Genomic DNA, 56,224 nt, shown 5'->3' on the forward strand with positions numbered 1-56,224 from the left:
CGAGGTCCCGTATAATACGTTTTCCTCATTCAGAGTCAAGCGATTATTTTCGCTTTTCTCTGCCGGTATTCATCGCTGAATCCCGCTGACCCGGCGGGCTGTAAGCCGTTGTTCCGTGTCAGTGGGAGCGCATTATAGGGAGTAATTCCGAAGTGACAAGGGGAAATTTCAAAAAACTTTTCGTTCGCTCAACTTTCCATCACCAGGATGGTTTAACGCGCTATTTGCTGGTCATTTGCGCAATTTCCCGCGCAAATCTGCCCACCTGCTGCCAGTCGGTATACACCACTTCTTTACTGACATCCGTTTCGCCGCCGGTCATCTTCATAATAAGGCGAATCATAAACCGATCGTACCAACGATAGCGTGGATAGCGGAGCGCGCCGGCAAACACCGCGCAGTTCTGCGGCTGCCACGGCGAGTTAAGCAGAAACTTGCGGGTGTAGCTGTTTGTCTGCGGCGTTCGTTTTTCTGGCTTACGCGCGACGAGGTTGACCGAGAAAAAGGCGCCCGGTAGCGCCTGCAGCGACTGAAGATGCGTTTTTACAAACCGTTCTAAGGCGGGATGAAAATGACCATAGCGGATTGATGCGCCGATGACGACACGATCGTATAAGGGCCACTCCACTTCATTGGTGCGGTTGAGATCGATCGTGTCCGCATCAATCCCCTGCTCTTTTAATTCAGATGCCAGATAGGAGGCGATTTCACGCGTCTGTCCGTCGCGGGTAGAAAAGAGAATCAAAGTTTTCACAGGCACTCCTGTTATTCGCGCCAGAAAGTCGGAGTAAATAGCACCAGCAAGGTGAACACTTCCAGACGACCAAACAGCATATTAGCAATCAAGATCCATTTTGCGACAGGGTTCATCGTCGCAAAGTTATCCGCCACCACGCCCAGCCCTGGGCCAAGGTTATTCAGCGTCGCAACGACCGAAGCAAAGGCCGAGAAATCATCCACGCCGGTGGCGATAATCGCCAGCATACTAATGATAAACACCAGCGCATAGGCGGAGAAGAATCCCCAGACGGCTTCCAGGATACGTTCCGGCAGCGCGCGGTTCCCCAGTTTAATACTATATACCGCGTTAGGATGTACAAGCCGTTTAAGCTCACGGTTACCCTGCTTGAAAAGCAGAAGAATACGGATAACCTTCAAACCACCGCCAGTCGACCCGGCACAGCCGCCGATAAAAGCCGAACAGAGGAGGAGGACCGGTAAAAATAGCGGCCAGCGCGCAATGCTGTCGGTCGTGAAGCCCGCCGTTGTCGCCATCGATACAACCTGAAAGAACGCCTGATTCACCGTCATGAGCGCCGAACTGTAGACGTCATGCAGCCACAGCACCAGGGTACATACCACCACCAGCGTGAGCTGCACGCCGATGAACATGCGGAATTCGGGATCGCGCCAGTACACTTTCAGGCTGCGCCCGCTGAGTAATGAAAAGTGCAGGCCGTAGTTACAGCCCGATATCAGCAAGAAAATCGCAATAATGGAGTTAATCGTTGGGCTATTAAAGTAGCCCACGCTGGCGTCATGGGTGGAGAATCCGCCAATCGCAATCGTCGAGAAGCTGTGCCCGATGGCGTCGAACGCCGGCATGCCGGCAAACCACAGCGCCAGCGCACAGGCCACCGTCAGTAAGACATAGATAAGCCACAGCGTTTTCGCCGTCTCAGCAATGCGCGGCCGCATCTTGTTATCTTTCAGCGGCCCGGGCATTTCCGCCCGATACAGCTGCATCCCCCCGACGCCCAGTATCGGCAGTATCGCTACCGCCAGCACGATGATCCCCATCCCGCCAAACCATTGCAGCATCTGACGATAGAAAAGAATGGCGTGGGGTAACGAATCTAACCCAACCAGCGTGGTTGCCCCGGTCGTTGTCAGACCCGAGAAGGATTCAAAGAAGGCATCCGTAATGCTCAGGTTGGGCTGTTCAGAGAAGATAAAGGGCAGCGAACCGACGCTTCCGAGCACCGTCCAGAACAGCACGACGATGAGAAACCCTTCGCGGGATTTCAGTTCACCCTTCTCACGACGGTTGGGCCACCACAGCAGCGAACCGATCGCCAGGGCAACGAAAAAGGTCTGGGTAAACGCCCGCCCCGCACCATCGCGATATATCAGGGCTATTAATCCCGGGAGGATCATTGTCCCCGAAAACAAAATGACCAGCAGTCCAACGATTCGGGTTATCGCGCGAAAATGCATCTCTGGCGCTTCCTTTGATATGCAAAAAAATCAGGTGGGGATTATTCGTCAATCTTCAGTAATTGCAACGAACCGCGACTAAAATCAGCCAGTTTTGCTGAAAATAGCGCCACTTCAGCCTGAGGAAGCGCCACGCGCAGCTGAACAGACGCTTGATATTCGCTTTCGACAATTTTCCCTGAGAACTGAGCCAACAGCGTTTCAATCCCGGCCAACTGCCCGTATTCACACTGCAAAGTATACGCGGTCAGCGGCGTCTTGCGCTGTGTTGTCAGCAGCGCAAGCGCCTGGTGCACACCGCCGCCGTACGCTTTGACCAGGCCGCCGGTGCCCAGCAGAATACCACCGTAGTAGCGCACGACGACAGCGGTTATCTCGCCGACGCCGCTACCCATCAGCTGCGCCAGCATCGGTTTACCCGCCGTCCCCGCCGGTTCGCCATCGTCGGAAAACCCCAGCTGCTGCGAGTCATTCGGAGGCCCGGCGACCCACGCCACGCAGTGGTGACGGGCATCCGGGTGATCCGCCCTGACTGACTCGACAAACGCCTTTGCCGCCGCTACGCCGTCGGTGTGCGCCAACAGCGTGATAAAGCGGCTCTTTTTGATCTCTTCCACAAAGGTGGCCGGCGCGGCCGGTATCAACCAGCTTTCCATTACGCCAGTTTCAGATCGCGCGTCATGTTTTCAATACTGTTTTCGTGGATCACGACGTTGTCTTCAATACGAATACCGCCAAACGGTTTCAGCGCTTCAATTTTCTGCCAGTTGAAGTGTTTGCTGAACTGCCCTTCGCGCCACGGCGCCAGCAGCGATTCAATAAAGTAGATTCCCGGTTCAATCGTCAATACCATCCGCGGCTGCAGTACGCGCGTGCAGCGCAGGTAAGGATATTTTGCCGGCGCGGCCAGATGGGTACCCGAATCATCCTGCATAAAACCCGCGACATCATGAACCTGCAGACCTAAAGGATGACCAATGCCGTGCGGCATAAACGGTCCGGTCAGGTCGTTTTCCACCATTGCTTCTTCGCTCATATCTTTGACTATCTGATGTTTGCGCAGCAGTTTGGCAATACGCTGATGGAACTGGACATGATAATCCACGTAGCTCACGCCCGCCTTCATGGTGCTAATCAGCGCCAGCTGTTCCTCATTAACGTCTTTAATCAGTTGAGCATAGTCACTATCGCCATGCGCCGCCCAGGTACGCGTCAGATCCGCCGCATAGCCGTTATATTCCGCGCCCGCATCCAGCAGGAAGCTGCGCAATTCCGCCGGCGCGCGATGATCCAGCTTCGTGTAATGCAGCACGGAGGCATGTTCGTTCAGAGCCACAATGTTGCTGTACGGTACATCGGTGTCGCGATGGCCGGTCGCGGTCAGATAGGCCTGGTTGATATCAAACTCGCTCATCCCGGAAAGGAACGCTTCATGAGCGGCCTGATGACCGTTAACCGCCGACTTCTGCGCTTCGCGCATGCAGGCCAGCTCATAGTCAGTTTTATAAGAGCGATAGTAGTGCAGATAATCGATCGCCCCTTTCGGGTTGATTTTATCCGCCGCGATATCTAACCCCAACGCACGTTCCGGCACCGGCCCGATATAGGCAATATTGCCGCGCGCGGCGGGCAGCTGGCTGCCGATACCATCCGCTTTCGGCAGGGCAATCACATCCACCTCTTCGGTCCAGAATGAGGTCGGCAGCGGTTCCACGTTATGCCAGTAGTCGACCGGCAGATAGAACCACAGTTTGGGTTTATTGACGCCGTCCACCAGCAGCCAGCAGTTAGGGACCTGCGTAACCGGCACCCAGGCTTTGAACTGGGGATTGACCTTGAACGGATACGGATGATCGTCAAGGAAGACGTTGACCAGTTCACCGGAGTGGATCAGCAGGGCATCCAGCTTAAAGCGGGCCAGAACATCGCGGGTGCGTTCTTGTAAGGTAACGATATGATTTTTATAGAGACCGGCAAGGGATTCCATCATTTATCCTTTGATTTTATGAGATCGTGATGCTTCGCATCTTAGCACAATGACCTCAAACGGGGTGATCTCTGCCGGGTGTGATCCGACCAGCATTTATTTAAAGTCTTATTTGCAATTTCTTAACATAAAATCCACACTCCGTCTCATCTGGTACGACCAGATCATATTGCTGGATTCAGGAGACTGACATGCTCTACAAAGGCGACACCCTGTACCTCGACTGGCGGGAAGACGGCATTGCCGAACTGGTATTTGATGCCCCCGGCTCGGTCAACAAGCTCGATACCGCAACCGTAGCCAGCCTCGGTGAAGCGCTGGACGTACTCGAAAAACAAAAAGATCTGCAAGGGCTGCTGCTACGCTCCGAGAAAGCCGCTTTTATTGTCGGCGCGGATATCACCGAATTTCTTTCTCTGTTCCTGGTTCCCGAAGAACAGCTCAGCCAGTGGCTGCATTTCGCTAATAGCGTCTTTAATCGCCTGGAAGATTTGCCGGTTCCGACCATTTCCGCCGTCAACGGCTATGCGTTGGGCGGCGGCTGCGAATGCGTGCTGGCGACCGATTATCGCCTGGCGACGCCGGATCTGCGCATTGGTCTGCCGGAAACGAAGCTGGGCATCATGCCGGGCTTTGGCGGCTCGGTGCGGATGCCGCGGATGCTTGGCGCGGACAGCGCGCTGGAAATCATTGCCGCCGGCAAAGACGTTGGCGCCGAACAGGCCTTAAAAATCGGCCTCGTCGATGGCGTGGTTAAGCATGAAAAACTGATCGATGGCGCGGTCGCGATTCTGCGTCAGGCTATTAAAGGCGACCTGGACTGGAAGGCGAAGCGCCAGCCGAAGCTGGAGCCGCTGCATCTGAGTAAAATTGAAGCCGCGATGAGTTTTACCATCGCCAAAGGCATGGTGGCGCAAACCGCCGGGAAGCACTACCCGGCCCCGATTACCGCCGTTAAAACCATCGAAGCCGCCGCCCGCTTTGGCCGCGAAGAAGCGCTGGATCTGGAAAATAAAAGTTTCGTCCCGCTGGCGCATACCAACGAGGCGCGTGCGCTGGTAGGTATCTTCCTTAACGATCAGTACGTCAAAGCAAAAGCGAAGAAGCTGACGAAAGATATCGACACGCCAAAACACGCGGCCGTGCTGGGCGCGGGGATTATGGGCGGCGGCATTGCATACCAGTCAGCCTGGAAAGGCGTGCCGGTGGTCATGAAAGATATCAACGACAAATCGCTGACGCTGGGCATGACCGAAGCGGCCAAGCTGCTGAATAAACAGCTTGAGCGCGGCAAAATCGACGGTCTCAAGATGGCTGGCGTCATTTCTACTATTCAGCCAACCCTGGATTACGCCGGCTTTGAACGCGTGGACGTCGTGGTCGAAGCCGTTGTTGAGAATCCGAAAGTGAAAAAAGCGGTGCTGGCGGAAACGGAAGACAAAGTCCGCCCGGATACCGTGCTGGCTTCGAATACCTCCACCATTCCCATCAGCGAGTTGGCCAGCGTACTGAAGCGCCCGGAAAACTTCTGTGGTATGCACTTCTTTAACCCGGTGCACCGGATGCCGCTGGTCGAGATCGTTCGCGGCGAAAAAAGCTCGGACGAAACCATTGCGAAAATGGTCGCCTGGGCCAGCAAAATGGGCAAAACGCCGATTGTGGTCAACGACTGCCCCGGTTTCTTTGTTAACCGCGTGCTGTTCCCCTACTTCGCCGGTTTCAGCCAGCTGCTGCGCGACGGCGCGGACTTCCGCAAAGTCGATAAAGTGATGGAGAAGCAGTTTGGCTGGCCGATGGGCCCGGCCTATCTGCTGGACGTCGTTGGCATTGATACCGCGCATCACGCGCAGGCGGTCATGGCGGCGGGCTTCCCGCAGCGGATGCAGAAAGATTATCGCGATGCGATCGATGCGCTGTTCGACGCTAACCGTTTCGGCCAGAAAAATGGCCTCGGCTTCTGGCGCTACAAAGAAGACAGTAAAGGTAAACCGAAGAAGGAAGAGGATGCCGCAGTCGATAGCCTGCTGGCGGAAGTTAGCCAGCCGAAGCGTGATTTCAGCGATGAAGAGATTATCGCCCGGATGATGATCCCCATGGTTAATGAAGTGGTGCGCTGTCTCGAAGAGGGCATTATCGCCAGCCCGGCAGAAGCCGATATGGCGCTGGTTTATGGCCTGGGCTTCCCTCCGTTCCACGGCGGCGCGTTCCGCTGGCTGGATACGCTCGGTAGCGCAAAATATCTCGATATGGCCCAGCAGTATCAGCATCTCGGCCCGCTATACGACGTGCCGGAAGGATTGCGCAGCAAAGCGCGTCATAACGAACCGTACTATCCACCAGTTGAGCCTGCCCGTGCGCCAGGCGACCTGAAAAAGGCTTAAGGAGTCACAATGGAACAGGTTGTCATTGTCGATGCAGTTCGTACCCCGATGGGCCGTTCGAAGGGTGGCGCCTTTCGCCACGTGCGCGCGGAAGATCTCTCCGCGCACCTGATGCGTAGCCTGCTTTCACGCAACCCATCCCTTGAAGCCAGCACGATTGACGATATTTACTGGGGCTGCGTTCAGCAGACGCTGGAACAGGGCTTCAATATTGCCCGCAACGCGGCGCTGCTGGCGGAAATCCCGCATTCGGTACCCGCCACCACGGTCAATCGGCTGTGCGGTTCTTCCATGCAGGCGCTTCACGACGCGGCACGCATGATCATGACCGGCGACGCCAGCGTATGCCTGATTGGCGGCGTAGAGCATATGGGCCACGTCCCGATGAGCCACGGCGTAGATTTCCATCCGGGCCTGAGCCGTAACGTCGCCAAAGCCGCCGGAATGATGGGGCTGACGGCAGAAATGCTGGCGCGCCTGCACGGCATCAGCCGCGAGATGCAGGACCAGTTTGCGGCTCGCTCCCACGCCCGCGCCTGGGCCGCGACGCAATCCGGCGCATTCAAAGCGGAAATTGTCCCGACAGGCGGTCACGACGCCGACGGCGTGCTGAAGTCTTACAGCTATGACGAAGTGATTCGCCCGGAGACAACGGTTGAAGCGCTGGCCGCGCTTAGACCCGCTTTCGATCCGGTAACCGGAACCGTGACGGCGGGAACCTCATCCGCCCTCTCCGATGGCGCCGCAGCCATGCTGTTAATGAGCGAAAGCCGCGCCCGCGAGCTGGGCCTGAAGCCCCGCGCTCGCGTGCGTTCGATGGCTGTCGTTGGCTGCGACCCGTCAATAATGGGCTATGGTCCGGTTCCCGCGTCAAAACTGGCGCTGAAAAAAGCCGGGCTCTCCACCAGCGATATCGATGTGTTCGAAATGAACGAAGCTTTTGCCGCGCAGATCCTGCCGTGCATTAAAGATCTGGGGCTGATGGAACAGATCGACGAGAAGATCAACCTCAACGGCGGCGCGATCGCCCTGGGTCATCCGCTCGGCTGTTCCGGCGCGCGCATTAGCACCACATTGATCAATCAGATGGAGCGCAAAGACGCACAGTTCGGCCTGGCGACGATGTGTATTGGTTTAGGTCAGGGTATCGCGACGGTATTCGAGCGGGTTTAAGCAAAGCGTTAATCCCCTGAATCATTCGCGCGGCATCGCGGCGGCAGCCGAGCAAATCCCCGGGAGCATAGAGAACCCGGTGACCGGGGTGAGCGAGGGCAGCCAACAAAGAGGCAGCGTGAATGATAACGGGAGAAGGTTTAGTTGCCGTTCTTCCCGCCTGTCAGGGGCGGGTTTTTTATTTCCGCTATTCGGTTATTATCACCGGATACGTCACGCTCATTAAGGATAATGAAGAGTCATGAAAATAATCCCCATCATTTTTTTGCTAACGACGTTCCCTGCCGCAGCGCTCGCCAGCGAACAGGATAACGCTCAGGCCTGCCTCTCATGGGGGATCGGTAAAATGGCGCAGGATCCGCAAAGCGAGCGGTTCAAGGATCTGACCGTCACCGATATCACTACCGAACGCTATGATGAGAAGATAGGCAGCCAGCATATCGCGACGCAGCTAACCGCCACGCTGGAAAAAGAAGGGAACCCGGTAGGGAAAATGCTCTGTTTGCTGGAAAACGAACGACCGCTGTACGTTTACTTCAGCGATGCCCGGTAACAACAGCATCCGGGCCAAAAGCCCGGATGCTGGCAGAGCGGCTATCAGATAAACGCAAAGGCATCGCCAAACAGGCGATCTTCGCGCGCGCCGCGCTCGTTGCAGAACAGGTCGCGGGCAATTTTCGCCATCTCGAAGCGGCCAGCGATATAGATATCATGCTCTCCCAGCGTACCGTAATCCTGCAGAACCGCCGTGAGTACGGTTCCGGTACGGCCACGCCACTCGGCGTCAGGCTGCTCAACAACGGGTTCGACGCGCAGGCCCGGATGCTGCAGGCTTAACGCTTCAAGCTCGGCCAGGTCATAGAGATGTTTCGCTTCGCGCCCGCCCCAGTAGATGGCGATATCGCGATTCGGATTGCGCGCCAGCGCGGTGAGCAGAATCGAACGCACGTAAGAGAAGCCCGTTCCCCCGGCGATTAAAATCAGAGGACGTTCTTCATCATCGCGCAGCCAGGCTTCGCCATGCGGCATATCGACCTCGATTTGACGCTCTTTCAGGATTCGATCCATCACCGCCATCGCATACAGGTTCAGTTCAGATGCACCGATATGCAGCTCGATAAACTCCTGTTCCGACGGCGTGGAGGCCATCGAGAATGGGCGCTTATCGCGTTCGTCCATCACGACCATCAGATACTGACCGGCACGGAAGGAAAACGCCGCTTCCGGCACTAATCGAACGCGATACACAGTATCGGTAATCGCCTCCACTGAGGTCACTTTACAGCTTAAGGTTGTCATGCGTCCCCTCTGTCGGGTCTATTGTGCAAAACAGCGGCGTAGCCCCGCTTACTGTTATTTGAAGATAGCCAGTTCATCCCAGATGGCGTCGACGCGCGCCGTCACCTCAGGATCTTTCTTGATCGGACGACCCCACTCGCGCTGGGTCTCTCCAGGCCATTTATTTGTGGCATCCAGCCCCATTTTTGAACCCAAACCGGAAACCGGTGAGGCAAAATCCAGATAATCAATTGGCGTATTTTCTACCAGTACCGTATCACGCGCCGGGTCCATACGGGTAGTAATCGCCCAAATCACATCATTCCAGTCGCGCGCGTTGACATCGTCATCGCAGACAATAACGAACTTGGTGTACATGAACTGGCGGAGGAACGACCAGACGCCCATCATGACGCGTTTCGCGTGTCCGGCGTACTGCTTCTTCATCGTGACGACCGCCAGGCGATAGGAACAGCCTTCAGGCGGCAAATAGAAATCCACGATTTCAGGAAACTGCTTTTGCAGAATGGGGACGAACACTTCGTTCAGCGCAACGCCCAGTACCGCCGGCTCATCCGGCGGACGCCCGGTATAGGTCGAGTGATAGATGGCATCTTCACGCTGAGTAATGTGGGTAACGGTAAAGACCGGGAAGTTATCCACTTCATTGTAGTAGCCAGTATGGTCGCCATAGGGGCCTTCCGGCGCCATTTCTCCGGCTTCAATATACCCTTCCAGTACGATCTCCGCGCTGGCGGGCACCTCAAGATCGTTAGAGATGCACTTCACGACTTCGGTTTTGGTGCCGCGCAGTAGCCCGGCAAAAGCATATTCGGAAAGGGTATCCGGAACCGGAGTCACCGCCCCGAGAATGGTTGCCGGATCGGCGCCCAGCGCGACGGAGACCGGGAAACGCTCGCCAGGACGCGCCGCGCACCACTCCTGGAAGTCCAGCGCGCCGCCGCGATGCGATAGCCAGCGCATAATCAGCTTGTTCTTGCCAATCAGCTGCTGGCGATAAATGCCCAGATTCTGCCGCTCTTTATGCGGGCCGCGGGTCACCGTCAGACCCCAGGTGATCAGCGGCGCGGCATCTTCCGGCCAGCAGGTCATGATCGGGATACGGGTCAAATCAACTTCATCACCCTGAATGATTTTCTGCTGGCACGGCGCTCCGCGCAGACGCTTAGTCGGCATATTCAGCACCTGTTTGAACTGCGGCAGCTTATCAAACAGATCGCGGAAACCTTTTGGGGGTTCCGGCTCTTTCAGGAATGCCAGAAGCTTACCCACTTCCCGCAGAGAACTGACATCCTCCTGCCCCATCCCCAGCGCGACTCGCCGCGGCGTGCCGAAAAGATTACACAGCACCGGCATGGCGTAGCCCTTGGGATTTTCGAATAGCAGCGCCGGACCGCCAGCTCGCAAAGTGCGGTCGGCAATTTCGGTGATTTCCAGGTGAGGATCGACCGGCAGGGAGATCCGTTTCAATTCCCCCTGCTGCTCCAGTAATGTCAGAAATTCGCGTAGATCGTGGTATTTCATGGAGTTGTTATTGACCTCTATACAGGCGGGTGATTATACGGCGTTCGCCGGAGCTATGCTGTATTTTTGTTAAATTAGCGTGAAAGAACGCTGAAATTTAGTTTTCACCCGCAATGATTTCGCGATCGTACCGGGCTTTTGTTATGCTTGCAGCTAGTAGCATTGGAAAGAGTCATTATGCAAGCCTGGTACTTACTTTATTGCAAACGTGGGCAGCTTGAACGAGCCCAAGAACACCTTGAACGGCAGGCCGTCAATTGCCTGATGCCAACGATCGAGCTGGAAAAAATCGTCCGCGGTAAACGCACGACGGTCAGCGAACCCCTGTTCCCAAATTATCTGTTTATCGAGTTCGACCCGGAAGTGATTCATACCACTACCATCAGCGCCACGCGCGGCGTGAACAGTTTTGTGCGTTTCGGCGCGCTGCCCGCTATCGTGCCATCTGCCGTCATTCATCAGCTTTCCATCTACAAACCGGAAGGCATCACCGATCCTGAAACGCCGCATGAAGGCGACAGCGTGCTGATCACCGATGGCGCCTTTGAAGGTCTGCAGGCTATTTTTACCGAACCGGACGGCGAAGCCCGCTCGATGCTGCTGCTGAATCTGCTTAACAAGCAGGTGCTCCAGAGCGTTAAAAATACTGACTTTTATAAAATCTGACGGCGCTTAAAAAGCCACGCCAAAAAGTCTTCTGACGTTAGCATCAGTCACGTCTTCCAGCCATTGCGCCTCCTCCCCACGCCATTGCGCGATGCGGGTCAGAATATGCGGCAGGTAGGCGGGCTCATTGCGGCGAGAAGCGGGTTTTGGCAGCATATCTCGCGGCAACAGGTACGGCGCATCGGTCTCAATCAGCAGGCGCTCTGCCGGAATATCGACCAGCAGCTCTCGCAGCTCCAGCCCCCGACGCTCATCGCATACCCAGCCGGTGATACCAATAAATAAACCGTGCTCCACGCATTCGCGCATCTCTTCGCGGCTACCGGTAAAACAATGCACAACGGCCCCCGGGAGCTTATCAAGCCAGGGCACCAGCAGGGCCAGGAAGCGCTCGTGCGCATCGCGGCAGTGCAGAAATACCGGCATCGACAGCTCCGCGGCCAGCGCCAGCTGAGCGCTAAACGCCGCTTCTTGCTCCTGAGGCGTCGAAAAATTGCGGTTGAAATCCAGCCCGCACTCACCCACCGCAACGACTTCCGGCTCGCGAGCCAGCGCATAGACCGCTGCCGCCGCCGAGTCCGTCCAGCTGCGACTGTCGTGGGGATGAACGCCGGCCGTTGACCAGCACCCGGAATAACGGCGCGCCAGCTGCTGAGCCTGCGCGCTTTCATGCAGGTTGGTTCCCGTCAATAGCATCCCGCTGACGCCCGCCCCCCGGGCCCGGGAAACCACCTCGTCGCGATCGCGGGAAAACTGCGAACTGGTCAGATTTACGCCGATATCAAACATCATCGCTCCCATACGGCAACCGCCCTGGCGGGCGGTTGAGCGTTATTCTTCTTTGCCCTGCGCCTCTTCGGCAGCGGCATCCTCATCACGCGTCAGGCGTTTACCGGTGTAGAACCGCGCGAAGAAGACCCCGACCTCAAACAAACAGTACATCGGAATCGCCAGCAGGGTTTGCGAGAACACGTCCGGCGGGGTCAGCAGCATCCCGACAACGAATGCGCCAACCAGTACGTAGGGGCGTTTCTTACGCAGGTCGTCCGGCGTGGTGACGCCCATCCAGCACAGCAGGACGATGGCCACCGGAACCTCGAATGAGACGCCAAAGGCGATAAACAGCGCCATCACAAAGTCGAGGTAGCTGCGAATATCGGTAGAGACCTGTACGCCTTCCGGCGCCGCGTGGGTCAGAAAACCAAACGCCAGCGGGAAAACGACGAAGTAGGCAAAGGCCATGCCGATATAGAACAGCAGCGTACTGGAGACCAGCAGCGGCATAACCAGCCGACGTTCATGCTTATACAGCGCTGGCGCCACAAAGGCCCAGACCTGATACAAAATGACCGGGACCGACAAAATTATCGATACCATAAAGGTCAGCTTGATCGGCGTGAAGAAAGGCGAGGCCACATCCGTGGCGATCATGGTCGCACCGACCGGCATCTGCCGAATCAGCGGCGCGGAAACCAGCTGATAGATATCGTTGGCGAAATAGACTAACGCCAGGAAAATCACCAGAATCGCAAGAATGCTGTTGATCAAGCGCTTGCGCAGCTCAATCAGATGCGTAATTAGCGGTTGAGTATCGTCTACGCCCATTTTTACTGTTTATCACTCGGTACAGGGGAGGAGGAATCGGAAGCCGACACGGCAGCTTTCACTTTCGCTGCCGGGATTTCACTCTGCGAAGCGGGGAGTTCTTCAGACACGGAGTCAGGCGCATGCTCTGGCGCACTGGCCTGATGTTCAGCCGTCGCTGGCGTCACGTCCTTGCGCTGCTCTTCACTCCCTTTTACGACCGGGTTGTGAATGGTATTGGCTTCGTCGCTGGCTTTTTCAGGATCGTGGGCGGAGTAGGATCGCTTCATAGATTCAGCCGCTTCACGCAGTTCATCCATTGAAGCTTTTAGCTCGGGCGTCAGGTTGTCCAGGCTGGCCTTTTCCACCTTTTTAAGGCTTTCCTGAAACTCCTGCAGTTTTAATTCCTGGGTAATTTCATTTTGTACGGTAGCCGCAAGCGACCGCAGCGTGCGGATCCAGCTCACCACCGTCTTTACCGCTACCGGTAGTCGCTGTGGCCCCAGAACGATGAGGCCAATCACGAATACCAGCAGCAGCTCACTAAAACCGATATCGAACACGAATTACACCTGCTCTTTGTCGTGGCGTTTAGTCTCGTCTTTCTTTGCATCATCCGGCTTACCAGCAAGGGTCTTCGCCGCGAAATCTGCATCCGGCGCGGATTTTTCCGGTTTCTCTTCGTCGCTCATGGCCTTTTTAAAGCCTTTGATCGACGCCCCTAAATCTGAACCGAGCGAGCTCAGCTTTTTTGTCCCAAAAAGCAGAACCACGATGACGACAACAATGAGTAACTGCCAAATACTGATACCACCCATACACATTCCCCTATGACAGATGATGAATTATTAGGACGCATTATACACATTATGCGCAGTGATAAAGGCGGCCGCCGTCAGTTCGTCTTTCGCCAGCCGATAAGCCAGGTTACGACCCCAGCGGCCATCAGCCAGCCTGGCATCATGCCCCACTCGGGACGATGAATGAATAGCAGCGTACCACTCAGTAATAAAACCGCGCCTATACCGAACAAATAGCGGGACTGACCCTGGCGCACGTGCCGCACCTGGATGTCGCGCACGATGGTATCGACGCTATTCTGCAGCTGCTTGCTTTGCTGCAGGCTCTGGTAAACCAGCTCAGGTATTTCCGGCATTCTTTCGATCCAGAACGGCGCTTTTTCTTTAAACGCCCGCACCAGAGCCGGAATGCCCACCTGATCTTTGATCCACGATTCAAGGAACGGTTTCGCCGTTTTCCACAAGTCTAACTGAGGATAGAGCTGGCGACCTACACCTTCTACGTAAAGTAATGTCTTCTGCAGCAGAACCAGCTGCGGCTGCACTTCCATATTGAAACGTCGCGCCGTATTAAACAGGTTCAACAACACGTGGCCAAACGAGATTTCCGCCAGCGGTTTTTCAAAGATAGGCTCGCAGACGGTACGAATAGCAAACTCGAACTCTTCGACGTTGGTATCCGCGGGAACCCAGCCGGAATCAACGTGCAGCTCCGCAACTTTGCGATAATCGCGGTTGAAGAAGGCAATGAAGTTCTCCGCCAGATAGCGCTTATCTTCTTTGTTCAGCGAACCGACGATACCGCAGTCAATACCAATGTACTGAGGATCTTCCGGATGATTACGGCTGACAAAAATATTGCCCGGATGCATGTCGGCATGGAAGAAGCTGTCGCGGAAAACCTGCGTAAAGAAGACCTGCACGCCACGCTCGGCCAGCAGCTTCATGTTAGTTCCCTGCGCTTCCAGCGCGGCGACGTCGGACACCGGGATCCCGTAAATCCGCTCCATCACCATCATGCCTTCGCTACAGTAGTCCGAATAAACTTCCGGGACATAAAGCATTGGGCTCTCGTCGAAGTTGCGGCGAAGCTGGATAGCGTTAGCCGATTCACGCAGCAGGTTGAGCTCATCCAGCAGCGTTTTTTCATATTCGCGAACCACTTCCTGCGGGCGAAGGCGACGGCCGTCCGGTAACAGACGCGGCACCCAGCGGGCAAGACGGTAGATAAGCTTCATATCCGCTTTGATAACCGGCACGATATCCGGGCGGATCACCTTAATGACCACCTCTTTGCCGTTCTCTTTCAGACGCGCGGTATGCACCTGGGCAATAGAAGCGGAAGCGAGCGGTTCAACAGAGAAGTCATCAAACCAGGCTTCTACCGGCAGGCCGCCCATGGCTTGCTCAATCTGCTTTTTGGCCTGCAGACCGTCAAAGGGCGCGACGCGATCCTGCAGCATGGCCAGCTGATCGGCAATGTGCGGCGGAAACAGGTCGCGACGGGTCGAGAGCATCTGGCCAAACTTGATCCACACCGGCCCCAGCTCCTGTAATGCGAGGCGGAGTCGCTCGCCAAGAGGACGATCTTTATGGCGGTTGGGCATCCAGAACAGCATCCGCCGCCAGATTCGCAGCGGCAGCGTGATACGCATTTTGGGAATGAGCTCATCAAGCCCGTAGCTCAAAAAGGTGTGGACGATAAAATACAGGCGCCGTAATTCTCCTGGCGTCATTTGCCCTCCAGCGTGTCCAGCCGTTTTTCCAGCGCGGCCAGGGTTCGTTCTACCGCAGCGGTTTCCTCTGCAAACCAGGCCAGCTCCAGCGGCCCCGGCGCCAGGCGCCACTCTTCGGTAATCGCTTCCGCGACATAGCGCTGCTGGCGTTGAGCGCCATGCAGAAGAAAGCGAGCGCCGCCGCGGAATACTTTACTAAAGCCTTCCGCAACCACATCACCGGTATACGGGGCGAGCAGTTCAGCCGGATCGAACTCTGCCAGATCGCACAGCGTGACGGTATTTTGCACCACCTGCAGGTCGCCCTGCACCTCAAGATCGCCGCTGCGAATCAGCGCGGTAAGCTGCTGGCGATTGCGCAATTGCGGAAGCACGCTAAGGCGGGTTCGTACGGTGCAGTCAGCCTCACCTTCCCACGCGCCCAGCACGTCCAGCTGACGTTCGCTAAAAACCAGCACCACAGGATCGGAAAGCTCTTGCAGCTCGATGCGCAGCACTTTCCCCAGCAGGCGCTGGCGCGCGGGTTTCAGCGCCCGATCGCGCCAGAGGAAGGTGTTAAGGACCGTCTCAAGACCGGCGGTAACCAGTGGTTTGAAAGGCATAGCGTCCCTCCTGTCAGAACTTATATCCGCGGTGTAGCGCAACGATACCTGCCGTCAGGTTGTAGTAGTCGACGCTTTCAAACCCTGCGTCCTGCATCATGCCTTTCAGCGTGTCCTGATCGGGATGCATTCGAATAGATTCAGCAAGATAACGATAGCTTTCGGCATCTTTAGCAACCAGCTCACCCACGCGCGGCAGGATATGGAAGGAATAGGCGTCGTAGGCTTTACTGAGCGGCTCAATAATCGGTTTTGAGAATTCCAGCACCAGCAGGCGGCCGCCCGGCTTTAATACGCGATACATTGAGCGGAGCGCTTTTTCTTTGTCGGTCACGTTACGCAGACCGAAAGAAATCGTAATGCAATCAAAGGTGTTGTCTGCAAAAGGCAGCGCTTCAGCGTTTGCCTGGACGTATTCCACGTTGCCGACAATACCAATGTTACGCAGCTTTTCGCGGCCCATTTTCAGCATAGAGTCGTTGATGTCCGCCAGCATCACGCGGCCGGTTTCACCCACCAGGCGAGAGAATTTCGCCGTCAGATCGCCGGTACCACCAGCCAGATCCAATACGGTTTGCCCGCGGCGGACGCCGCTGCAGTCGATGGTGAAACGCTTCCACAAACGATGAATACCGAACGACATCAGGTCGTTCATTACGTCATATTTTGCGGCCACAGAATGAAATACATGCGCCACCATGTCAGCTTTCTGCTCTTTGGCGACAGTCTGAAAGCCAAAATGCGTCGTTTCTTGTGAATCCTCAACCATCTCAATGCCTGCTTGCTTATCAAGAAAATGTTCGTTGAGTGTAACAGGTTTAGCGCACTTCCCATACGCTTCAACGTGGCCGGGAGCCGCCCCCAAACATGGCAGTAGCCGTAGGATCGGATAAAATATCGTTATCTCCCGGCGGGTTACCCCCCTGCGCAAGGCGGTATTCTTCATCCTGGGCCGTCGCCTGTTCAACTAACTCAGGATTAATCTCACGCTTAACCTCCACGCCCAGCTCACGGAATGATTCCGCCTGTACCAGCAGGTTACCTCGTCCGGAGGCGAGCTTTTTCATCGCCTGGCGGTAGTTATCCTGAGCTTTATCCAGGCCCTGCCCGATGGCGGACATATCATCGACAAACAGGCGCATCTTGTCATACAGCCGCCCCGCTCTTTCGGCAATTTTCTGCGCGTTACGGCTCTGATGCTCATAGCGCCAAAGATTGGCGATAGTCCGCAGCGCCACCAGCAGCGTGGTTGGGCTCACCAGCATGATGTTGTTCTTCAGCGCTTCGCTAATGAGTTCCGGCTGACGATCGATAGCCAGCAGGAAGGCGGGTTCTACCGGGATAAACATCAGAACGTAGTCGAGCGAACGCAGCCCCGGCAGCTGCTGGTAGTCTTTACGCCCCAGCAGGCGCATATGGTTGCGTACCGAAGCGATATGCTCCTGCAGCGCCGCTTCACGGGTGTAATCATCTTCGGCGTTGAAATAGCGCTCATAGGCCACCAGGGTCATCTTGGCATCGATCACCACGTCTTTCCCCTGCGGTAAACGGACAATCACATCGGGCTGCATCCGCGCGCGATTGTCCGTTTCGATGCTGACCTGGGTCTGATATTCATATCCTTCCCGCAGTCCGGACGCTTCCAGCACGCGGGTCAACACCACCTCGCCCCAGTTGCCCTGGGTTTTGTTATCGCCTTTGAGCGCGCGCGTCAGGTTTAGCGCCTCCTGGGCCATTTGCGCATTCAGCTGCTGAAGATTGCGGATTTCATGGGCCAGAGTATGGCGCTCCCGCGCTTCCTGGCCAAAGCTATCCTGCACCTGCCGACGAAAGCCATCCAGCTGTTCGCGAAGCGGCGTCAGCAGGCCGTGCAGGCTCTGGCGATTCTGCTCATCCACCCGCCGGTTGCTGTGCTCAAAAATGCGATTTGCCAGATTCTCAAACTGTTCGCTAAGACGCTGCTCGCTGTTAACCATCTGGCGAATTTTGTCTTCCGCATGCAGCTGAGTGGATTCAAGTCGGGTGGTCACTTCGCGAAGATCGGCTTCCAGCGAGGCGTTGATATCGCGCAGGCTGCGCAGTTCGTTATTGAGCAGTTCACACTCTTCTCGCCAGTGTGACTCCTGCACCAGACATTGGCGGGCCGCGCTCAGCTCAATATCCAGCTCGCGCCGCTCATCGATAAGATCGGCGCGAATTTGATCGGCGTGCGCTTTGGTCGCCAGCCAGCCGACAATCAGCCCGACGGCCAGCGCCACAACGGCGCTAATAATAATTGAGATATCCACAAAGCCCCCTGCGGCAACGACTTACGGCACAAAATAGAATTGTGCTGTACAAACGTCCAGTTTGAAAGGGTTTTCCTGCGAGGCGCTACGCAAAAAAGAAGGGCCGGAGAGTCCGACCCCTGGCAGAAGAAAGGGTAACTACAGCAGGCGGCGCGCCGCTTCCACGACAATTTTCACCGCGTGGCTTTCGGTTTGCTTCATGGTTTCCGCGTTCGGAATTTCCTGCTGGGTACGGTTGACGATAACTCCGGCAACCATCCCGGCGCGCAAGCCCTGGCTGGCGCACATCGTCAGCAGCGTGGCGGATTCCATTTCATAGTTCATCACGCCCATCGCCTGCCACTCTTCCATCGAGCCTTTAAAACGGCTAACAACGCGGCCGGAGAAGGTATCGTAACGTTCCTGGCCCGGATAGAAGGTGTCGGAAGAGGCGGTGACACCGATATGGGTGGTCGCGCCGATAGACTTCGCCGCTTCAACCAGCGCGGTAGTACATTCAAAGTCAGCCACCGCCGGGAACTCCATTGGCGCAAAGTGCAGGCTTGCGCCGTCCAGACGGACGGACGCGGTCGTCACCAGAACGTCGCCGACATTAATATGCGGCTGAATGGCGCCGGTGGTACCGATGCGCAGGAAGGTACGGATGCCCAGTTGGGCCAGCTCTTCCACGGCGATAGAGGTCGATGGGCCGCCGATACCGGTAGAGCAGACAATCACTGCTTTACCATCCAGCTCAGCGCGCCAGGTGGTGAATTCACGGTGAGATGCCAGCTTAACCGGCTTATCCATCAGCGCGGCGATCTTTTCCACACGCTCCGGATCGCCAGGGACGATAGCCAGCGTAGCCCCTTGTAAATCGTTTTTGGTGAGGCCGAGATGAAAAACATCAGACTTGGACATAAAAAACTCCTCTGTGGGTCGAATTATCAGCAGAAGCAAAACGGTACTTTACAGAAGCTGTCGGCTCAATTTTGTGACCACAATCACCATGAATGAAATTCATTGCAATAACTTTCCATAAAAGAGTGATATACATCACATTAACAAGCTAAATCGCAGAAGCCTGAACAAAAGATAGCCTGTTTCGGGCACTGTGTTTGATTAACGTCCTGTCCAGAGCAGCTATAGTTATTGATGCGCTAATAAATTGAGGGTACGGAGAATACCATGACGACAATTAAGCAAACCGGCTTTGCACCTGCAGCCACGCCGCACGCCTCAACTGCCGTTCACACATCAGATGAGAACATCGTCTCCGGGGAGACATCCATCCCTTCACAGGGAGATAACATGCCGGCGTTCCATGCTCGCCCGCGCGGCGTCGACGGTCCGCTGCCGGTCGTTATCGTGGTCCAGGAAATTTTCGGCGTGCATGAACATATCCGCGATATCTGCCGCCGTCTGGCAAAGGAGGGGTATCTGGCTATCGCACCGGAGCTCTATTTCCGCCAGGGCGATCCTAATGATTACAGCGACATCCCTTCTCTGTTCCAGGGACTGGTCAAAAAGGTGCCGGATTCTCAGGTGCTGGCCGACCTCGATCACGTGGCCAGCTGGGCCTACCGCCACGGCGGCGATGCTCATCGCTTGCTGATTACCGGCTTCTGCTGGGGCGGGCGTATTACCTGGCTGTACGCTGCGCATAATCCGCAGTTAAAAGCCGCCGTCGCCTGGTACGGCAAGCTGGTAGGCGAGAAAACGCTGAATTCGCCGAAGCATCCGGTCGATATTGCCGTCGATCTTAACGCGCCGGTGTTAGGGCTTTATGGCGCGAAAGATGACAGCATCCCGCAGGACACGGTGGAAACGATGCGTCAGGCGCTGCGGGCGGCCAACGCCACGGCGGAAATCGTGGTTTACCCGCACGCCGACCACGCTTTTAATGCCGACTATCGCGCCAGCTATCATGAAGAGTCGGCAAAAGACGGCTGGCAGCGGATGCTGGCCTGGTTTGCGCAGTATGGCGGTAAGCGCGGTTAACGATCAGCTATTGCCGATATGGCGGCTCACCATCCCGGCAATAGTACCGTCCGCTATCCAGGAAGAGAGGCGGCGGCAAATAAATTCATAGTGCTGCGTCGCATTGCGCGGTACGCATATCGCCTGGTGTATCTGGCTAAAGCTGTCGGGCAGAACGCGAAACTGCGGATTCTCCTGCGCGGCTTTCTCCAGAGGCTGGCGAATACCGGCCACCCAATCGCCTTCGCCGTTGATAAATGCCTGAATAGCCTCCTGTGAGGTGGCGTACTGGCGCATCGTTGCATGCTGCAGCGTGCGAATCAGATACAGCTCGTAGGCCGCGCCTTTGCCCACGTTAATCACCACGCCTGCGCGGTCCATCTCCTGAACCGATTGAATCTGGCTCTCTTTTTTCACCATCAGCGAGCTTTCGATAGTGACGTAGGATGGCGTAAAGCGAAGCTTATCTTCCCGCGCCGGGTCGATAGCCAGAAAGGCGATATCCCATTGATCCTGCAGCGCCGCGTCAACTACCTGCCCGGCCGTCGGCCAGGTCACAAACCGCGCTTCGCGCTGGCTCTCTGCAGCCAGTTTCTTTGCCAGCTCGACGGTAATCCCCCCCCGGAGAGCCATCCGGCAGCAGTGTCGTAAGCACCGGATTACCCAGATTAATGGCAAAACGCAAATACCCTTTTTGATCGTGGTGTTCAATCATCTTTCACCTCAGGAGAGTTATCACAGCTTCGGTTCAGGGAACGCTTAACTGTAGTCAAAGACATCCGTCCTGAGCAACAGCCGGGAGCGGGTGGACGTTGTCCAGACGCTGCCGCCTCACGCCGAACAGTTCTTCACATTCGGTTTTGCCAGCGAAGAGAAGAAACCAAAAAAGGAGGCCGGGGCCTCCCACAAGTGTGATTTATATTACGCCTGGCGCAGGTTTTGCGCGGCCTTGACCATGTTGGCCAGCGCGGCGCGCGTTTCCGTCCAGCCGCGGGTTTTCAGGCCGCAGTCCGGGTTCACCCACAGGCGCTCTGCCGGGATACGCTGCGCGGCTTTTTCCAGCAGCGCTTCAATCCACTCCACGCTCGGCACGTTCGGGGAGTGAATGTCGTACACGCCCGGCCCGATTTCATTCGGGTAGTCGAACGCTTCGAACGACTCCAGCAGCTCCATATCAGAGCGCGAGGTTTCGATGGTAATCACGTCCGCATCCAGCGCGGCGATGGAATCCATGATGTCGTTGAACTCGCAATAGCACATATGGGTGTGGATCTGCGTGTCGTCTTTCGCCACCGCAGCATTGATACGGAAAGCTTCCACCCCCCATGCCAGATACGCATCCCAGTCGCTACGCTTCAGCGGCAGGCCTTCCCGCAGGGCCGGTTCGTCGATCTGGATGATACCGATACCGGCGGCTTCCAGATCCGCCACTTCATCGCGCAGCGCGAGGGCTATCTGTTTCGCAATCGTTTCACGGCTGACGTCCTCACGCGGGAAGGACCAGCAAAGAATGGTCACCGGGCCGGTCAGCATGCCTTTTACCGGTTTGTCGGTCAGGGACTGAGCGTATTTTGCCCACTCGACGGTGATCGCCTCCGGGCGGCTGATATCTCCGACGACCACCGGCGGTTTGACGCAGCGGGAGCCGTAGCTCTGTACCCAGCCGTTCTGCGTGAAAATAAAGCCGTCCAGGTGTTCGCCGAAGTATTCCACCATATCGTTACGCTCGGCTTCACCGTGTACCAGCACGTCCAGCCCCAGTCGCTCCTGCTCAACGATCGCCTGCTTAATGTGTTCGGCGATGCCGGTGCGGTAGCGGTTAGCATCGAGATTGCCCTTTTTGAAGTCCAGACGCAGGCCGCGGATCTCGGTGGTCTGGGGGAAGGAGCCGATGGTGGTGGTTGGCCAGGCCGGCAGCTTAAAGCGGGCGCGCTGCGCTTCGGCGCGAACTTCGTAGACGCTTTGACGCTGGCTGTCCTGAGCGGTAATGGCCGCCAGACGCTTCTCTACCGCAGCGTTGTGCACGCGGGTTGACTGGCGACGTGCCTGGATCGGCGCGCTCCAGTCAGCAATCGCCGCGGTGTCGCCGCTGTTCAGCGCATCGCGCAGCAGCGCCAGCTCCCGGCATTTTTGCAGGGCGAAGGCAAACCAGCTCTTCACTTCGGCATCGAGCCGCGTTTCCACGTTCAGATCGATCGGGCTGTGCAGCAGGGAGCAGGAAGAGGCTACCCACAGTTCACGTTTGCCGACGATATCTTTAACCTGCGCGTATTTCTCGCTCAGATCGGCGCGCCAGACGTTGCGGCCGTTGATCAGCCCCGCGGAGAGCAGCCAGTCGGCAGGCAGGCGCTTATGCAGTTCGGCGACATCGTCCTGGCCGTGGACCAGATCCACATGCAGGCCCTGTACCGGCAGTGCGGTGATGGTGTCGAGGTTATCGGTAATGCCTTCAAAGTAGGTAGTCAGCAGCAGCTTAAGCTGACCGCTAAGGGCCGCGTAAGCCGGTTTGAAGGCGTCCAGCCACGCCTGCGGCAGCTCGAGCACCAGCGCCGGTTCATCAATCTGCACCCACTCAACGCCGCGTTTTGCCAGTTCAGTCAGCACCTGCTGGTAAACCGGCAGAATATCGTTCAGCAGGCTCAGGCGGTTGAACGGCTCGCCTTTCACCTTACCGAGCCACAGGTAGGTGACCGGCCCCAGCAGAACAGGCTTCACCTTGTGGCCCAGCGCCAGCGCTTCGTCCACCTCATCCAGCAGCTGGGTCCAGCTCAGTTTGAACCGTTGGCCCTTCACAAATTCCGGCACCATGTAGTGGTAGTTAGTGTTAAACCATTTGGTCATTTCCGCCGCCGCGGCCGGTTCGCCGGTCGGCGCGCGGCCGCGGCCTATGCGAAAAAGGGTATCAATATCAACGGAGCCGTCTTTGTTCTGATGACGAGCCGGCACGTTGCCAAGCCACAGGCTGGTGGTCAGAACATGGTCGTACCAGGCGAAATCGCCCACCGGTAGCAGGTCAATGCCCGCCTGCTTCTGCTGTTCCCAGTGGCGAGCGCGCAGTTCGCGGCCAACGGCCAGCAGTTCTTCGCGGCTGGTATTGCCCGCCCAGTAGCTTTCTTGCGCTTTCTTCAGCTCGCGGCGCAGGCCAACGCGAGGGAAACCGAGGGTGTGGTTAATAATTGTCATTTTTTGAGCCTCATAATTGCAATCCGAAAGATTTCGGATTTAGGGAAGGCGGCAAACTTGCTCATCCCCAGGAGCTTACTGAAGTAAGTGACTGGGGTGAGGAAGTGCAGCCAACGCTGCCATAAATTCGAAAGATAAAGGATTTAGACGTCCAGATGTTTACACATCCATAATTGGCAGTTACTGTATATTCCTCAAGCGCAAATTATTCATGCCGAAGTGAAGGACTTTCATGATCGAAATTAAACACCTGAAAACGCTACAGGCGTTGCGGAATAGCGGCTCTCTGGCAGGCGCGGCGGCGGCCCTGCACCAGACCCAATCCGCCTTGTCCCACCAGTTCAGCGATCTGGAACAGCGCCTCGGCTTCCGTCTGTTTGTACGTAAAAGTCAGCCGCTGCGCTTTACTCCGCAGGGAGAGATCCTGCTGCAGCTGGCCAATCAGGTCCTGCCGCAAATCAGCCGCGCCCTGCAGGATTGCAATGAGCCGCAGCAAACCCGGCTGCGTATCGCCATCGAATGCCATAGCTGTATTCAGTGGCTCACGCCGGCGCTGGAGAGTTTCCGCGCCCGCTGGCCGCATGTGGAGGTGGACTTTCAGTCCGGGGTGATCTTCGACCCACAGCCGGGCCTGCAGCAGGGCGAGCTGGATCTGGTGATGACCTCCGATATCCTGCCGCGCAGCGGACTGCACTATTCGCCAATGTTTGATTTCGAAGTACGCCTGGTGATGGCGCCGGATCATCCGCTGGCGACAAAGGCGCGCATCGCGCCCGAGGATTTAGCGACCGAAATGCTGCTGATTTATCCGGTCCAGCGCGCACGTCTGGATATCTGGCGTCACTTCCTGCAGCCTGCCGGGATTAGCCCGCAGCTGAAGAGCGTCGACAATACGCTGTTGTTAATTCAGATGGTGGCGGCGCGAATGGGCATCGCCGCCCTGCCGCACTGGGTCGTGGAAAGCTTTGAGCGCCAGGGCCTGGTGGTGACCAAAACCCTGGGCGAGGGACTGTGGAGCCGACTGTACGCCGCGGTGCGCGACGGCGAGCAGCGCCAGCCGGTTACCGAGGCGTTTATTCGCTCAGCGCGGAACCACGCTTGCGATCATTTACCGTTTGTGCGGAGTGCGGAGCGACCCAACGTCGATGGACCCATAGCGAGGCCAGGATCACCAGAGCGCCAATAATAAAGCTCGGCCAGCGGGGCTGCGTCTGCCAGATGGCCAGGTTCACCAGCAGCCCGGCAGGCACGTGCATATTGTTCATGATGCCGAGCGTACCGGCATCCACCTGGGTGGCGCCGTAGTTCCACATAAAGTAACCAATCCCGGATGCCGCCACGCCAAGAAAGGCCAGGATGCCCCACTGTAGCGAAGTTTGCGGCATTTTCTGCGCGTTACCCAGCATCGACCAGGCAACCGCCGCCACCAGAAACGCCCCGATGTAGAACCAGGCGAAGGCGTTATGCTGCGGCATCGGACGCGTTTCCATCAGGCGCTTATATCCCACCATGCCAATCGCGAAGCTGATGTTGGAGAGTTGAACCAGGATCAAACCGGTCCAGAAATGGTTGGTCACCTGGTCATAACGGATGATGCCCGCGCCGATTACCGCCAGCAGCGCGCTACAGGCGTAGCCCCAGCGCAGGCGACGGCGGCTCATCACATCGTAAATCAGCGTGATATAGAGCGGCGTCAGGACGGTAAACAGCAGAAGCTCCGATACCGTCAGGTACAGATAGGCCTGGAAACTCAGCATATACATAATGCCGAGCTGCATCGCCCCCACCAGCATATACAGGCCGATGGTTGACAGGCTCTGCCCGCGGGTGCGCAGGAAGGGCAAAAACACCAGCGCCGCCAGGCCAACGCGCGCCAGCACCGCAAAATAGCTGTCGACGTGGCCTGCCAGGTATTCGCCATACAGGCTAAAGGAAAAGGCCCACAGAATGGTGGTGATAATCAGTAGCGCCACAATGAATGTCTCATAGAGTAAAGAACACGCATTGTAGCGAAGTGACAGGTTGACGACTGCTTATTAATTAAACAATCGTCAATCTTTTTTAGTCAAGATAGAGTTTACGCAGGTAGTGGGGAACGGCGTCATCGACGTTGCTGCCGATCACTTCCAGCTCAGGATGCAGGTCTTTCAGCCGCTGGTGCGCGTTGGCCATAATGCAGCCCTTGCCCGCCATTGACAGCATTTCCGCATCGTTCATACCGTCGCCGAAGGCGATACACTCTTTCAGGCTATAGCCGAGCATTTTCGCCACGGCCTCCAGCGCATGCCCTTTCGACACGCCGCCCGCCATCACTTCGAGGCAGGTAACGGTAGAGAAGCTCACGTTCACCCGATCGCCCCAGCGGGCGTTGATCGCCTGCTCCAGCGGCAGCAGATGCTCATGATTATCGCAGGTGAAAAAGACTTTGCTGATCCCTTCAGGATCCAGCTCGCCCGGCTCGTACAGCTTGTAGTTAAACACCGCCTCTTTGAAGAAGCGCATCTCTTCCGGACGATGGCGATTCATATACCACTCATCTTCACGATAGACGTTGGTCACAATCGCCGGATCGTTACGCATCATTTCGAACAGGTCGGCGGCGATATCGCGGTCAAGGTTGTGGGCGAAGATCTGCTTCCCTTCGCTATCGTGCACGCGAGCGCCGTTCGAGGTGATCATATAGGATTTAATGCCGAGATTATCGCGAATTTGCCCAACATCGATGTAGTGGCGGCCGGTCGCGAACACGAAGTTGATACCGCGTGCGGTAAGCAGCTTCAGCGTCTCTTTGGCGTAGGGAGTTAAGCAGTGATCGGGAGAAAGCAGCGTGCCATCTAAATCAGACGCAACAACCTGGTACATAAAAATTTTAACCTCTAAGCAGGGCGACGAGCGTTTCGCCGGATTAAGTGTGTCGACCAAAAAAATCGACGATAGCGTTTAGCGCGACCGAGCGCATTGCGTCCTTTTCAAAAAGGATCTCATGGTATGCCCCTTCTATGACAAACGGCTTATCCCCTTCACAGGGATGACCGCCAGCGGCGCGAAGTTCACAGTAGCGATCGTGCATACGGTTATCGACCACCCGCTCTTCTTCCGCCTGGAGCAATAATGTTGGCGTGACGTCTTTCTCCGCACCGGCCAGCACCTCTTCGCCGGCGAGGATCCCCTCGCGCACCCAGTGGAACGTCGGCCCGCCGACCCGCAGCTGCGGCTCATCGGCGTAAAAGCGCAGGTTGCGGCGATAGCGTTGACGGCTGTGCGTCAGTACGTTAACCGCAAAGGGCAGCGCCCGCCAGCGGCCGGTACCGAGGGCATACTCTTCACGAATGCGCTGATGGCCCTCAGCCCAATCGAGAATATGGCGCACCATCCAGTCAGGCAGGCGCATAACGATGCCGAACATCGGCGCACAGAGCGCCATCGCGTCGCAATGCTGGTGGTAGCGCTGCAAAAATAGCGTCGCAATAGCGCCGCCCATGGAGTGGGCCAGTATAAACCGTTTCCGCCAGCGTCCGGGTGCCACCTGCTGCTGCCAGAACGCGGCGAGATCGTCAACGTAATCGCTGAAATTAACGACGTGCCCGCGGTGGGTATCTGAAAGCATGCGTCCGGAGCGCCCCTGGCCGCGATGATCGATAATCATCACGTCAAAACCGCTGCGGAAAAGATCGTAAGCCAGTTCGGCGTACTTAACGTAGCTTTCAATGCGACCCGGACAAATAACCACGACCCGGTCATGACTTTTGGCGCAGAAGCGAACAAAGCGCACCGGAACGTTATCCACGCCCGTAAATTCAGCCTCTTCCCGCTGACGCCAGAAATCGGTCAGTGGCCCCATGGTAAAGGCCGCAAACGCGTTTTCTCGTGTTTCCCAGTCCTTTTGCTGCAAAAACATCGGGCTTACACCCCTGATAACCGCTGAAAATCGTTTTTTTATCGTGCATCACACAATGCTTACACAATAGCGTATTGTGGCATAAAAACAGACAATCAGGGAGTTTCTCATGACGTTCGAGTGGTGGTTTGCCTATCTGCTGACATCTCTTATTCTCAGCCTGTCGCCGGGATCCGGGGCGATAAATACCATGACCACCTCAATCAACCACGGTTATCGCGGCGCGGCGGCTTCTATTGCCGGGCTACAGACCGGGCTCGGCATTCATATCGTGCTGGTGGGCGTTGGCCTGGGTACGCTTTTTTCCCGTTCGCTGTTGGCCTTTGAAATCCTGAAATGGGCGGGCGCCGCTTATCTTATCTGGCTCGGCATTCAGCAGTGGCGAGCCGCGGGTTCTCTCGATCTGAATACCCTTGCGCAAGCGCAGAGCCGCGGCAAACTCTTTAAGCGCGCGGTGTTCGTCAACCTGACCAACCCAAAAAGCATCGTGTTCCTCGCCGCGCTCTTCCCGCAGTTTATCGTGCCGCACCAGCCCCAGGTGATGCAGTACCTCGTGCTCGGCGTCACCACCATCGTGGTCGATATTATCGTGATGATTGGCTACGCCACGCTGGCGCAGCGCATCGCCGCGTGGATCAAGGGGCCGAAACAGATGAAAGCGCTAAACAAGGTTTTTGGATCGCTGTTTATGCTGGTCGGCGCCCTGCTGGCCTCTGCGCGCCACGCCTGATGTATAGATAAACAGCAAATTACCGTACTGATAAAATATATGGCCCAGGGGGGAGAAGAGCAGGATGTTCGGCCGCTATTATATGAGCTGGCACAGCGGGTGCCGCAACATGGAGGTGTACTGATGACTCTGGCAGAAAAGTGGCTTGAGGAAGGTATGCAGAAGGGCATTAAGGAAGGCATAAAAGAGGGTAAACGCGCTGCGCTTCTTAACGTCGCAAAGGCCATGCTCGAGCGGGGCATTGATACTACTGCGGTTATGGAAATGACCGGTCTGACGTCCGACGATTTGCAGCAGCTGCGTCATTAATATCCGGCCCGCCCATAACCCTTGGGCGGGCCGCAGAACGCTTAGCGCGAAATAATCAGGTGAATACCAAACCCGGCAAACAGAGTACCGGCAATGCCGTCGATCCACTTCGCCATCCGCTGATAGCCGCGGCGCATGCCCGGTAGGGCGAACAGGCTGGCGACCACCGTAAACCAGGCCAGCGTCTCCAGAACAATCAGCAGGAAAATCCCCCAGCGCGCGCCGGAACTGACGCTGTCGCCGACAAACAGCGAGAACACGGAGCCAAAATAGATAATCGCTTTTGGGTTAGCCAGATTGGTCAGCAGCCCTTTCAGGAAGCTCCGGCCGCTGCGCGCCAGTTCGACCTGAGGCTCTACCGCCGCTGCCGCTTCGCTTTTTTTCAGCGCGCCGCGCAGCATCTGGAAGCCCATCCAGCACAGATACAGACCGCCGCCGACCATAATAATGGTATGCAGCCAGGCCATCTTCTCGATAATCAGGTTCAGGCCGAGCAGCGCTACGCCCGCCCATACCATTACTCCGCAGGTGATCCCCAGCACGCCCATCATCGCCTCTTTGCGGGAGCGGCTAACGGCGGTTTGTGAAACAAAGAAGAAGTCCGGGCCAGGACTCATCAGCGCAATGATATGCACCAGCGCCACGGTGAAAAAAAGCGTCAACATAATTAACTCGCAGGGAAATAGTCAGGACGAAAACTATATTTACACTTTTTCGTCTGGCTGACTACTCATCATCGCCATCCACGTGCGCGCGGATCAGGGCCATAAACTCTTTACCAAAACGCTCGAGCTTACGCGTGCCAACGCCGTTGACGCTGAGCATCTCCCCGGCCGTCAGCGGCGTTTGCTCGGCCATTTCAATTAGCGTCGCATCGTTAAACACCACGTAGGGCGGGATATTCTCTTCGTCGGCAATCGCCTTACGCAGTTTGCGCAGCTTGGCGAACAGCTTGCGATCGTAATTACCGCCAAAGGATTTCTGCATCGCTTTCGGCTTCAGCGCCACAATACGCGGCACGGCAAGCTGTAGCGTCACGTCGCCGCGCAGGACCGGACGCGCGGCCTCGGTAAGCTGTAGCGCAGAGTGCTGGGCTATATTCTGCGTAACCAGGCCTAAATGAATAAGCTGACGGATCACGCTGACCCAATGCTCGTGGCTCTGTTCGCGCCCAATGCCGTAGACCGGCAGCTTGTCGTGCCCCATATCGCGAATACGCTGGTTATTGGCGCCGCGCAGCACTTCCACCACGTAGCCCATACCAAAGCGCTGATTGACGCGGTAAATCGTCGACAGCGCCTTACGCGCGTCCATTAAACCGTCGTACTGTTTCGGCGGATCGAGGCAGATATCGCAGTTGCCGCAGGGCTCCTGGCGCCCCTCGCCAAAGTAGTTGAGCAGCACCAGACGGCGGCAGGTTTGCGCTTCGGCAAAGGCCCCCATCGCGTTGAGCTTATGGCGTTCAATGTCCTGCAGCGGCCCGGCGGGTTTCTCCTCAAGGCAGCGTCGGAGCCACGCCATATCCGCCGGATCGTAAAACAGCATCGCCTCGGCAGGCAGCCCATCGCGCCCGGCGCGGCCGGTCTCCTGGTAATAGGATTCAATATTGCGGGGGATATCGAAATGCACCACAAAACGGACGTTCGGTTTGTTGATACCCATACCGAAGGCTACCGTCGCCACCACGATTTGCAGGTCGTCGCGCTGGAATTTCTCCTGCACGTCGGCGCGGATATGGTTTTCCAGCCCGGCGTGATAGGCCGCGGCGCTGATGCCGCGGCTTTGCAGGCGAGCGGCGGTGTCTTCCACTTTTGAGCGGCTATTGCAGTAGATAATACCCGACTTACCGCGCTGGTCCTGCACGTAGCGCATCAGCTGATCCAGCGGCTTAAACTTCTCCATCAGCATATAGCGGATGTTGGGTCGGTCGAAGCTGCTGACCTGAATGAGCGGGTCGTTTAGATCCAGCAGGCGAACAATGTCGCGACGCGTCGTGTCATCGGCGGTGGCGGTCAGCGCCATAAACGGGATTTGCGGTATCCGCTGGCGCAGCTGCCCTAACGCGGCGTATTCCGGACGGAAATCGTGCCCCCACTGGGAAATACAGTGCGCCTCGTCCACCGCCACCATCGACAGATTCCAGTGCGTAAGATGCTCAAGGAAGTTATCCAGCATCAGGCGCTCCGGGGCGATATACAGCAGGCGAATCTGCCCGCTGCGGCAGCCAGCCATCACCTCCTGCTGCTGCTCCCGGCTCTGGGTTGAATTCAGACACGCCGCCGCCACGCCGTTAGCCAGCAGCTGATCGACCTGGTCCTTCATCAAGGAAATAAGCGGCGACACCACGACGGTGAGACCGCCCAGCACCAGCGCCGGAACCTGATAACACAGCGACTTGCCGCCGCCGGTTGGCATCACCACCAGGCAATCGCGCCCGGCCAACGCCGTATCGATAATGGTTTCCTGGCCCGGGCGAAACTGCTGGTAGCCGAAGGTCTCTTGTAAAACCTGCTTAGCCAGCGATTCCTGATTCAATACTTCCGCCTGCGCCACGTTGACCCCATATGCCTGAAAAGAAAACAGGCGCTATTTTCAGCGCCTGAGAGCCAGAGTGCAACGATTAAAACAGATCGTTGAGCATCAGCCCTACGCCGACGCGGGTCTGATTGAAGTTGTAATCGATGAGCGACTCGCCATAACCGCTATAGACCTGAGTATAGACGCGCACGTGTTTGGTGATCGGATAGCTCACCCCAAGCTCGGCGCCGCCGTAGCCGGTATTCCAGTTATATTGCCCCTGGGCGCTGAGGATGGCGTCGCCCAGCTGATAGCCCACTTTCAGCCGGTAATACCCCATATATTTGGTGATATCCGGATTATCGTCGGTGCTGCCAATCACGTACCAGGGCTTCACCTCAACCAGCCAGTTGCCGTTTTGCGCCATCAGCCGGGTATAGAGGCGGTTCCAGCTGCGGGAGGTGGGATCGGAACGGCCGTTAGAGTCGTGGTTATAACCCATCTCAACGTCGCGCAGCGTCCAGCCGGCGAACGAGTAATCGGTCGCAAACCCGAGGAACAGCTGCGGCTCATAGTTGGTTTCGCGAAACGGCGCGGACTCTTTGCTGTTGGAGAGCTGCCACCAGGATTTTTGCGTATAAGAAGCGCCCAGCAGCGAATTCTCGCCGAGGATCCCTCGCCACAGCGGAAACGCCAGGCTGAGCTGGAACTTCACTTCATCTTTACGCGCATTTTCGGCCCAGTCGTAGCTACGAATCGCTTCTTTATTGAGATCGCTGGTCCACGTATAGAGCAGATAGTTGCTCTCGTAGGGATAGAGCAGGAACGGATTATCATGGTCCTGTAACAGGTTGGCGATAATGCTCCCGCGAACGACCGGAGCGTCGTGGACCTGTTTATTCACCGGCGCGTCCTGCGCCAGAACGCCGGCCGGAAGCGCAACAAGCGCCAGCAGGCAGGCCAAAGAGATACGCATTGCTGTTCTCCTGGATGGATATTTATTATTTCTGTTTAACCCAGGCAGCATTCTACCTATTTATGCGGCATCTGACCTGTTATCCGTTCTTAAAGTAGAAATCAATATTTTAGAAGCATAAAATCAACATTTCATTAACTTATGGAAGTGTTGTTATGTCTGAACTGACCGCCGCCGCCGCCCTGAAGCTGGTGGGAGAGATCTTCGTCTACCATATGCCGTTTAATCGTGCCTTAGGGCTGGAGCTGGAGCGCTATGAAAAGGAGTTTGCCCAGCTGAGTTTCAACAATCAGCCGATGATGGTGGGCAACTGGGCGCAGAGCATTTTACATGGCGGCGTGATCGCCTCAGCGCTGGACGTCGCTGCGGGGCTGGTATGCGTCGGCAGCACGCTGACTCGCCACGACACCATCAATGAAGAAGAGCTGCGCCAGCGCCTGTCGCGGATGGGCACTATCGATCTGCGCGTCGACTACCTGCGTCCGGGCCGCGGGGAACGCTTTACCGCTACCAGCAGCCTGCTGCGCGCCGGTAATAAAGTGGCGGTGGCCCGCGTCGAGCTGCATAACGAAGAGCAGGTGTATATCGCCAGCGCCACGGCGACGTATATGGTGGGTTGATCGGCCTAAATCGAGTAACATCTCTCTCTTTGGCAATGGATTTGTACCGATGGACGCTAAACAAACGCGGGTGGGGATTCTTCTGGCCCTGGCCGCCTATTTTATCTGGGGTATCGCGCCGGCGTACTTCAAGCTTATCTACTATGTTCCCGCCGATGAAATTCTGACTCACCGCGTGATCTGGTCCTTCTTTTTCATGGTCGCGCTGATCAGCATCAGCCGTCAGTGGCCGCAGGTCAAAAGGCTGCTGAAAACGCCGAAAAAGGTGTTCCTGCTGGCGCTCTCTGCGGTGCTGGTGGGCGGCAACTGGCTGCTGTTTATCTGGGCGGTGAATAACCATCATATGCTGGAAGCCAGCCTGGGCTATTTTATCAATCCGCTGGTGAATATTCTGCTGGGGATGATCTTCCTCGGGGAGCGCTTTCGCCGGATGCAGTGGCTGGCGGTGCTGCTGGCCGCCTGCGGCGTGCTGGTACAGCTCTGGACCTTCGGCTCGCTGCCGATTATCGCGCTGGGCCTGGCGTTCAGCTTCGCTTTTTACGGCCTGCTGCGTAAAAAGATCGCCGTGGATGCGCAAACCGGGATGCTGTTTGAGACGCTCTGGCTGCTGCCGGTCGCTGCGATTTATCTGTTTGGTATTGCCGATAGCCCGACCAGCCACATGGGGCAGAATCCGTGGTCGCTGAACCTGCTGCTGATGGCGGCGGGCGTGGTCACCACCATCCCGCTGCTGTGCTTTACCGGCGCGGCGACGCGTCTGCGCCTCTCCACGCTGGGATTTTTCCAGTATATCGGCCCGACGCTGATGTTCCTGCTGGCGGTAACCTTCTACGGCGAAGTGCCGGGCGCGGATAAAATGGTAACCTTCGCCTTTATCTGGGTGGCGCTGGCGATTTTCGTGATGGATGCGGTTTACACAATACGCCGTACGCGTAGGGCATAAAGCCAAGCTGGTACGCAAAAAAGGAGCCGAAGCTCCTTTTTTTACAGCCAGTTTTTACGCTTAAAGTACAGATACGGCGCCAGGCCGGCGAGCATCATAAAGACAATCGCGCCGGGATAGCCAAAGCTCCAGTGCAGTTCAGGCATAAACTCAAAGTTCATGCCATAGCTGGAAGCCACCAGCGTCGGCGGCAGGAACACCACGGAGACCACCGAGAAGATCTTGATGATGCGGTTCTGCTCGATGTTGATAAAACCCATCGCCGCCTGCATCAGGAAGTTAACCTTCTGGAACAGCGATTCGTTGTGCGGCAGCAGGGATTCGATGTCGCGCAGGATCTCACGCGCCTGCTCCAGCTGACCGGCCGGAAGGCGGGCTTTGCGCACGAGGAAGTTCAGCGCGCGCTGGGTATCCATCAGACACAGGCGGACTTTCCAGCCGATATCTTCCTGCTCCGCCAGCGTCGAGAGCGCCTCGTCGTAATCATCGCCCTGACGACCTTCCATGATCACCCGGCTGAGCTTTTCCAGGTCGCTATAGATGTTTTCAATTTCATCCGCCAGCTGCTCGATTTTGGTTTCGAACAGGTCCAGCAGCAGCTCGTAAGCGTTGCCGTCCACCATCGACTGGCTGCGGGCGCGCATGCGATACAGGCGGAAAGCGGGCAGCTCCCGTTCGCGCAGGGTGAACAGACGCCCTTCGCGGATAGTAAACGCTACGGTAGAGTTACCGGCGTGATCCTCAGCATCTTCAAAAAAGAAAAATGAGTGGATATGCAGGCCGTCTTCATCCTCAAAGAAACGCGCTGACGCTTCGATGTCTTCCAGCTCCGGGCGCGTCGCCAGGTTCTGGCCCAATTCCGTTTGCACGCGGCTTCGTTCATCGTCGTCAGGCTCGACCAGATCGACCCACACCGAACTGGCGAGGTGCTTGATCTCGTCGGCTTCCAGACGCGTTAAACGATTGTTTTCCAGTTGAAATGCGCTCAGCATGACCGGGACTCCCAATGCAAAAAATTATCGGACAGTTCGGTGGGCACACAGAAACAATTTGGGTTTCAGACCATTAAGCCTGACTCAGAGCGACGGGAATAGAACGGGTCGCCGACAACCGCTAAGGCTATCAGCATAAGAGGATAGCCTTAGGAGTTGTTCCTGATGGGCAGGAAATTGAGCCAGCATCTACTGGGTGTGTCCAAGGCGAATGTCCTCTTAGCGTAATCGTGCGCGCATGTTACGCCAGCGCAAAAACGGCGTCAACACGCAACGGAACGCTAAAGAGCAAATCAAGCTCCTTAACGTATAAAGGTAGCAGAATATTACAAAATAATGATACTTTTCTTACTGTTACACTGTTTCAAGCCGGGCATACGCCGCGACCAGCCATTTAATCCCCTGCCCCTGAAACGCAACCTGCAGGCGGCTGTGTTCGCCGCTGCCTTCGAGGTTCACGATCGTGCCTTCGCCAAACTTGGCATGGCGCACGCGCTGGCCCAGCTTATAGCCGGTGTCGTTTTCCGCCATCGGCGTCCCCATCCGCTGATGGCTGACCGGACGGCTCACCGTGGCGCGCAGCCGCACCTCTTCCACGCACGACTCCGGCAGCTCGCCGATAAAGCGCGACGGACGGTGATAAACCTCTTTGCCATACAGGCGGCGGGTTTCCGCATAGGTCAGCGTGAGCTTCTGCATCGCGCGGGTGACGCCGACGTAGGCCAGACGGCGTTCTTCTTCCAGGCGGCCGCCCTCATCAAGCGCCATCTGGCTCGGGAACATCCCCTCTTCCACGCCGACGATAAAGACCTGCGGGAACTCCAGCCCTTTCGCCGAGTGCAGGGTCATCAGCTGTACCGCATCCTGCCAGGTATCCGCCTGCCCTTCTCCCGCTTCCAGCGCCGCATGCGAGAGGAACGCCTGCAGCGGCATCAAATCTTCATCTTCTTCGTTGTAGCTGAACTGGCGCGTTGCCGTCACCAGCTCCTCTAAGTTTTCAATGCGCGTCTGGCCTTTCTCGCCTTTCTCCTGCTCGTACATCATGCGCAGGCCGGAGTCTTTAATCACCCGATCGGTCTGCACGTGCAGCGGCATATCGGCGGTTTCCTGCGCCAGGGCGTCAATGAGCTCCATAAAACGCTGCAGGGCGCTGGCGGCGCGTCCGGCAAGCACTTTATCTTTTAACAGCTCGCGACAGGCCTGCCACAGCGTCAGCTGACGGTCGCGCGAGGTCTGGCGCACCACGTCCAGCGTGCGATCGCCGATACCGCGCGTCGGGGTATTCACCACGCGCTCAAAGGCCGCGTCGTCATTACGATTGGCGATCAGACGCAGATAGGAGAGCGCATCTTTGATCTCCTGGCGTTCGAAGAAGCGCATGCCGCCATAAATACGATACGGCATGCTGGCCTGCAGCAGCGCCTCTTCCAGCACGCGCGACTGGGCGTTGCTGCGATACAGAATCGCGCACTGCTCCAGCGCCCCGCCGTTTTCCTGCCAGGTTTTGATGCGGTTGACGACAAAGCGCGCCTCATCAAGATCGTTAAACGCGCAGTAGAGCGAAATCGGCTCGCCGTCGGCGCCGTCGGTCCACAGCTTTTTCCCCAGGCGCCCGCTGTTGTTTTCAATCAGGGCGTTGGCCGCGCTGAGGATATTGCTGGTCGAGCGATAGTTTTGCTCGAGGCGGATAGTTTCCGCGCCGGGGAAATCGTTGAGGAAGCGCTGGATGTTCTCCACCTGCGCGCCGCGCCAGCCGTAAATGGACTGATCGTCATCGCCGACGATCATCACCTTGCCGGTATCGCCCGCCAGCAGGCGGATCCACGCGTACTGAATGTTGTTGGTATCCTGAAATTCGTCCACCAGGATATTGGTAAAGCGCTCGCGGTAGTGCTGAAGAATGTGCGGCTTGTTGAGCCACAGTTCGTGGGCGCGCAGCAGCAGTTCGGCGAAATCCACCAGCCCCGCCCGATCGCAGGCCTCCTGGTAGGCCTGATAAACTTTCTGCCAGGTCTGCTCAACCGGGTTACCGTAGCTCTGTATATGGTGCGGGCGCAGCCCTTCATCTTTCTGGCCGTTGATGTACCACATCGCCTGACGCGGCGGCCACTGCTTCTCATCGAGATTCATCGCCTTAATCAGACGCTTGAGCAGGCGCAGCTGGTCTTCGCTGTCGAGGATCTGGAAGTCCTGCGGCAGGTTGGCGTCAAGGTGATGAGCGCGCAGCAGCCGGTGCGCCAGCCCGTGGAAAGTGCCGACCCACATACCGCCCTGGGTGGTACCCATCAGTTGGCCAATACGATGGCGCATTTCCGCCGCCGCTTTGTTGGTAAAGGTCACCGCCATAATGGAGTAAGGGGAACAGTGCTCAACGCTCAGCAGCCAGGCGATGCGGTGTACCAGTACGCGCGTCTTACCGCTGCCCGCGCCTGCCAGAACCAGCATGTTAGTACGTGATGCCGCAACGGCTTCACGCTGTTTGTCATTAAGGCTGTCGAGCAGGTAAGAAACGTCCATTGGCACCGCCGGAAATGAGACGCCCGGCAACGTTCAGTCCACCAGGCTACTGTTAATTTATACAGAACTACTGACGATTATATCAGCGAGGTCAGAGATGCCAACCGTGAAATTTCGATGTGCGGTAACAGGCGGCTGTCGGCGGTGCGCATCAGGTCTGCGCCCTGCGGTTTGATCCAACAGGCCTGCATGCCGCAGCGAATGGAGCCCGCCACGTCGGTCGTCAGATCGTCCCCGACGTGCAGAATCTGCCCCAGCGGCAGCGCCAGCCGCTCGGCTGCGAGATGATACATATCGGCAAAAGGCTTAGAGCGCCCGTCCGGACCGGCGCGCAGCACGAAGCGGAAGTAGTCGCTCAGGCCAAAAAGCTCCGGCTGGGCATTACCATTGGTAATGGCCACCAGCGGCCACTTTTCCGCCAGCTGCGCCAGCGTATCGTGCGTCTCCTGCGGGACATCGATCAGGCTGCGCCAGTGGGCGAAGTTCGCCATCGCTTCCTCGGCCCCCGTTTTCGCCAGCGCCGCAGAAAGCCCGGCGTTGATCATCCCCAGCTCCAGCGCGCGGCGGCGCCACTCGGTGACATCGTGGTAAATTTCCGGCTCTGACGCCAGCAGCGTCTGGCGCAGCCGGTTGAGTTCGCTGGCGTCAAATTGACTCAGCGACGGGTGGTAGCTGCGCACAAAGCTCAGCGACTCATGCAGCGTTCGGTCAATCACCGGACGGTTGTCATAAAGGGTATCGTCCAGGTCAAATGTCAGTGCTGAAATCTGGCCCAGAGGTCGGTAAAAACGCATTATTTCCCCCGTTTGGCGCGCGGATGCGCCGCATCGTACACCGACGCAAGGTGTTGAAAATCAAGATGGGTATAAATTTGAGTGGTGGACAGATTCGCATGACCCAGCAGCTCCTGCACCCCGCGCAGATCGCCGCTCGACTCCAGCATATGGGTCGCGAAAGAGTGGCGCAGCTTATGCGGATGCACGTGGCTGTTGAGGCCCTGCTTAATGCCCCATTCGGCAAAGCGCTTTTGCACGTTACGCGCGGAAATTCGCTTACCCAGCTTTGATAAGAACAGGGCGTCTTCATCAGCGCCGAACAGGCCGCGCAGGTCGAGCCAGTGCTCAATCCACACCACCGCGTTGCGGCCAATCGGCAGGCGGCGCTCTTTGCTGCCTTTGCCCATCACCCACACCTCGCCGGATTCCAGATCGAGGTGCTTAATGTCGAGATTCACCAGCTCCGAGAGACGCAGTCCCGCGCCGTACATCACTTCCAGCATCGCCCGGTCGCGTACCGCCAGCGGATCGTTAAGATCGATATCCAGCAGTCGGTTAACGTCGTCGACGTCGATATTTTTCGGTAAATGGCGCGGTGTTTTCGGCGCCGAAATCCCCTTCGCCGGATTCGCGGCCAGTTCGCCCTGGCTCACCAGCCAGTCAAAGAAGCTGCGTAAGGCGGAGAGACGTAAAGCCAGGCTGGCTGGCCCCAGCCCCTGGCGACGGCTGCGCACCGCCAGGCTACGGACCTGGGCAGCATCGCACTGCTGCCAGCTTTTCAGCCCGGCGCTATCCGCCAGCGCGATAAGCGTCTCAAGCTGGCGGCGGTAGTTCAGCAGCGTTATCGGGCTCAGCTGACGCTCCACGCCAAGATAGCGTAAAAAGCGTTCTACGGGCGTAAACAGCGGCGAGTCGGTCATGCGCGCTCGATCCAGCGCTCCAGCAACCCCGGGAGCATCGACGCAATTTCATGCAAAAGCTGCGTTCCCTGACCTTGCTGATAGTGCTGAGGGTCGCGACTGCTGAACAGCATCACGCCGGGCGCTTTATCTCCCCCCAGCAGCGACATCGCTACCGAACCCACGGCTTTTGCTTCCGGCAGCACCACCAGCAGTTCCGGGCCGTTTAATGGGCCAAGATAATGGCGCTGTTGCCCAAGACGCTGAATGCGAATCGGCTCAAACGCCTGACGGCTTATCGCCAGATGAGTGAATTTGGAGGGCGCGCCGAGCCGCCAGCTGTCGGGAAACAGGCGCACCGTGGCGCCCGCCAGGCCCAACTCGCGCGCCCAGCGATGAAAGCGGTTCAGCATTTCATCAAGGCTATCGGCCGCCGCCAGCCGCGTCTGGAGATCAAACAGGCGCTGAAACAGGCTTTCGTTAGCCGTCGCCTGGGCCATCAGCAGCGTCATATTCTCTTCCAGCACGTTGATATGGTTCCGCGCCCGCGCCATGTGCCATTCCACCAGCGAGACCGAACCACGTACCGGATGCGGCACCGACATATGCTCCACCAGCGCCGCATTACGAATAAAGAATTCAGGATGTTGCAACAGATAGTCCACCACTGCGCGATCGTTCAGCTCGCTGGCGAGTTCCTGCTGTTCTTCCCCGACTTGTTTCATAAATGAATAAATCCGTCATAGACATGTGCCGCCGGGCCAGTCATATACAGCGGTTGGCCCGGACCTTTCCAGGCGATATCAAGACGCCCGCCGGGTAATTCCACGCGGACCTCCTCGCCCAGTAACCCCTGCTGGATACCGACTGCCGCCGCCGCGCAGGCGCCGCTACCGCAGGCCTGCGTTTCACCCGCGCCGCGTTCATACACGCGCAGGCGAATATGGGAGCGGCTGACCACCTGCATAAAGCCGATGTTCGCCCGCTCCGGGAAGCGCTCGTGGTTTTCCATCACCGGGCCGAGCGTTTCCACCGTCGCGGTTTCCACATCATCGACCTGGATAACGCAGTGCGGATTGCCCATGGACACCACGCCGCACAATACTGTCTGTTCAGCGGCGCGCATGATATAGGTCTTTTCCGCTTTGTTGGCGCGGAACGGCACCTGCGACGGTTCGAAGTTTGGCTCACCCATATTCACGCGCACCAGATCGTCTTCCGTTACGCTTAATACCATACGGCCGTTCGAGGTACTGACGCGGATGTCACGTTTATTGGTCAGGCCTTTCAGGCGCACAAAGCGGGCGAAACAGCGCGCGCCGTTGCCGCATTGCGCCACCTCGCTACCGTCGGCATTGAAGATGCGATAGTGGAAGTCGAGCTCCGGATCGTAGGGCGGCTCAACCACCAGCAGCTGATCGAAGCCCACACCAAGATGCCGATCCGCCAGACGACGAATCAGTTCCGGTGAGAAAAAAACATTCTGAGTTACCGCGTCAACAACCATAAAGTCATTGCCAAGGCCATGCATTTTAGAGAACTGCATCATCTACTCCAGCAGCGCGGAACTGTCAGTAATTCACCTGGGTCGGACCACCGCTATCACCGCGATCGTTACGATCCGGCGTAGAGCTCTGGATACCGCTATCAACCGGTTTAGTCGGCGGAGGCGCCGTTTTATCCGCTGGCGGGAAATAGAGCGGCCCTTTCAGACCACAGCCGGTGAGGCTGAGGACCGCAAATAAAACGGCAAGCGCTGGGAAAACGTTTTTCATGGATAGTAGCCCGTAATTCATTCTTTCTGTTTTCTATCATCGCAGGAGAAGACGTAAAAGCAAGCGTTTAGGGCAGCTTTATGACATCTGAAAAGCGGCTTTCCACCAGGGTTACAGCGCAAACGCGTTGGTAGATATACGCTGATGATTCATTTTAGCAGGGTCACTGCCAGCATTTTTTTAGCGCCTGTATCGACTGCACAATATCCGCTTCCATCACGCCGGCAAATCCCAGCACCACGCCGTAATGATGGCGGCTTTCAGGCGTACCGGGGATCCACAATGCGCTCAGCGGCGTAATTTCCACGCCTGCCGCCTGGGCCTGGCTAACGAGACGGGTTTCTGTTTCAGCATCATCCAGCGTAATCGCCGCATGTAACCCCGAGGCCACTTCCGGCATCACGCCAATATGGCTCAGATGCTGATTCCACTCGGCCAGCAGCAGATCGCGACGGCTTTTACTGATTCTGCGCATTCGCCGGATATGGGGCTGGAAATGACCCTCCGAAATAAAGCTCGCCATCACCTGCTGGTCGTTCATTGGCGGCTGGCGGGTGGATAGCGTACGCAGCAGGTTCAGCGGTTCCACCAGCTGTTGCGGAACCACCATGTAGCCCAGGCGTAGCGCGGGATACATCACTTTGGAAAACGAACCGATATAAATCACCCGATGGCGGTTATCCAGCGCGGCGAGCGGCATCAGCGGCGTGCCGTTATAGCGATACTCGCCGTCGTAATCATCCTCCATAATCCACGCCTGATGCTTTCTGGCCCACTCCAGCAGCGTCATCCGCCGCGATAGCGAGAGCGTCGCGCCCGTCGGGTACTGGCATGACGGGCTCACGTAGACCATCCGGGCGTCGGGATAATCCGTCAACTGCGCCGTCTGAAGCCCCTCATCATCAACGTTAATCGCTTTAATATTCAAACCAAGGCAGGAGAATACGCCCGCCGCCGCCCAGTGGCAGGGGTTTTCCATAATGACGTCCTGCCCGACGCGCAGCAGCAGCGCGGAACAGAGCATTATCGCCTGTTGTGCGCCAAGGGTAATAATCACCTGAGCCGGATCGCACTTCAGGCCGCGCGAGGTATGCAGATAGCTGGCGATAAGCTCGCGCAGCTGTAAATCGCCCGCCGGAACGCCGTAACCCATTTGCGCAATGGGTCGCCGCCGCCAGAAGCGGTTTTGCAAGCGCGACCAGGTATCAAACGGGAAATGGTCAATCGCGGGCATGCCGATGCGAAAAGCCTTCGGCGGGCCATCGTGCACAAAATGGCGATTAAACCGCGCCGTCAGCGGCAGGCGCGAGTCGACGCGTAAGGCAGGAATTTCAGGGACGTCGGGGCCTTCGTCAACCTCCTGCCCGCGATAACGTATATAGGTGCCGTCGCCCTGTCGGGTTTCAATCAAATCGTCGGCATATAAACGCTCGTAGACCGAGACCACCGTATTGCGAGAAACCCCCAGCAGCCGCGCCAGCTCACGCGTCGCGGGTAGTTTAGCCCCGTGAAGACCGGGCGTATTCACCATCTTCTCTCTCAGGGCGCGATAAAGCTGCTCGCTACGCTTTCTGCCAGCATCCAGCTTTATACCCGTTAAATCAAAAGGCAGAGCAACCGACAAATTGGCACCTTAATATCGTGGGTTTTTGGTCCTGTTATACATCCAATATGACAATTAGCATAGGCGCATTAATACTCATGATGAAAGCGACGCCTTTCATCGCTCTCTGAACCCTCAATGATTGAGCCTACTATGTCAGCATCAGAAATCACGATTTTTGCCGCTAAAAAAATCATTACGATGTGCCCGAACCGCCCGGAGACCACCCATGTCGCGGTGCGCGGCGACCGTATTTTAGGCACCGGCACGCTTGAAGAACTCACCGGCTTTGGCGAATACCAGCTGGACGAGACCTTTGCCGATAAAGTGTTAATGCCCGGCCTGATTGAAGCCCACTCGCACGTCACCGGCGGCGGTATGTGGCAATTCCCCTATGTGGGTTACTACGATCGCCCGGACCATACCGGTAAAGTCTGGAAAGGCTGCCGCTCTTTTGACGACGTCGTCAGCGCGCTGCAGGCGGTGGAACGTGAGATGACCGATCCGCACGCGCCGCTGATCGCATGGGGCGTTGATCCCATTTATTTCGGCAGCGAAAAGCTGGGTCGCGAACATCTGGACCGCGTCTCAACCACCCGTCCGGTCGCGGTTATCCATATGAGCATCCACCTGATGGGCGCCAATACCGCCGCGCTGCACGACTGCGGAATATTTGACGATTGCCAGATTGAAGGCGTGGTGAAAAATCAGGACGGTACGCTGCACGGCGAGCTGGTGGAGTTCGCCGCCATGGGGCCAATCCTGAATAAATATGGTTTCTGGGACGAACTCACCACCGAAATCGCCATCGCCAATTTCGGCCAGGAAGCATTTCGCGCAGGCTGCACCAGCGCAGCCGATATGGGTCTGACCGATTTCAGCAATCCCGAGCTGATGACCAACTACATCCGCATGACCCGTGAAGAGGACTTCCCAATTCGTCTGCTGGTGGCCTACGGTCCTCCTTTCGTCAAAAAACCCTTCCAGGAAGCGCTGGATTTCGCCCCGGACGTTATGCGTCACGGGCACGAAAAAATGCACTTCGGCCCGATGAAAATCTTCCTCGACGGCTCTATCCAGGGTGGGTCAGGACGGATGCTGGAGCCCTTCTATTATCTGGATGGCCACAACGGCGCGTGGAACGCCACGCCGGAAGAGGTGGAGCAGCAGGTCTACGACATCATGTCCCGCGGCTACCAGGTTCACTGCCACTGTAACGGCGACGAGGCCTCGGAAGCGTTCATTAAAGCCGTCGAGAAAACCCTGAATCGTATTCCGGCAGTGAACCACCGAGCGGTGATGCAGCACGCGCAGATGCTGCGTGAAGATCAGTTCAAACGCATCAAAGAGATGGGTATGGGCGTGAATTTTTTCAGCAACCACGTCTATTACTGGGGCGATCAGCACTACAGCCAAACCATGGGCCCGGAGCGCGCAATGCGTATGGACGCCTGCGGCAGCGCGGTGCGCCACGGTATTCCTTTCGCCTTCCACAGCGATTGCGGCATCACCCCCATCAACCCGCTGTTCACCGGCTGGTGCGCGGTGAACCGCCTGACGGCATCCGGGCGCGTACTGGGCGAAGCGGAAAAAATCTCCGTCGATCAAGCGCTGCACGCGATGACCCTCGGCGCGGCATGGACCATGAAAATGGACCATCTGATCGGCAGCATCGAATGCGGTAAATACGCCGACTTCACCGTGCTGGAAGACGATCCGCAGGCCATCGAGCCGGTTCAGCTTAAAGATGTGAAGGTCTGGGGCACCGTGCTGGGCGGTAAGAAACAGCAAATCCAGTAATCCTGTTGCGAACATTATCCACCCGGCGGCGGCGTCGGGCGGATAGCTATTGCACAAAATCATTCACGTTGCATCAAGGCGGCACCTGAGAGAATCCCCGGTCACTTACTACAGTAAGCGACCGGGGTGAACGCAGGCAGCCAGCACAGAGGCAGCTTGAAGGATGATGTGTAGATTGCCTGAAATTAACCACAGAACACGATCATGACGACAAATTCAGTAATTAACTCTCCCGGCATGTCGCGCAACGCGGCCGCCGATACGGCGATGAAATGGTTGCCGCTGCTGGTGCTGTGCCTCGCTCAGCTTTCGACATCCGGCGATAATGCCACGCTGAGCATCGCTACCGGCGCGCTGGTCAAAGACCTGCACGCGTCAATGGATCTCATCAGCATCGCCAACGCGATGTATTCGCTGGCCGCGGGCTCTCTGATGGTCGCCGCCGGGATGGCCGGGCTTATCGTCGGCTGGAAGAAAACCTTCCGCATCGGCTGCGCGCTGCTGTTTCTTGCCGAGCTGACCGCTTATTTCTCACCGAACATGCTGGTCTTCACCTACGGCGCCCGTCTGCTTTCCGGTATTGGCGGAAGCTTTATGATCCCTTCGGTGCTGGGGCTTATCGCCAGTAACTATAAAGGCCGCCAGCAGGCGATCGCCTTTGGCGCTATCGGCGCGGCAAGCGGCGTCTCCTTCGCCGCCGGTCCGTTGATTTGCGGCCTGCTGGTTGACCACCTCGGCTGGCGCGCCGCGTTTGCCGCTATCGCCGGCCTGTGCATCGTGATCTTCAGCGGCTCTTTCCTCGTCCCTACGCCGGCAAAACCTGAACGCAAAGTGGTGTTCGATCTGCCGGGCGTCGTCCTGACCGTTATCGGCCTGTTCAGCGTGATCCTCGGCTTCCTGAAAGTCTCGAGCTGGGGTCTGTTTACGCCGTTTAACGCGCCGTTCACCGTCATGGGTCTTAGCCCGGCGCCGTTCCTCGTCCTGTTTGGCCTGATCGTGCTGGCGATTATGCTGAAGTGGGAGCGCCATCGCGAAGCCACCACCGGCAGCGCGCTGATCCCGCTGTCGTTCCTCGCAACGCCGCAGGTGCGTAACGGTCTCTATCTGACGGCGTTTATCTTCCTCGCCTACGGTTCCGGTATTTTTGTGACCGTGAGCTTTGTACAGGTGGTTGCCGGGCTGAACGGTATTGAAACCGGCTTGCTCATTCTGCCGTTTGCGCTGGGCGTCGTGGTCTTTTCGCTGGGGCTGCCGATCGTCTGGAAAAACGCGAATCCGAAACGGATGTGCCAGAGCGCGCTGCTCATCGGCACGCTGGGCTCCGTGTTGTGCATCTTCGGCTTCGGCCCGTCCGATTTCAGCATGATCGTGCCGGTAGGGATGTGTCTGATTGGCATCAGTATGGGCATCGTTTCCGCCTATTCCAGCTATATTGTTACCAGCGCCCTGCCGGCGCGCGATGCGCAGCAGTCCGGCGGCGTGCAGGCGACTTCGCGTAACGTCGGCCAGGCAATCGGCGTGGCGGTTTGCGGTATGGTGATGCTGACGGCGGTCACCATGACGGTACAGGATATGGCCAGCCACGACTCTTCGCTAAGCCAGGATACACAGCAGAAGGTGGCAAATCTTTCCGTTATTCCTTATCTCAGCGATACGGGTTTCTCAACGCTGATGCTGGACCAGGGCGTGAATCAGAAGGATGTAACGGAACTCAACCAGGTCTATAAAACCGCCCGCCTGAAAGCCACGCGAGCGGGGATGGTCGCCACCGCGGTCATGACGCTGCTGTTTTTATTCGGGACGCGCAATCTTCCCGTCCGCGCCAGGGGTTCTGATGACGCAGCAGGAGAAGAGCCGCGTGCGAAGAAGTCGAAAATCTGAGTTAAGATCGAAAGATAACTAACAATAACGCGCCCCTCCCGCGAGGAAGGGCGCGTTTTGTCGTTTCTATCAAAAAGGAACACGCTGTGACCACCAACCCTACACCGACAAACTGGTTACCTTTGGTTGTCTTATGCTGCGCACAGTTTCTGGCTTCCGCCGATAACGTGACGTTAAGTATCGCCACGCAGGCGCTAATGAACGATCTGCACGCCACGCTTGGGCAGGTCAGTACAGCGAATACCATGTATCCGTTGGTTGCGGGCACGTTTATGGTGGCAGGCGGAATGCTGGGGTGTATCTGGGGTTGGCGGATGCTGTTTCGCATCGGCTGCCTGATTTTTATCCTCGCCGAAGCCTGCGCCTTTTTTTCGCCATCGATCGCGCTCTTTACCTGGGGCGCGCGTCTGACCGCCGGGATAGGCGGTAGCCTGATGATCCCCGCCGTTTTTGGCCTGATCTCTGCCCTGTATCAGCAGCGACGACGGGTTGCCGCCTTTGGCGCGCTGGGCGCCTCCAGCGGCATTTCATTCGCCTGTGGTCCAATTGTATGCGGATATTTGCTGGACCACGTCGGCTGGCGCATCGCGTTTGCCTCGCTTGGCCTGCTGGCGCTGCTTATCCTGCTCTGCTCCGTCATCATCCCGGCATCAGAAAACAAACGCGCCGCTATCGCCTTCGATACCCTGGGCTTTCTGTTAGGCACCCTGGGGCTGTTCCTGACGATTTTCGGTATTCTGCGCATCCCGGTCTGGGGGCTGGTTATGCCCTTCGACCCGGCAGTGAGCGTTCTCGGCCTGAGCCCCGCCCCTTTCGTTATTCTCTGCGGCCTGATGGTGCTGATGATGATGCTGCGCTGGGAACGTCATTTTGAAGCCACCACCGGCCACGCTCTGCTCCCCGCGGTTTTCCTGAAAACCCGCCTGGTGCGCCACGGGCTCTATCTCACCGGTTGGATATTTTTTGCCTACAGTTCGGCTATTTTTACCGTGGTGAGTTTTGCGCAGATTGTTAAAAGCGTATCGGCGATGGAAACAGGGCTGCTGATACTCCCTTTTGCGATATGTCTCGCCGCCTGTTCGCTGGGCCTGCCGCTGTTTATTCAGCAGCGAAACCCTCGCCGCCAGTGCCAGATGGGGCTGACGGCGGGAATCGCCGGCGCTCTGGTCGCCGCCGCGGCGCTGCACGTAACGGGGTTTACCCCTGTACTGATGGCGTCAGGGCTTTGTTTAATCGGCGCGGGGATGGGCACCATCGCGGCCAATGCCCCGATACTGGTCACCACTGGCGCAGGGAATCGGCACGCCGAACAGTCCGGCGGCGTTCAGGCCGCCTCGCGCGATATCGGGCAGGCATTAGGAATGGCGTTAATCAGTACCGTCATGCTCACGGTGTTGACCTTCCTGATGAAATATCAGGTACAGCACGACCCGGCAATGGGCCTGGCCGCCCGACAGGCCATCGGCCATCTCACGTTTATCCCCTGGACGAGCGATCGGACTTTCCATCAGCTGATCCAGACACAAAACCTGGCGCCCGCCGATCTCTCTGGCCTTCTTCAGCATTATCAACAGAGCCGGATGCTGAGCGCGCGTTACGGGCTGCTGGCGATGGCGATCGTGACGTCTCTACTGCTGATCCGCCTTCGCCATCTGCCGAAGTCATCGTAGATTGCGCTATACTGCCGCCACGATCAAAAAAGCGGGAAAGAACCATGAACGACAGTGAATTCCATCGCCTGGCCGATACCCTGTGGATGACCATCGAAGAGCGTCTCGACGACTGGGATGGCGACAGCGATATCGACTGCGAAATCAACGGCGGCGTGCTGACTATCAGCTTTGAAAACGGCAGCAAAATTATTATCAACCGCCAGGAGCCGCTGCACCAGGTATGGCTGGCGACAAAACAAGGCGGCTACCATTTCGACCTGAAAGGCGACGAGTGGGTATGCGACCGCAGCGGCGAAACCTTCTGGGATCTGCTGGAACAGGCGGCGACCGCGCAGGCCGGTGAAGCGGTGAGTTTTCGCTAAACGCGCGTGACTCGAGTTCCCCGGATTGCGGCTAACGCCGTATCCGGGCGACAAAACCCATATCACCACGAAGCCCGGGCAAGCGAAGCGCCCCCGGGAAATTTACCTGCGCCGAATGACAGGTCTACGCGGCGGGTCATGAGTAGTGCTGCAACATCGATGATGTCGCGGAATCCTCACCTGCAGCAAGGGTGGCCGCGGCAATCACCTGGCTGCGGAACGGGATCACCTGTTCGCGGCCGTCGACGTCGACGATTTGATAAAACTGCGGCAGGTTAAAGTTGATAAAGCTGGAGCCGTAGGTAAAGCGATCATGCGACGAAGAGTAGAAGCGGCTGACGTCGCGTACCAGCTCTTCTTTGCTGCCTTCGCAGTGGTGATACACCTCGGCGCGGTTGCTCTCATCAAGGATATAGATGTTAAATCCGTTATCGTTATCCGCATCTTCAAAGAAGAACTGAATAATCCCTTCGCTGGCAAAACCATCCACCACCTGCGGCAGCCTGACGTGGTTGGTTTCCACCTGCACCGACAGGCCGTGCAGTTTGTTATGCGAAATCGCGCCGTAGAATTCGATGGCGTTTTCCAGCTTCTGTACCGAGACGTTAAGACGCTCGAAGAAGAGTCCCCAGGTCTGCCCGGAAACGCGTAGCGCTTTAAAACGGCCGGTATCCTGGCGGGTGCTGGAAAGACGCAGCTCAACGCATTCAGACACCAGCTGCTGCACGCGAGTGCGGATCAGGCCGCGCAGATGCTGGCTATAGCAGAAAACTTCCACGCTATCCGGCGGCGCGGCGTCCTGGTGCATCTTGCCAAGAATGGTTTTCAGCGCTTCGATCATCGCCTGCTCGCCGTTAAAGTGCAGCGTGCGCACCTCGTTCCACGAGTTGCGATACAGCAGATCGATGCTGCCAATCAGGCACTTTTGCTCTTCGCCGAAGCTGAAAACATCCAGCTTGCGGAAGTCGAAATGCACCACCTGATTGCGGAAGGCCGCCGTCGGGTCATATTCGAGGTTGACGATAATCGCCAGGTGGCGAATTTCGCAGGGGCTATACAGCGCTTTCGGCGTCGGAGACGGCAGGCGCAGCGGGAAGTGATGCGCCACATCGGCCACCATCTCCTGCAGTTTCGCCAGGTCGACAATCCCGTTGCCCTTAATAAACAGGCGTGTGCGTGACGTCAGCAGGCCGTTAAACCAGGCCCAGGCCACCAGCTTATTAAGATAACGGTTATATTCCAGCGGCTGATGGCTGATGATCGATTCCATGTCCGGCGCGCGGTTATAGACATACCAGCCGGTACGGTTGGCACGGCCCGGCGGCACGTGGATGAAAGTCAGATTCGGCTCAGACAGATCCGGCGAAATTTGCGGGTTTACCAGGGTCACTTTCCCCGGCAGCGCTTCAAAGGCGGCGTACAGCTTACGCGTCAGCACGCCAATATCCTGCGGGCTGGCGGAAACGCTCAGGTTATTACGGCGCGCAAAGCGAATCAGGTTGCGATAGCTCTGCATCATCGCATCAAGCAGTTCGTTGTGCGCTTTACGGACTTCGTCAATCTTCCAGTTGGCCCGGTTATCGAGCATCATCAGACGCTTTTCATCCCAGCCCCACTCTTTCACCAGGTGGCTGACGACTTCACGGCGCCAGCCGACGCAGGCGCGCTCGCGGCTCAGCTTCTCGCACACTTTTAAATAGAAACATCGACGCACCAGATCGAGGCGCGTTTCATCTTCGATGGCCTGCAGATAGAGCGTGACGCGCTCCAGCATCATGCAGTAAGGGTCAAGGCCAAACGATACAATTTCACCATCATGCAGGCGCTGCTTGATATCTTTCGCCAGCAGACGGTTGTTGGGGTACTCCCAGGAGTACGCTTCCAGCAGCAGCGTCTTCAGCACGGCCTTATAGGGCGAGTCGATACTTTTATACAGCTGCCACAGGCTGGCGCCGAAGTACTCTTCTGCCGAGAGGGAGCTCAGGCCGCCGAGATCCAGCCATTCGTTCGGCGTCAGCACGCCCTGCGCGTAGAGGCTCATCACGTAATCGTCGTAATGTTCTTCTTCATCGCACGGCACCATATTCCACAGAATACGCTTCCCGGCCAGGCGCACCGCGGTACGGTAAAACTCATCCAGCAGCAGGATGTGTTGAGTTGAGCCGCAGTCTTCACCGCCCAGGCTGCCGCTTTCGTTATGGCGGAAGCGGTTTTCGTCGATCAGGAAGAAGCTGACCTCAACGCCCAGCGACGCGGCCCAGCTCTCGAGCAGGCTACATTTGCGCTGCAGCAGCTGGCGCTCTTCGCTATCCAGCCATGATTGGTGGCAAACCCAGATATCCAGGTCGGAAGAGCAGCTTTGGCCGACGGAAGAAGTACTGCCCATAGAGTAAAGGCCGGTAATCGGCAGCTCGCCTTTCGGCGGCTCTTTGGCCAGCATTCCACGGTTGAGCTCGAGTTCATCAAGATAGTGACGTTGGGTTTCATCAGGCGTGTAGAGGCAAATGCCACGGGGAACGTTACCGTCAAGGTAACCCGGCATCAGCGGATGATGATAATGTAGTAATGTCGGCAGTAGACTGTAAACCTGCTGGAAAGCGGGTCCCATGGCAGCAAGGGCGCGATCCACGCGCAATTGGTTGATGGCATCCAGTCTCTGTTTCAGTGTCTCAATATAGAGGTACAAGACATATCGCCTGATGTTCAAAAACCCGACGTACAATAGTACGGAGAGTTTCAGTATTTCAACAAAAACCGTCACCATTCGTCGTCGGTGTGGTTGTGATGAACTGCTGACTGACAAATGGTTTAAAACGTGATCAATCTAACACCTTGCTGATTGACCGTAAAGAAAGATGAGCTACATACAAGTGTAGCACCCTTTACTACGTGTAAATTCTTCACTACGTTTGCGGCAACCCGCAAACGCATGAAAGGCTAAAAAAATGGCCGCGACCCTTAACCCCACAAAACTAACATCCCTAAGACAACAATGTTAGGATGGTTAGTGGTCGACTATGACGGTAACAAGCATGTTAGACAAAGTTTTGAGAATTGCCACACGGCAAAGCCCGCTTGCGCTATGGCAGGCACATTATGTGAAAGAGCGCCTGGAGTCCTGTCATCCGGGGCTTTCCGTTGAGCTGGTGCCTATGGTCACCCGCGGCGACGTGATCCTTGATACGCCCCTTGCAAAAGTGGGCGGTAAGGGCCTCTTTGTGAAAGAGTTAGAGCTGGCCATGCTGGAAGGTCGCGCCGACATTGCCGTCCATTCTATGAAGGACGTGCCGGTGGAGTTTCCCGAAGGGCTGGGGCTGGTGACCATCTGTGAACGCGAAGATCCGCGCGACGCCTTTGTCTCGAATCACTACGCTTCCATTGATGAACTCCCCCACGGCAGCATCGTTGGCACCTCAAGTTTACGCCGTCAGTGTCAGCTGGCCGCCGCGCGGCCGGATCTCACGATCCGCTCCCTGCGCGGCAACGTTGGCACGCGTCTGGGCAAGCTTGATAGCGGCGAGTACGACGCCATTATTCTGGCCGCCGCAGGACTTAAGCGCCTGAACCTTGAGGCGCGTATTCGTCAACCGCTGTCCCCGGAGCAATCTCTGCCCGCCGTCGGCCAGGGCGCGGTCGGCATTGAGTGTCGCCTTGACGACGAATGGACCAAAACGCTGCTGGCCCCGCTGAATCATACGGAAACGGCCATCCGCGTCCGCGCTGAACGGGCGATGAACACCCGGCTTGAAGGCGGCTGTCAGGTGCCTATCGGCAGCTATGCCGAACTGATCGACGGTGAGCTATGGCTGCGCGCGCTGGTTGGCGCGCCGGATGGCTCACACACGGTACGCGGCGAGCGGCGCGGTTGCCCGGAAGATGCCGAAAGGCTGGGCGTCGCCCTTGCCGAAGAACTTCTGGATAACGGCGCTCGCGACATTCTCGCCGTCGTCTACGCAGGAGAAGCGCCTCAATGAGCATTCTGGTTACCCGTCCGCTGCCGCAAGGCGAAGAGTTAGTCAGCCGCCTGCGCGCGCTGGGACGCGTGGCCTGGAGCTTTCCGCTCATTGAGTTTACCCCGGGCCGTCAGCTCCCTGAGCTGGGCGGCCAGCTGGCAAGCCTCGCCGCAGGCGATTTACTCTTCGCGCTATCTCAGCATGCCGTCGAGTTTGCCCACGCTCGCCTCCAGCAGCAGGGGCTGCGCTGGCCCACGGCGCCCGACTATTTTGCCATTGGCCGCACCACCGCGCTGGCCCTGCATAAGGTCAGTAATCGACAAGTTCGCTACCCGTTAGATCGGGAAATCAGCGAAGTCTTGCTACAATTACCTGAATTACAAAACATTGCGGGGAAAAAAGCGCTCATCCTGCGCGGCAACGGCGGGCGGGAATTACTCGGTGACACGCTTCGCGAACGCGGCGCTGATGTCACTTTTTGTGAATGTTATCAACGTAGTGCAAGGCACTACGATGGCGCAGAAGAAGCAATGCGCTGGCAGTCTCGCGGGGTTTCGACGCTGGTCATCACCAGCGGCGAGATGCTGCAGCAGCTCTGGACGCTAATACCACAGTGGTATCGCGAACGTTGGCTCCTGAGCTGTCGCATTTTCGTTGTCAGTGAACGTCTGGCCGAGCAGGCCAGGGAATTGGGCTGGCAGGATATCCAGGTTGCCGATAGCGCCGACAACGATGCGCTGCTACGCGCATTACAATAACTCTCAACATTGGAAGCCATAATGACGGAACAACAGAATCAATCCGCCGTGGTTGAAGAGACCAGGGAGGCCGTGGAAACGACGCCACAGCCAGAGAAGAATGTCGAAAAGAAAAACGGCGGCAGTAAAACCAGCCTTGCCCTGAGCGCTATAGCTATCGCTATCGCCCTCGCCGCTGGCGTAGGCCTTTATGGTCTGACGAAGACTCAGGCAACCCGCCAGAGCGAAGCCAGCGCCGGGCTATCCAGCCAGATCGCCGCGCTGCAAAAAGCGCAGGAGAGCCAAAAAAGCGAGCTTGAAGGCATCATCAAGCAGCAGGCCGACCAGCTGACGGAAGCGCAGCGTCAGCAGGATTCTCTGGCGAAGAAGCTGGAAGAAGTGCAGGAGAAGGTCGCGGTCATTTCCGGCAGCGATGCAAAAACCTGGCTGCTCGCGCAGGCTGATTTCCTCGTAAAACTGGCCGGACGTAAGCTGTGGAGCGATCAGGACGTGACGACCGCCGCCGCGCTGCTGAAAAGCGCCGACGCCAGCCTCGCCGATATGAACGATCCGAGCCTGATTTCCGCCCGTCGCGCCATTACCGACGATATTGCTTCGCTTTCCGCCGTGAGTCAGGTCGACTACGACGGCATCATTCTGAAAGTGAACCAGCTCGCCAACCAGATCGATAATTTACGCCTGGCGGACAACAACGACGATGATACCCCGATGGATTCCGATAGCGATGAGCTATCCAGCTCCATTAGCGAGTGGCGGGTAAACCTGCAAAAAAGCTGGCAGAACTTTATGGACAGCTTTATTACCGTTCGCCGCCGCGATGAGACCGCCGTGCCGCTGCTGGCGCCAAACCAGGACGTCTATCTGCGCGAAAACATCCGCTCCCGTCTGCTGGTCGCGGCGCAGGCGGTTCCGCGTCATCAGGAAGAAACCTACAAACAGGCGCTGGATAACGTCTCGACGTGGGTTCGTGCTTACTACGACACTGAAGATGCCACCACCAAAGCCTTCCTTGAGGACGTGGATAAGCTCAGCCAGCAAAGCATCACCATGAACGTACCGGAGAGCCTGCAGAGCCAGGCGCTGCTTGAGAAACTGATGCAAACGCGGGTACGTAATCTGATGGCGCAGCCGGCTGAAACCCAGGCCAGCGCCCCGGCTCCCGCGCCGGCACCTGCTGCCCACGCGCCAACGCCTGCGCCACAAGGAGAGTAACGCATGTTGAAAATTCTCTTACTCTTCGCGCTGCTGCTTGCCGGGATCGTGGTCGGTCCGATGATCGCGGGTCATCAGGGCTACGTCCTGATCCAGACCGATAATTACAACATTGAAACCAGCGTCACCGGGTTAGCGATCATCATGATCCTCACCATGGTAGTGCTGTTTGCCATTGAGTGGCTGCTGCGGCGCATTTTCCGCACCGGCGCACATACCCGCGGCTGGTTCGTGGGCCGCAAGCGTCGCCGCGCGCGTAAGCAAACCGAGCAGGCGCTGCTGAAGCTGGCGGAGGGCGATTATCAGCAGGTTGAGAAGCTGATGGCGAAAAATGCCGATCACGCTGAGCAGCCCGTTGTGAACTACCTGCTGGCGGCAGAAGCCGCCCAGCAGCGTGGCGATGAAGCCCGCGCCAACCAGCATCTGGAGCGCGCGACAGAGCTCGCCGGCGACGACCTGATACCTGTCGAAATCACCCGCGTACGCCTGCAGCTGGCGCGTAATGAAAACCACGCCGCCCGCCACGGCATCGACAAGCTGCTGGAGATCACGCCGCGTCATCCGGAGGTCCTGCGCCTCGCCGAGCAGGCCTACATTCGTACCGGCGCCTGGAATTCGCTGCTGGATATCATTCCATCAATGGCGAAAGCCAACGTCAGCGATGAGGAGCACCGTGCCGAACTGGAACAGCTGGCGTGGATTGGCCTGATGGATAAAACGCTGGCCGACGGCGGCAGCGAAGGTCTGCGCGACTGGTGGAAAAGCCAGAACCGAAAAACCCGCAGCCAGGTGGCGCTACAGGTGGCAATGGCTAATCGCCTTATCGAAAGCGACGACCATGATACCGCGCAGCAGATTATTATCGAAGGTCTGAAAAAGCACTACGACGATCGTCTGGTGATGCCGATCCCGCGGCTGAAAACGAATAATCCGGAACAGCTGGAAAAGGTGCTGCGCCAGCAGATCAAAACGGTCGGCGACCGTCCGCTGCTGTGGAGTACGCTGGGACAATCGCTCATGCGTCACGGCGAGTGGCAGGAAGCCAGCATCGCGTTCCGCGCAGCGCTCAAGCAGCGCCCGGATGCGTTTGACTACGCGTGGCTGGCCGATACACTTGATCGCCTGCATCAGCCGGAAGAAGCGGCGACGATGCGTCGCGACGGCCTGCTGTTAACCCTGCAAAACAACCCGCAGCAGTAATGCCCTTCTCGCCTCCATCGGGGGCGAGAATCTCTTCTCTTCCCGCCTGAGCGTTTCTCTATCCCTGAAAAGAAAAAAACGCCTGCTCTGAAACCAGGGCAGGCGTTAAAACAGGTCTGTTTGACAACAAATTGGGTGCTTCACTCAACGTAGTGTCCATGGTGTTTGATGAGGCTATATGCTTCATCCTTCACGCTGTCTCTTCGTTGGCTGCACACGCTCACCCCAGTCACTTACCTTTGTAAGCTCCGGGGGGATTCCCGTGCTGGCCGTCTCGACACATCATGAATGATTTAGCATATAAAATGCGACATCTGTCAGTGGACGATAAGCACCGTAAAACGGCTCTGCATCATTCCTGAGTTTATGAGGCACTAAGGCGAACATAAGAGATGGAATGAGCATCTACCCGTTTATTATCGCACAGGATCGGTAGAAAATGCATCTATCCGCACAAGGAATTGGGACTATTCTGGACAATAAATCGCATGCTGATTAGCGAGATATTTTTTGCGATATCAGGGAGATAGGAACGTTTTTGCAGACGCGGAAAACAAAAAACCCCGCCGAAGCGGGGTTCAAAATTGGTCGGCGAGAGAGGATTCGAACCTCCGACCCACTGGTCCCAAACCAGTTGCGCTACCAAGCTGCGCTACTCGCCGATGTACTGCTTTTTTGAATTTTTAGTTCAATTCTTTATAAAGTCGTGGTGCGAGGGGGGGGACTTGAACCCCCACGTCCGTAAGAACACTAACACCTGAAGCTAGCGCGTCTACCAATTCCGCCACCTTCGCAATATCACAACTTTCTAAATAATGGGGTGGCTAATGGGATTCGAACCCACGACAACTGGAATCACAATCCAGGGCTCTACCAACTGAGCTATAGCCACCACTGCAAATCTTTTACGCGGTATTGAAACCACCGCAGCTCCAGCACCGGGTAAATGGTGCGCCCGACAGGATTCGAACCTGAGACCTCTGCCTCCGGAGGGCAGCGCTCTATCCAGCTGAGCTACGGGCGCTTAGCGCCGTTGCGGGGTCGGATAATACGGACTTCCTACCCCGCTGNTGCGAGGGGGGGGACTTGAACCCCCACGTCCGTAAGAACACTAACACCTGAAGCTAGCGCGTCTACCAATTCCGCCACCTTCGCAAATTCACAACTCTATCAAATAATGGGGTGGCTAATGGGATTCGAACCCACGACAACTGGAATCACAATCCAGGGCTCTACCAACTGAGCTATAGCCACCACTGCAAACCTTTACGCGGTATTAAAACCACCGCAGCTCCAGCACCGGGTTAATGGTGCGCCCGACAGGATTCGAACCTGAGACCTCTGCCTCCGGAGGGCAGCGCTCTATCCAGCTGAGCTACGGGCGCTTAGCGCCGTTGCGGGGTCGGATAATACGGACTTCCTACCCCGCTG

At 57.1% G+C, this 56,224-nt stretch carries 49 protein-coding genes, 7 tRNA genes and 2 pseudogenes; 18 read left to right on the forward strand and 40 right to left on the reverse strand.

Annotated elements, in window-relative coordinates; translation table 11 throughout:
- Positions 1-220: 220 nt before the first annotated feature.
- From hemG to pepQ, 4 genes are read right to left on the reverse strand one after another with little or no spacing between them, the layout of a single operon-like run.
- Positions 221-754, reverse strand: a complete 534-nt coding sequence (hemG, locus tag FQK12_RS13960; protein WP_014227488.1) for a menaquinone-dependent protoporphyrinogen IX dehydrogenase — start codon at positions 752-754, stop codon at positions 221-223.
- An 11-nt stretch (positions 755-765) separates the two neighbouring features.
- The gene (trkH, locus tag FQK12_RS13965) at positions 766-2,217 is read right to left on the reverse strand and encodes a Trk system potassium transporter TrkH (RefSeq protein ID WP_004097624.1); all 1,452 of its coding nucleotides are present in this window, start codon (positions 2,215-2,217) and stop codon (positions 766-768) included.
- A gap of 41 nt (positions 2,218-2,258) precedes the next feature.
- Positions 2,259-2,873 (reverse strand): IMPACT family protein, encoded by a 615-nt coding sequence (locus FQK12_RS13970; protein WP_014227487.1) that lies wholly within the window; start codon positions 2,871-2,873, stop codon positions 2,259-2,261.
- Positions 2,873-4,204 carry a Xaa-Pro dipeptidase gene (gene pepQ, locus FQK12_RS13975; protein WP_009652560.1) on the reverse strand — a complete coding sequence of 444 codons (1,332 nt, stop codon included), beginning with the start codon at positions 4,202-4,204 and terminating at the stop codon, positions 2,873-2,875. Before pepQ ends, FQK12_RS13970 begins: the two co-directional genes overlap by 1 nt.
- Positions 4,205-4,395: 191 nt before the next feature.
- On the opposite strand from pepQ, the gene fadB reads away from it, so the two are divergent.
- The 3 genes from fadB to FQK12_RS13990 all read left to right on the forward strand — a co-directional run bounded on the left by fadB (position 4,396) and on the right by FQK12_RS13990 (position 8,311).
- Complete coding sequence (fadB, locus tag FQK12_RS13980) at positions 4,396-6,585, forward strand: fatty acid oxidation complex subunit alpha FadB (protein ID WP_014227486.1); 2,190 nt, start codon at positions 4,396-4,398, stop codon at positions 6,583-6,585.
- A gap of 9 nt (positions 6,586-6,594) precedes the next feature.
- Complete coding sequence (gene fadA / locus FQK12_RS13985; protein ID WP_004097616.1) at positions 6,595-7,758, forward strand: acetyl-CoA C-acyltransferase FadA; 1,164 nt, start codon at positions 6,595-6,597, stop codon at positions 7,756-7,758.
- 241 nt (positions 7,759-7,999) lie between these two features.
- Complete coding sequence (locus FQK12_RS13990) at positions 8,000-8,311, forward strand: hypothetical protein (protein ID WP_014227485.1); 312 nt, start codon at positions 8,000-8,002, stop codon at positions 8,309-8,311.
- Between the two features lie 44 nt (positions 8,312-8,355).
- On the opposite strand, the gene fre is transcribed toward FQK12_RS13990, so the two are convergent.
- Both fre and ubiD read right to left on the reverse strand, forming a co-directional pair.
- Positions 8,356-9,057, reverse strand: a complete 702-nt coding sequence (gene fre / locus FQK12_RS13995) for an NAD(P)H-flavin reductase (protein ID WP_014227484.1) — start codon at positions 9,055-9,057, stop codon at positions 8,356-8,358.
- A 54-nt stretch (positions 9,058-9,111) separates the two neighbouring features.
- On the reverse strand, positions 9,112-10,581 hold the full coding sequence (gene ubiD, locus FQK12_RS14000) for a 4-hydroxy-3-polyprenylbenzoate decarboxylase (protein ID WP_014227483.1): 1,470 nt from the start codon (positions 10,579-10,581) through the stop codon (positions 9,112-9,114).
- A gap of 177 nt (positions 10,582-10,758) precedes the next feature.
- Here ubiD and rfaH point away from each other — a divergent pair, with 177 nt between their 5' ends.
- A complete protein-coding gene (rfaH, locus tag FQK12_RS14005) occupies positions 10,759-11,247 on the forward strand; it encodes a transcription/translation regulatory transformer protein RfaH (protein ID WP_004097595.1) in 489 nt (162 codons plus the stop codon).
- 6 nt (positions 11,248-11,253) lie between these two features.
- Here the strand turns inward: rfaH and tatD are convergent, their stop codons facing one another.
- From tatD to udp, 9 genes are all read right to left on the reverse strand, one after another.
- The gene (gene tatD / locus FQK12_RS14010) at positions 11,254-12,048 is read right to left on the reverse strand and encodes a 3'-5' ssDNA/RNA exonuclease TatD (RefSeq protein ID WP_014837091.1); all 795 of its coding nucleotides are present in this window, start codon (positions 12,046-12,048) and stop codon (positions 11,254-11,256) included.
- 30 nt (positions 12,049-12,078) lie between these two features.
- Positions 12,079-12,852 (reverse strand): Sec-independent protein translocase subunit TatC, encoded by a 774-nt coding sequence (tatC, locus tag FQK12_RS14015; protein WP_004097593.1) that lies wholly within the window; start codon positions 12,850-12,852, stop codon positions 12,079-12,081.
- A 2-nt stretch (positions 12,853-12,854) separates the two neighbouring features.
- The gene (tatB, locus tag FQK12_RS14020; protein WP_014227481.1) at positions 12,855-13,394 is read right to left on the reverse strand and encodes a Sec-independent protein translocase protein TatB; all 540 of its coding nucleotides are present in this window, start codon (positions 13,392-13,394) and stop codon (positions 12,855-12,857) included.
- A gap of 3 nt (positions 13,395-13,397) precedes the next feature.
- Positions 13,398-13,649, reverse strand: a complete 252-nt coding sequence (gene tatA, locus FQK12_RS14025; protein WP_014227480.1) for a Sec-independent protein translocase subunit TatA — start codon at positions 13,647-13,649, stop codon at positions 13,398-13,400.
- A gap of 77 nt (positions 13,650-13,726) precedes the next feature.
- Entirely contained in the window at positions 13,727-15,367 is a 1,641-nt protein-coding gene (gene ubiB, locus FQK12_RS14030) for a ubiquinone biosynthesis regulatory protein kinase UbiB (protein WP_009651715.1), read from the reverse strand.
- On the reverse strand, positions 15,364-15,969 hold the full coding sequence (locus FQK12_RS14035; protein ID WP_014227479.1) for an SCP2 domain-containing protein: 606 nt from the start codon (positions 15,967-15,969) through the stop codon (positions 15,364-15,366). Before FQK12_RS14035 ends, ubiB begins: the two co-directional genes overlap by 4 nt.
- Positions 15,970-15,982: 13 nt before the next feature.
- Positions 15,983-16,738, reverse strand: coding sequence for a bifunctional demethylmenaquinone methyltransferase/2-methoxy-6-polyprenyl-1,4-benzoquinol methylase UbiE (gene ubiE / locus FQK12_RS14040; protein ID WP_004097585.1), 756 nt, complete (start codon positions 16,736-16,738; stop codon positions 15,983-15,985).
- 70 nt (positions 16,739-16,808) lie between these two features.
- A complete protein-coding gene (gene rmuC, locus FQK12_RS14045; protein WP_014227478.1) occupies positions 16,809-18,257 on the reverse strand; it encodes a DNA recombination protein RmuC in 1,449 nt (482 codons plus the stop codon).
- Positions 18,258-18,395: 138 nt separating this feature from the next.
- Complete coding sequence (gene udp, locus FQK12_RS14050) at positions 18,396-19,157, reverse strand: uridine phosphorylase (RefSeq protein WP_004097583.1); 762 nt, start codon at positions 19,155-19,157, stop codon at positions 18,396-18,398.
- A gap of 267 nt (positions 19,158-19,424) precedes the next feature.
- Here udp and FQK12_RS14055 point away from each other — a divergent pair, with 267 nt between their 5' ends.
- Complete coding sequence (locus FQK12_RS14055) at positions 19,425-20,237, forward strand: dienelactone hydrolase family protein (protein ID WP_004097582.1); 813 nt, start codon at positions 19,425-19,427, stop codon at positions 20,235-20,237.
- Positions 20,238-20,240: 3 nt separating this feature from the next.
- Here FQK12_RS14055 and FQK12_RS14060 read toward each other — a convergent pair.
- Positions 20,241-20,931 (reverse strand): annotated as a pseudogene (locus tag FQK12_RS14060) (transporter substrate-binding domain-containing protein).
- A gap of 206 nt (positions 20,932-21,137) precedes the next feature.
- On the reverse strand, positions 21,138-23,399 hold the full coding sequence (metE, locus tag FQK12_RS14065; RefSeq protein ID WP_014227476.1) for a 5-methyltetrahydropteroyltriglutamate--homocysteine S-methyltransferase: 2,262 nt from the start codon (positions 23,397-23,399) through the stop codon (positions 21,138-21,140).
- Between the two features lie 232 nt (positions 23,400-23,631).
- On the opposite strand from metE, the gene metR reads away from it, so the two are divergent.
- The gene (metR, locus tag FQK12_RS14070) at positions 23,632-24,585 is read left to right on the forward strand and encodes an HTH-type transcriptional regulator MetR (protein ID WP_014227475.1); all 954 of its coding nucleotides are present in this window, start codon (positions 23,632-23,634) and stop codon (positions 24,583-24,585) included.
- On the opposite strand, the gene FQK12_RS14075 is transcribed toward metR, so the two are convergent.
- The 3 genes from FQK12_RS14075 to pldB form a co-directional block, all read right to left on the reverse strand.
- On the reverse strand, positions 24,473-25,372 hold the full coding sequence (locus FQK12_RS14075; protein WP_014227474.1) for a carboxylate/amino acid/amine transporter: 900 nt from the start codon (positions 25,370-25,372) through the stop codon (positions 24,473-24,475). The genes metR and FQK12_RS14075 overlap by 113 nt on opposite strands.
- Before the next feature lie 88 nt (positions 25,373-25,460).
- The gene (gene yigL / locus FQK12_RS14080) at positions 25,461-26,261 is read right to left on the reverse strand and encodes a sugar/pyridoxal phosphate phosphatase YigL (protein ID WP_014227473.1); all 801 of its coding nucleotides are present in this window, start codon (positions 26,259-26,261) and stop codon (positions 25,461-25,463) included.
- A gap of 43 nt (positions 26,262-26,304) precedes the next feature.
- Complete coding sequence (pldB, locus tag FQK12_RS14085) at positions 26,305-27,297, reverse strand: lysophospholipase L2 (protein WP_004097574.1); 993 nt, start codon at positions 27,295-27,297, stop codon at positions 26,305-26,307.
- 109 nt (positions 27,298-27,406) lie between these two features.
- Here pldB and rhtB point away from each other — a divergent pair, with 109 nt between their 5' ends.
- Entirely contained in the window at positions 27,407-28,027 is a 621-nt protein-coding gene (gene rhtB, locus FQK12_RS14090) for a homoserine/homoserine lactone efflux protein (RefSeq protein WP_014227472.1), read from the forward strand.
- A 12-nt stretch (positions 28,028-28,039) separates the two neighbouring features.
- Positions 28,040-28,336, forward strand: a pseudogene (locus FQK12_RS14095) (ISNCY family transposase); the annotation flags it as partial.
- A gap of 41 nt (positions 28,337-28,377) precedes the next feature.
- Here FQK12_RS14095 and rhtC read toward each other — a convergent pair.
- The 3 genes from rhtC to pldA all read right to left on the reverse strand — a co-directional run bounded on the left by rhtC (position 28,378) and on the right by pldA (position 31,829).
- Positions 28,378-29,001: a threonine export protein RhtC gene (gene rhtC, locus FQK12_RS14100; RefSeq protein ID WP_004097571.1), complete on the reverse strand. Its 624-nt coding sequence runs from the start codon at positions 28,999-29,001 to the stop codon at positions 28,378-28,380.
- Positions 29,002-29,062: 61 nt separating this feature from the next.
- A complete protein-coding gene (gene recQ, locus FQK12_RS14105; protein ID WP_004097570.1) occupies positions 29,063-30,889 on the reverse strand; it encodes an ATP-dependent DNA helicase RecQ in 1,827 nt (608 codons plus the stop codon).
- Positions 30,890-30,956: 67 nt separating this feature from the next.
- A complete protein-coding gene (gene pldA, locus FQK12_RS14110) occupies positions 30,957-31,829 on the reverse strand; it encodes a phospholipase A (RefSeq protein ID WP_004097569.1) in 873 nt (290 codons plus the stop codon).
- Between the two features lie 155 nt (positions 31,830-31,984).
- On the opposite strand from pldA, the gene yigI reads away from it, so the two are divergent.
- Together yigI and rarD are read left to right on the forward strand one after the other, a co-directional pair.
- Entirely contained in the window at positions 31,985-32,449 is a 465-nt protein-coding gene (yigI, locus tag FQK12_RS14115; protein WP_004097567.1) for an acyl-CoA thioesterase YigI, read from the forward strand.
- 49 nt (positions 32,450-32,498) lie between these two features.
- The gene (gene rarD / locus FQK12_RS14120; protein ID WP_014227470.1) at positions 32,499-33,392 is read left to right on the forward strand and encodes an EamA family transporter RarD; all 894 of its coding nucleotides are present in this window, start codon (positions 32,499-32,501) and stop codon (positions 33,390-33,392) included.
- 41 nt (positions 33,393-33,433) lie between these two features.
- On the opposite strand, the gene corA is transcribed toward rarD, so the two are convergent.
- From corA to FQK12_RS14160, 9 genes are all read right to left on the reverse strand, one after another.
- Positions 33,434-34,384, reverse strand: coding sequence for a magnesium/cobalt transporter CorA (gene corA, locus FQK12_RS14125; protein WP_004097564.1), 951 nt, complete (start codon positions 34,382-34,384; stop codon positions 33,434-33,436).
- Positions 34,385-34,533: 149 nt separating this feature from the next.
- On the reverse strand, positions 34,534-34,590 hold the full coding sequence (gene ysgD / locus FQK12_RS27995; protein WP_349817343.1) for a YsgD/CorL family protein: 57 nt from the start codon (positions 34,588-34,590) through the stop codon (positions 34,534-34,536).
- Between the two features lie 148 nt (positions 34,591-34,738).
- Positions 34,739-36,901 carry a DNA helicase II gene (uvrD, locus tag FQK12_RS14130; RefSeq protein ID WP_014227469.1) on the reverse strand — a complete coding sequence of 721 codons (2,163 nt, stop codon included), beginning with the start codon at positions 36,899-36,901 and terminating at the stop codon, positions 34,739-34,741.
- Positions 36,902-36,978: 77 nt separating this feature from the next.
- On the reverse strand, positions 36,979-37,695 hold the full coding sequence (gene yigB, locus FQK12_RS14135; protein WP_014227468.1) for a 5-amino-6-(5-phospho-D-ribitylamino)uracil phosphatase YigB: 717 nt from the start codon (positions 37,693-37,695) through the stop codon (positions 36,979-36,981).
- A complete protein-coding gene (gene xerC, locus FQK12_RS14140) occupies positions 37,695-38,597 on the reverse strand; it encodes a tyrosine recombinase XerC (RefSeq protein ID WP_009651718.1) in 903 nt (300 codons plus the stop codon). Before xerC ends, yigB begins: the two co-directional genes overlap by 1 nt.
- Positions 38,594-39,301 carry a DUF484 domain-containing protein gene (locus tag FQK12_RS14145; RefSeq protein ID WP_014227467.1) on the reverse strand — a complete coding sequence of 236 codons (708 nt, stop codon included), beginning with the start codon at positions 39,299-39,301 and terminating at the stop codon, positions 38,594-38,596. Before FQK12_RS14145 ends, xerC begins: the two co-directional genes overlap by 4 nt.
- Positions 39,298-40,122: a diaminopimelate epimerase gene (gene dapF / locus FQK12_RS14150; RefSeq protein WP_004127458.1), complete on the reverse strand. Its 825-nt coding sequence runs from the start codon at positions 40,120-40,122 to the stop codon at positions 39,298-39,300. The genes FQK12_RS14145 and dapF overlap by 4 nt, the downstream gene beginning before the upstream one ends.
- A gap of 25 nt (positions 40,123-40,147) precedes the next feature.
- Complete coding sequence (gene lptM / locus FQK12_RS14155; protein WP_009651708.1) at positions 40,148-40,351, reverse strand: LPS translocon maturation chaperone LptM; 204 nt, start codon at positions 40,349-40,351, stop codon at positions 40,148-40,150.
- A gap of 163 nt (positions 40,352-40,514) precedes the next feature.
- Positions 40,515-41,975, reverse strand: a complete 1,461-nt coding sequence (locus FQK12_RS14160) for a PLP-dependent aminotransferase family protein (protein ID WP_014227466.1) — start codon at positions 41,973-41,975, stop codon at positions 40,515-40,517.
- A 132-nt stretch (positions 41,976-42,107) separates the two neighbouring features.
- Between FQK12_RS14160 and FQK12_RS14165 the strand changes: the two genes are divergently transcribed.
- The 4 genes from FQK12_RS14165 to cyaY all read left to right on the forward strand — a co-directional run bounded on the left by FQK12_RS14165 (position 42,108) and on the right by cyaY (position 47,670).
- Positions 42,108-43,754 (forward strand): amidohydrolase, encoded by a 1,647-nt coding sequence (locus tag FQK12_RS14165; RefSeq protein WP_014227465.1) that lies wholly within the window; start codon positions 42,108-42,110, stop codon positions 43,752-43,754.
- Positions 43,755-43,958: 204 nt separating this feature from the next.
- A complete protein-coding gene (locus FQK12_RS14170) occupies positions 43,959-45,635 on the forward strand; it encodes an MFS transporter (protein WP_049097529.1) in 1,677 nt (558 codons plus the stop codon).
- A gap of 86 nt (positions 45,636-45,721) precedes the next feature.
- Positions 45,722-47,305 carry an MFS transporter gene (locus tag FQK12_RS14175; protein WP_014227463.1) on the forward strand — a complete coding sequence of 528 codons (1,584 nt, stop codon included), beginning with the start codon at positions 45,722-45,724 and terminating at the stop codon, positions 47,303-47,305.
- 44 nt (positions 47,306-47,349) lie between these two features.
- Positions 47,350-47,670: an iron donor protein CyaY gene (gene cyaY, locus FQK12_RS14180; RefSeq protein WP_004097546.1), complete on the forward strand. Its 321-nt coding sequence runs from the start codon at positions 47,350-47,352 to the stop codon at positions 47,668-47,670.
- A 136-nt stretch (positions 47,671-47,806) separates the two neighbouring features.
- On the opposite strand, the gene cyaA is transcribed toward cyaY, so the two are convergent.
- Entirely contained in the window at positions 47,807-50,356 is a 2,550-nt protein-coding gene (cyaA, locus tag FQK12_RS14185; RefSeq protein WP_009651720.1) for a class I adenylate cyclase, read from the reverse strand.
- Between the two features lie 346 nt (positions 50,357-50,702).
- Here cyaA and hemC point away from each other — a divergent pair, with 346 nt between their 5' ends.
- Genes hemC through hemY form a run of 4 tightly spaced genes read left to right on the forward strand, consistent with a single transcriptional unit; the run spans position 50,703 to position 54,793 of the window.
- Positions 50,703-51,644: a hydroxymethylbilane synthase gene (gene hemC / locus FQK12_RS14190; protein ID WP_014227462.1), complete on the forward strand. Its 942-nt coding sequence runs from the start codon at positions 50,703-50,705 to the stop codon at positions 51,642-51,644.
- A complete protein-coding gene (gene hemD, locus FQK12_RS14195) occupies positions 51,641-52,381 on the forward strand; it encodes a uroporphyrinogen-III synthase (RefSeq protein ID WP_004097542.1) in 741 nt (246 codons plus the stop codon). The genes hemC and hemD overlap by 4 nt, the downstream gene beginning before the upstream one ends.
- A gap of 21 nt (positions 52,382-52,402) precedes the next feature.
- A complete protein-coding gene (gene hemX, locus FQK12_RS14200) occupies positions 52,403-53,593 on the forward strand; it encodes a uroporphyrinogen-III C-methyltransferase (protein WP_004097536.1) in 1,191 nt (396 codons plus the stop codon).
- 3 nt (positions 53,594-53,596) lie between these two features.
- A complete protein-coding gene (gene hemY / locus FQK12_RS14205) occupies positions 53,597-54,793 on the forward strand; it encodes a protoheme IX biogenesis protein HemY (protein ID WP_004097533.1) in 1,197 nt (398 codons plus the stop codon).
- 585 nt (positions 54,794-55,378) lie between these two features.
- Here the strand turns inward: hemY and FQK12_RS14210 are convergent.
- From FQK12_RS14210 to FQK12_RS14240, 7 genes are all read right to left on the reverse strand, one after another.
- Positions 55,379-55,455, reverse strand: a tRNA-Pro gene (locus FQK12_RS14210).
- A gap of 45 nt (positions 55,456-55,500) precedes the next feature.
- Positions 55,501-55,587: transfer RNA gene (locus FQK12_RS14215), tRNA-Leu, on the reverse strand.
- Between the two features lie 22 nt (positions 55,588-55,609).
- Positions 55,610-55,685, reverse strand: a tRNA-His gene (locus tag FQK12_RS14220).
- Between the two features lie 55 nt (positions 55,686-55,740).
- A tRNA-Arg gene (locus tag FQK12_RS14225) sits at positions 55,741-55,817 on the reverse strand.
- A 47-nt stretch (positions 55,818-55,864) separates the two neighbouring features.
- Positions 55,865-55,948 (reverse strand) — tRNA-Leu (locus FQK12_RS14230).
- 23 nt (positions 55,949-55,971) lie between these two features.
- Positions 55,972-56,047: transfer RNA gene (locus tag FQK12_RS14235), tRNA-His, on the reverse strand.
- Between the two features lie 54 nt (positions 56,048-56,101).
- Positions 56,102-56,178: transfer RNA gene (locus tag FQK12_RS14240), tRNA-Arg, on the reverse strand.
- Between the last annotated feature and the right edge of the window lie 46 nt (positions 56,179-56,224).

The sequence above is a fragment of the Klebsiella sp. ME-303 genome, assembly GCF_007910085.1.
In the GTDB taxonomy this organism is placed as follows: domain Bacteria; phylum Pseudomonadota; class Gammaproteobacteria; order Enterobacterales; family Enterobacteriaceae; genus Klebsiella; species Klebsiella michiganensis.

What these genes read in the sequence shown, in the direction of transcription:
- trkH (WP_004097624.1), bottom strand. Translation starts at nt 2,217, where the DNA reads ATGCATTTTCGCGCGATAACCCGAATCGTTGGACTGCTGGTCATTTTG.
- FQK12_RS13970 (WP_014227487.1), bottom strand. Translation starts at nt 2,873, where the DNA reads ATGGAAAGCTGGTTGATACCGGCCGCGCCGGCCACCTTTGTGGAAGAG.
- pepQ (WP_009652560.1), bottom strand. Translation starts at nt 4,204, where the DNA reads ATGGAATCCCTTGCCGGTCTCTATAAAAATCATATCGTTACCTTACAA.
- fadB (WP_014227486.1), top strand. Translation starts at nt 4,396, where the DNA reads ATGCTCTACAAAGGCGACACCCTGTACCTCGACTGGCGGGAAGACGGC.
- fadA (WP_004097616.1), top strand. Translation starts at nt 6,595, where the DNA reads ATGGAACAGGTTGTCATTGTCGATGCAGTTCGTACCCCGATGGGCCGT.
- FQK12_RS13990 (WP_014227485.1), top strand. Translation starts at nt 8,000, where the DNA reads ATGAAAATAATCCCCATCATTTTTTTGCTAACGACGTTCCCTGCCGCA.
- fre (WP_014227484.1), bottom strand. Translation starts at nt 9,057, where the DNA reads ATGACAACCTTAAGCTGTAAAGTGACCTCAGTGGAGGCGATTACCGAT.
- ubiD (WP_014227483.1), bottom strand. Translation starts at nt 10,581, where the DNA reads ATGAAATACCACGATCTACGCGAATTTCTGACATTACTGGAGCAGCAG.
- rfaH (WP_004097595.1), top strand. Translation starts at nt 10,759, where the DNA reads ATGCAAGCCTGGTACTTACTTTATTGCAAACGTGGGCAGCTTGAACGA.
- tatD (WP_014837091.1), bottom strand. Translation starts at nt 12,048, where the DNA reads ATGGGAGCGATGATGTTTGATATCGGCGTAAATCTGACCAGTTCGCAG.
- tatC (WP_004097593.1), bottom strand. Translation starts at nt 12,852, where the DNA reads ATGGGCGTAGACGATACTCAACCGCTAATTACGCATCTGATTGAGCTG.
- tatA (WP_014227480.1), bottom strand. Translation starts at nt 13,649, where the DNA reads ATGGGTGGTATCAGTATTTGGCAGTTACTCATTGTTGTCGTCATCGTG.
- ubiB (WP_009651715.1), bottom strand. Translation starts at nt 15,367, where the DNA reads ATGACGCCAGGAGAATTACGGCGCCTGTATTTTATCGTCCACACCTTT.
- FQK12_RS14035 (WP_014227479.1), bottom strand. Translation starts at nt 15,969, where the DNA reads ATGCCTTTCAAACCACTGGTTACCGCCGGTCTTGAGACGGTCCTTAAC.
- ubiE (WP_004097585.1), bottom strand. Translation starts at nt 16,738, where the DNA reads ATGGTTGAGGATTCACAAGAAACGACGCATTTTGGCTTTCAGACTGTC.
- udp (WP_004097583.1), bottom strand. Translation starts at nt 19,157, where the DNA reads ATGTCCAAGTCTGATGTTTTTCATCTCGGCCTCACCAAAAACGATTTA.
- FQK12_RS14055 (WP_004097582.1), top strand. Translation starts at nt 19,425, where the DNA reads ATGACGACAATTAAGCAAACCGGCTTTGCACCTGCAGCCACGCCGCAC.
- metE (WP_014227476.1), bottom strand. Translation starts at nt 23,399, where the DNA reads ATGACAATTATTAACCACACCCTCGGTTTCCCTCGCGTTGGCCTGCGC.
- metR (WP_014227475.1), top strand. Translation starts at nt 23,632, where the DNA reads ATGATCGAAATTAAACACCTGAAAACGCTACAGGCGTTGCGGAATAGC.
- yigL (WP_014227473.1), bottom strand. Translation starts at nt 26,261, where the DNA reads ATGTACCAGGTTGTTGCGTCTGATTTAGATGGCACGCTGCTTTCTCCC.
- pldB (WP_004097574.1), bottom strand. Translation starts at nt 27,297, where the DNA reads ATGTTTTTGCAGCAAAAGGACTGGGAAACACGAGAAAACGCGTTTGCG.
- rhtB (WP_014227472.1), top strand. Translation starts at nt 27,407, where the DNA reads ATGACGTTCGAGTGGTGGTTTGCCTATCTGCTGACATCTCTTATTCTC.
- rhtC (WP_004097571.1), bottom strand. Translation starts at nt 29,001, where the DNA reads ATGTTGACGCTTTTTTTCACCGTGGCGCTGGTGCATATCATTGCGCTG.
- pldA (WP_004097569.1), bottom strand. Translation starts at nt 31,829, where the DNA reads ATGCGTATCTCTTTGGCCTGCCTGCTGGCGCTTGTTGCGCTTCCGGCC.
- yigI (WP_004097567.1), top strand. Translation starts at nt 31,985, where the DNA reads ATGTCTGAACTGACCGCCGCCGCCGCCCTGAAGCTGGTGGGAGAGATC.
- rarD (WP_014227470.1), top strand. Translation starts at nt 32,499, where the DNA reads ATGGACGCTAAACAAACGCGGGTGGGGATTCTTCTGGCCCTGGCCGCC.
- corA (WP_004097564.1), bottom strand. Translation starts at nt 34,384, where the DNA reads ATGCTGAGCGCATTTCAACTGGAAAACAATCGTTTAACGCGTCTGGAA.
- uvrD (WP_014227469.1), bottom strand. Translation starts at nt 36,901, where the DNA reads ATGGACGTTTCTTACCTGCTCGACAGCCTTAATGACAAACAGCGTGAA.
- yigB (WP_014227468.1), bottom strand. Translation starts at nt 37,695, where the DNA reads ATGCGTTTTTACCGACCTCTGGGCCAGATTTCAGCACTGACATTTGAC.
- xerC (WP_009651718.1), bottom strand. Translation starts at nt 38,597, where the DNA reads ATGACCGACTCGCCGCTGTTTACGCCCGTAGAACGCTTTTTACGCTAT.
- FQK12_RS14145 (WP_014227467.1), bottom strand. Translation starts at nt 39,301, where the DNA reads ATGAAACAAGTCGGGGAAGAACAGCAGGAACTCGCCAGCGAGCTGAAC.
- dapF (WP_004127458.1), bottom strand. Translation starts at nt 40,122, where the DNA reads ATGCAGTTCTCTAAAATGCATGGCCTTGGCAATGACTTTATGGTTGTT.
- lptM (WP_009651708.1), bottom strand. Translation starts at nt 40,351, where the DNA reads ATGAAAAACGTTTTCCCAGCGCTTGCCGTTTTATTTGCGGTCCTCAGC.
- FQK12_RS14165 (WP_014227465.1), top strand. Translation starts at nt 42,108, where the DNA reads ATGTCAGCATCAGAAATCACGATTTTTGCCGCTAAAAAAATCATTACG.
- FQK12_RS14170 (WP_049097529.1), top strand. Translation starts at nt 43,959, where the DNA reads ATGACGACAAATTCAGTAATTAACTCTCCCGGCATGTCGCGCAACGCG.
- cyaY (WP_004097546.1), top strand. Translation starts at nt 47,350, where the DNA reads ATGAACGACAGTGAATTCCATCGCCTGGCCGATACCCTGTGGATGACC.
- hemC (WP_014227462.1), top strand. Translation starts at nt 50,703, where the DNA reads ATGTTAGACAAAGTTTTGAGAATTGCCACACGGCAAAGCCCGCTTGCG.
- hemD (WP_004097542.1), top strand. Translation starts at nt 51,641, where the DNA reads ATGAGCATTCTGGTTACCCGTCCGCTGCCGCAAGGCGAAGAGTTAGTC.
- hemX (WP_004097536.1), top strand. Translation starts at nt 52,403, where the DNA reads ATGACGGAACAACAGAATCAATCCGCCGTGGTTGAAGAGACCAGGGAG.
- hemY (WP_004097533.1), top strand. Translation starts at nt 53,597, where the DNA reads ATGTTGAAAATTCTCTTACTCTTCGCGCTGCTGCTTGCCGGGATCGTG.